Genomic DNA, 57168 nt, shown 5'->3' with positions numbered 1-57168 from the left:
TCCCTTTTTTTTTTTCCCCCCGCGCGCGCGGTTGTGGTTTTTGCGGCGCCCATACCACCCCTGGGTGTCTTTGACGGCCACTAAAACCCACCGCTCAATCGTTTAGGTCGGTACGAACCGCCGGGTGTATCGGTGGTTTGAAGCGGCGCCCGTCGACCAGACGTGAAGAATATGAGGAAACCGCCCCCGAGGCGGAAGCACCGGGGGCGGTTTCGTCTACCGAGCAGCTCAGACGTCGAGCGTCCAGCTGTTCAACGTGCCGGTGTCCAGCAACGCCGCGTCACGCACGCGCAGCGTCCAGGTGCCGTTCGCGGCCTTGCTCGACAGGTCGCGGGTGTAGGTCTCCTTGATGTCGTCGGCCGAGCCGCCGGTCCGGTTGTGCAGGTTGTAGACCGTGCCGTCGGGCGCGACCAGGTCGACCACGAGGTCGCCCTTGTAGGTGTGGGTGATGTCGACCTTGATGGTCGAGGTGGCGGACGCGTTGCCCGAGCAGCCCGAGATCACGATGGTGCTGGTGACCGTGGACAGGTCGGGGATGGCGACCGGCGTGGAGTTGGTCTTGGCGTCACAGCCGCTGCCGACCGGGTTGACCGTCCACGAGAAGGTCGCGGAACCGGTCTTGCCCGCCGAGTCGGTCACCGTGGCGGTCACCGAGGAGGTGCCCGCCGTGGTCGGGGTGCCGGAGATCGCGCCGGAGGCGGACGCCGACAGACCGGCCGGGAGACCGGAGACGGACCAGGTGTACGGCGCCGTGCCGCCCGACGCGGACAGCTGCAGCGAGACCGGCGTGCCGACCGTGGAGGTCTGGCTGCCGGGGTTCGTCACCGACGGGTTGCCGGGCTGGCCGCCGCCGAAGAGCGTGTACAGCAGCTTGTTCGGCGAGCCGGAGCCGGGGCTGGTGATCTTGTTCGGCGTCGAGGCGGCGCTCAGGCCCGCCCACACGGCGGCCGGGCTGTCGGACGGGTGCGTGGCGAGCCACAGGGCAGCGGCGCCCGTGACGTGCGGGGTGGCCATCGAGGTGCCGGAGATCGTGTTGGTCGCCGTGTCGTTGGTGTTCCACGACGACGTGATGTTCTCGCCGGGCGCGAAGATGTCCGTGCAGGTGCCGTAGTTGGAGAACGAGGCGCGCGCGTCGTTGATGGTCGACGCGTTGACCGTGATCGCCTCGGCGACGCGGGCCGGCGAGGTCGAACACGCGTCGGTGTTCGAGTTGCCGGACGCGATCGCGTAGGTGACGCCGGACGCGATGGAGCGGCGCACGGCCGCGTCCACGGTGTCGTCCGCGCCGCCGCCGAGCGACATGTTCGCGACCGCGGGCTTCACGGCGTTCGCCGTCACCCAGTCGATGCCGCTGATGACACCGGCGTAGGTGCCGGAACCCTGGCAGTTCAGCACCTTGACGGCGACGACCTTGGCGCCCTTCGCGAGGCCGTACTGCGAGCCCGCGACGTTGCCGGCGACGTGCGTGCCGTGGCCGTTGCAGTCGGTGTCGTTGCCGTCACCGGAGGTGTTGGTGCCCCACGACGCACGACCGCCGAACGTCGTGTGCGTGGTGCGCACACCGGTGTCGATGATGTACGCCGTCACGTTCGACGCCGTGGTGTCGTACTGGTAGCTGCTGCTCAGCGGCAGGTCGCGCTGGTCGACGCGGTCCAGGCCCCACGACGGCGGGTTCTGCTGGACGTCCATCAGGTGCACCTGGGCGTCCTGCGACACGGTGGCGACCCGCGGGTCCGCGGCCAGCCTGGCCGCCTGCTTCTCAGTCATCTTCACCGAGAAGCCGTTGAGCGCGTGCTGCCACACCGAGCCCAGCTGACCACCGAACTTGCTCGCCAGCTCCGGGGCGGCGGCCCTCGACGCCGTTCCGGCCTTGAGCGAGACGATGTAGCTGTCCTTCACGGCCTCGGCGCGGTTGGCACCGAGGATGGTTCCCACGTTCTCTTGAGCTGAAGCGGCGGGCACCACGGCGGCGGCCAGACACAGGGCGGCGGCGGCGGTGAGTCCCGTACCCAAGACTCTTCGCATTGCAGGGTTCTCCCTCGTGCAGGGAACAGGGTGATCTGCACGCTAGACCTAAACCGCAGGTCAGAGGGATACGCCGATCTGCGCGAACTGTTGACAGATTTGACACTTCGCGTGGGAGCGAATGTTTCCTCTGAGTTACGGAATAGGCCGGGGGAACGTATTTGGATTCCCTATATCAACCCCAACGCCGAGAGGTCCACCCTCCATCGGCCCTACCGTCCGGTAGGCAGAACGGCATAGCGTCGCCCAGACGGAGGAACGAACTGATCGGGCAGTTCGCCGCCTGGGGACGCCATTGCTTCCGGTGTCGTGCGGGCTGTGTTGCAGCACAGCCGATCTCCTCATCGCGGTTGCCCGGTCCGGCGTTACACCGGTCCCTGCACACGATCGACCAAGGAGAAATGCCTATGAAGCGCATGGCTGTCGCGGCTGTCGCCGTGCTGACGGGTGCTCTCGCGACGACGGCCTCCCCTGCCGCCGTCGCCGCACCGCAACCGTCGGCCGGCCTGCTCGCCGCGATGCAGCGCGACCTGGGTCTGGACGCCCAGCAGGCCGCGGAACGGCTGCGTCAGGAAAGCGCGGCCGCGGTCCTGCTGCGCGTCGCGGAGGGTTTCGCCGGCGACAGCTTCGGCGGCGCGTGGTTCGACGCGTCCACCGGCAAGCTCGTCGTGGGCGTGACCGACGCCGCCAAGACCGACCGGCTGCGCAGGCTCGGCGCCGAGACCCGCACCGTCGCCCACCGGGCGAGCGACCTCGACTCGGCCAAGTCCAAGCTGGACGCCGAGAAGGCCCCGGCCGAGGTCACCGGCTGGTTCGTCGACACTCGGGCGAACGCGGTCACGATCACCGTGAAGCGCGGTCAGGCCTCTGCCGCGCAGGCGTTCGCGGCGAAGGCGGGCGCGGTCGCGAAGGTCGTGGAGACCGACGAGGCGCCTCGTCTGCTCAAGGACGTCCGCGGCGGCGACGCCTACTACATCAACAGCGCCAGCCGGTGCTCCATCGGCTTCGCGGTGCAGGGCGGGTTCGTCTCCGCCGGGCACTGCGGCGAGGCCGGGGACACGGTGGCCGGTGTAGACCGGTCGGCGATGGGGACGTTCCAGGCGTCGTCCTTCCCGGGCAACGACTACTCGTGGGTCAAGACCAACGCGTCGTGGACGCCCACGGCCAAGGTGAACCACTACGGCGGCGCTGACGTCGTCGTCTCCGGGCACACCGAGGCCGCGGTCGGCGCGTCGATCTGCCGTTCCGGCTCGACCACGGGCTGGCACTGCGGCGAGGTCGAGGCCAAGAGCCAGACGGTCAACTACCAGGAGGGTTCGGTCAGCGGCCTGACGCGCACGAACGTGTGCGCGGAGCCCGGTGACTCGGGCGGCTCGTGGGTCAGCGGCACGCAGGCGCAGGGCGTCACCTCGGGTGGCTCCGGCGACTGCACCAGCGGCGGCACGACCTACTTCCAGCCGGTCAACGAGATCCTCTCGGTCTACGGCCTGACGCTCATCACGGGCTGACACTGCTGATGAAGGGCTCCTTCATCCACCTCACGTGGATGAAGGAGCCCTTCATCGACTTCAGGCTTCGCGCTCTGCGAGCCACTTCTCGCGGTGCACCCGCCACCGGTCCAGCATCGAGCCGAGCTCGCTGTGGCAGAACCGGAAGAACTCGCGCGTCTCGTCCAGCCGCGACCCCGCATCGGTGCCGGGCCCGAGCGCCTCGACGCCCTCGCCGAGCACCTCGTCGACCATCGCGAGCATCTGGTCCTTGCGGAACGTCGCCTCGTACCAGACGTTGTCCCGCATCCGGTAGACGTCCCGGCGTGATCCGGGTTCTCTCTCGCGGCTCACGATCTGGACCGTCGTCAGGTAACGCACCGCGCCCGACACCGCCGCCGGTGAGATCTGCAGCAGTTCGGCGATCTCGGCCGCAGTGAGCCGCCCGGAGTCCGTCGACATCAGCGCCGCGAGGATGCGCGCCGGCATGCGCGGTACGCCCGTGTCCGCGAGAATCCCGCCGAAGCGCTCGACGAACTGGCTCACCGCCTGCTGGTCACGCTGCGTAGCTCTGGTCACGGCGGCATCATCCCCTTCCGTCAGCCGATCGGGCAAAATTTACGTCCTTCACGAAGTTGTGAAATGAGTGTAGCTTACCGGCCATGACATCTGCGATATCCGTGTCGGGCCTGGTGAAGACCTTCGGCCCGACGCGTGCACTGGACGATCTCGACCTGGACGTCCAGACCGGTGAGGTGCACGGCTTCCTCGGCCCGAACGGGGCGGGCAAGTCGACGACGATCCGGATCCTCCTCGGCCTGCTGCGTGCCGACTCCGGCACCGCGCGGCTGCTCGGCGGCGACCCGTGGAAGGACACCGCAGCCCTCCACCGCCGCCTCGCCTACGTCCCCGGCGACGTCAACCTCTGGCCCAACCTGACCGGTGGCGAGGTCATCGACCTGCTCGGACGGCTCCGCGGCGGCTTGAACTTCAAGCGCCGCGAGGAACTCCTGGAGCGGTTCGAACTGGACCCGCGCAAGAAGGGCCGCACCTACTCCAAGGGCAACCGGCAGAAGGTGGCGCTGGTCGCCGCGCTGTCGTCGGACGTCGAGCTGCTGATCCTCGACGAGCCGACCTCCGGCCTCGACCCGTTGATGGAGGCCGTCTTCCAGTCCTGCATCAACGACGAACGCGAGCGCGGCCGCACCGTGCTGCTCTCCAGCCACATCCTGGCCGAGGTCGAGGCCCTCTGCGATCGTGTCTCGATCATCCGCAACGGCCACTGCGTCGAGACCGGCACGCTCGCCGACCTGCGGCACCTGACCCGCACGTCGATCTCCGCGGAGCTGGCCGGCCCGCCCAACGGCCTCACCTCGCTCGCGGGCGTGCACGACCTGGTCGCCGAGGGCAACCGGGTCAAGTTCGAGGTCGACTCGGACAAGCTCGACCTCGTGCTCAAGCAGCTCGTCTCGACCGGCGTGCGCACCCTGACCTCGCAGCCGCCGACCCTCGAAGAGCTCTTCCTGCGGCACTACGAGGACGCGAAATGATCGGCACCTGGCATCTCGTCCGGCTGGCGTTGCGCCGAGACCGGATCCTGCTGCCCGTCTGGGTCCTGTTCCTGGTCTTCACGACGCTGTCGACGACGACCGCTCTCGAAGAGCTGTACGGAACGCAGCAGTCGCGGGCGCTGCTCGGCGCGACGGCGAACGCCAACTCCGCGTTCCTCGCGATGCTCGGCCCGCTGCACGACTGGTCGTCGCTGGGCGGCCTGGTCGTCTGGCGCTGGGGCGTCTTCGCCGGCCTGTTCATCGCGATCATGGCTCTGCTGGTCGTCACGAGGCACACGCGCGCCGAAGAAGAAGCAGGCCGCACGGAGCTGGTCGCCGCGACGGTCGTCGGCCGGCACGCACCGCTCGCCGCCGCGGTGATCGTCGCGGGCGGCATGAGCCTGCTGATCGGCGTGCTGCAGGCGCTGGTGCTGATCGGCAAGGGGCTTGACGCGGCCGGTTCGTTCGCGTTCGGCCTGTCCACGGCCTCGGTCGGGCTGGTGTTCACCGGCGTCAGCGCGTTCACCGCGCAGCTGTCGGAGAACTCACGCGTGTCCAACGCGATCGCGGGCGGCTTCCTCGGCGTCATCTACCTGTTCCGCGCGGCCGGTGACGCGGCGGGGGAGTCGGGCCCGCAGTGGCTGACCTGGCTCTCGCCCATCGGCTGGACCGAGCACGTGCGGTCGTTCGCCGACAACCGGTTCTGGGTGCTCGGCATCTCGCTGGCCACCGCCGTCGTGCTCGTCGGCGTGTCCGCGTACGTCGTCACGCGCCGCGACGTCGGACTCGGCCTGCTCGCGACGCGGCTCGGCCCGGCGCACGGCACGATCGGCACCCCGTTCGGCCTGGCGTGGCGGCTGCAGAAGGGCTCGCTGATCGGCTGGTCGCTGGCCCTGTTCGGAGTCGGCGTGATCTACGGCAGCGTCGCGCAGGCGGTCGGGAAGATGGTCGAGGACAACCCGACGCTCGGCCAGATCGTGCAGCAGATCGGCGGCGCCGACGCGATGGTGGACGCGTTCTTCGCGACCGTCACGCAGCTGCTGGGCCTGATCTCGTCGATCTACCTGGTCCAGGCCGTGCTGCGGCTGCGCTCCGAGGAGACCTCGCTGCGTGCCGAACCGCTGCTCGCCACCCCGGTCTCGCGCTGGGGCTGGGTCGCCTCGCACGCGGCGTTCGCCCTGGTCGGCGGCGCGGTCGTGCTGGCCTTCGCGGGGCTCGGCCTCGGCCTGGTGCACGGCCTGCAGACCGGCGACGTCGGCGGGGTGCTGCCGAAGCTGCTCGGCGCCGCGCTCGTGCAGCTCCCGGCCGCGTGGGTGGTCGCGGGCGTGGCGCTCGCGCTGTTCGGGCTGTTCCCGCAGTTCACGGGCGTGAGCTGGGCCGTGGTGTCGGTGTCGCTGGTGATCACGCTGCTCGGCCCGGCCCTGCAGCTCTCGCAGTGGGTCATCGACGTCTCGCCGTTCAGCCACGTCCCGAAGTACCCGGACATCGTGGCCGGGCCGCTGCTCTGGCTCAGCGGGGTGGCCGTGGTGCTTCTGGCTGCGGGGTTCGCCGGGTTCCGGCGCCGCGACCTGACCACGTGATGACCGCCGGCACGGTGATCAGCAGCGCGGCCGGGACGAGGAACCCCAGCAGCGGATGCGACTGGTAGAGGGGGACGAACGCCAGCGGGGCCACGGCGGCGCCCATGAAGCGCAGTGACTGCACGACACTGACGCTGCCACCCCTGTTGGCGTTCTCGCTCTGCAGCACCAGCGCGTTGACGCTCACCAGCACACCCTGCGCCGCCGCGCCGGTCAGCGCCCACGCGATGACCACGACCGCGGCGAACGGCGTCGTGCCGATCGCCGCGATGAGCCCACCGCCCAGCGTCGCGCCGACGACGACCGTGGTCATCGCGCCGAACTTGTCGATGGCCTTGCCGACCTGCCGCGCGGTCAGGAACCCGACGATGCCGAACCCGGTGAGCAGCACCCCGCGTTGCCCGGCGCCCAGCCCGAACACGTCGTCGAGCCGGAACGCCACGAGGAACGACAACCCGCCCAGGCACGCCCAGCCGACGAACGCGATCGCCGCGGGCCGCAGCGTGCTCGGCACGAACGCACTTCTGAGGCTCGCGTCGCGCTCCGGTTCGGCGTCCGTCTGCGGCACACCCAGGACGGCGAGCCCGACGGCGACGACGGAGATCACCACGAACGCCAGCCGCCAGTCGACCTCGGCGGTCAGTCCGCCGACCAGCGGCGCGGACGTCTGCCCGGCCGCCTGCATCGACCCGAACAGCCCCAGCGCGCGGCCCAGTTCCTCCTTCGGGGTGGAGGCGGCGATGACGGCCAGCAGCACCGGCGTGGTGAAGCTGTTCGCCGCGCCCTGCAGCGCCCGCGAGGCCAGCAGCACCTCGAACGTCCACGAGCTCGCCGCCAGCGCGGACGCCGCGGCGTAGACGACGTAGGCGATCCGGACGGTCCGCTGCGGGCCCCAGCGCTGCGCGAGCGTCCCGGACACCAGCATCAGCACGGCGAACGGGACGAGGTAGAACGTCAGCGTCGACGCCGCCGCGCCCGGCGACCGGCCGAAGCTCCTGCCGATCTCGGGCAGGACCGACGTCGTGATGGCGCCGCCGAACGGCCCGATCAAGGCACCGGCGTACAACCCGGCGCGTGCCAAACGGCCCACAGACACCTCCGCCGCCCCACCCTAGCCGTGACGCGGCAGCAATGGTTAGTGCAGCTAAGTTTTTCTGGCGCGGGGCCCCTTCGCCCTCTCCTGCAGTACGAAAGCTCCCCGCGTAACCCGCCGCCGGGCGGCGTCGCCCAGCTGCGGCGAAGCGCACGCGGGGCCCTTCCGTGTCCTCCTGGTGAACGAAAGCTCCCCGCGTGCACCATCCACCGCCGCCGCGAGCCGCACCCAAGCAGCCGCGCACGGTCGCTGCGAGTCGCTGCGCACCGCCACCGCGAAGTGCACGCGGGGAGCTTTCGTTCACTCCTGGCAAACGTGAGCGCCCCGCGTGCGGTCGGAACGCGGGGGCCCCGCGTTTCCCTTGGAACGGGCTAGCGGGGGCCCGTTGAGGGCCAGCCCGGGCCGCGGCCGCGGCGGCGCAGGTACCGCTCGAACTCCGCGGCGATGTCGTCCCCGGACGCCTCGGTGATCTGGATGGCCGCGTCACCGCGCTCCTCCAGCGCGCGCACGTAGTTGCGCACGTCCTCGTCCTCGTCGGCCATCTCGGAGACCGTGCGCTCCCACTCCTCGGCCTGCTCGGGCAGCGCGCCGAGTGGGACCTCGATGTCGAGGACCTCCTCCACCCGGTGCAGCAGGGCCAGCGTGGCCTTGGGCGAGGGCGGCTGCGACACGTAGTGCGGCACCGCGGCCCAGAACGAGATCGCCGGAACGCCCGCCTGCACGCACGCGTCCTGGAACACGCCGACGATGCCGGTCGGGCCCTCGTACTTCGAGTGCTCCAGTCCGAACTTCGCGGCGGCGTCCGGGTCGTAGGCGGTGCCGGTGACCGGCACGGGACGGGTGTGCGGCGTGTCCATGAGCAGCGCGCCCAGCGTCACCACGGTCGTCACCCCGAGGGCGTCGACGTGCCCCAGCAGTTCCGCGGCGAACTTGCGCCACCGCATGTTCGGCTCGATGCCGTGCACGAGGATGACGTCGACCGAGGAGCCGGGAGGCCGGCACACCGAGAGCCGCGTCGTCGGCCAGTCGACCCTCCGGGTCACGCCGTCCACCATGCGGACTGTGGGTCGCGTCACCTGGAAGTCGTAGTAGTCGTCCGGGTCGATCTCGGCGAGCGGGGTGGCGTCCCAGGTGAGTTGCAGGTGCTCGACGGCGGTGCTCGCGGCATCGCCCGCGTCGTTCCAGCCTTCGAACGCGCAGACCATGATCGGGCTCGTGAGCGGTTTGCGCGGGGTCGAGGGGGTCGGGGAGTCCTGGGACGGATCGTTCACGGCGCCAGACTACGGCCTCCTCCAGTCAACTCATCGTAGGCTTGGCCCATGCGTGATCGCGGAGCGTCGCCGTTGCTGGAAGCGCTGGTGAACCGGGTTGTCGTCGCTGACGGCGCCATGGGCACCATGCTTCAGGCCGCTGACCTCTCCCTCGACGACTTCAACGGTCTGGAGGGCTGCAACGAGATCCTCAACGTCACCCGCCCGGACGTCGTGAAGGCCGTGCACCGCGGTTATCTCGAGGTGGGCGTGGACGCCGTCGAGACGAACACGTTCGGCGCGAACCTCGCCAACCTCGCCGAGTACGACATCCCTGACCAGATCTTCCACCTGTCCGAGCGCGGTGCCGCGCTGGCCCGCGAGGTCGCGGACGAGTTCGGCACGAAGGAGCAGCCGCGGTTCGTGCTGGGCAGCGTCGGTCCCGGCACCAAGCTGCCGACGCTGGGCCACACCCCGTTCGCCACGTTGCGCGACGCCTACCAGGAGCAGTGCAAGGGCCTGCTCGTCGGCGGCGTCGACGCGATCATCGTCGAGACCTCGCAGGACCTGCTGCAGACCAAAGCGTCGATCATCGGCGCCAAGCGCGCCATGGCGGCCGAGGGCCGGGTCGTGCCGATCATCGCCCAGGTGACCGTGGAGACGACCGGCACGATGCTGCTGGGCTCGGAGATCGGCGCCGCGCTGACCGCGCTGGAACCGCTGGGCATCGACCTGATCGGCCTCAACTGCGCCACCGGTCCCGCCGAGATGAGCGAGCACCTGCGGACGCTGTCCAAGCACGCGCGCGTCCCGTTGTCGGTGATGCCCAACGCCGGCCTGCCCGAGCTGGGCCGCAACGGCGCGGTCTACCCGCTGAGCCCCGAAGAGCTCGCCCAGGCGCTGGCGGGGTTCGTCACCGAGTTCGGCGCACGGCTCGTCGGCGGCTGCTGCGGCACGACCTCCGAGCACCTGCGCCAGGTCGCCGAGGCCGTGAAGGACCTCGGGCCGTCCGCGCGCAGGCCGCGCCCGGAGCCGGGGGTGTCCTCCCTGTACCAGGCCGTCCCGTTCAAGCAGGACGCTTCGGTGCTGATGATCGGCGAGCGCACGAACGCCAACGGCTCCAAGGCGTTCCGCGAGGCGATGCTGGCCGAGAAGTGGGAGGACTGCATCGAGATCGCGCGCGACCAGACGCGCGAGGGCGCCCACCTGATCGACCTCTGCGTCGACTACGTGGGCCGCGACGGCGAGGCGGACATGCGCGCGCTCGCGTCCCGGCTGGCCACCGCGTCGACGTTGCCGATCATGCTCGACTCGACCGAGCCCGCGGTGCTGCAGGCAGGCCTGGAGTGCCTCGGCGGCCGGTGCGCGGTCAACTCGGTGAACTACGAGGACGGCGACGGCCCCGACTCCCGCTTCCAGAAGATCATGCGGCTCGTCTCCGAGCACGGCGCGGCGGTCGTGGCGCTGTGCATCGACGAGGAGGGCCAGGCCCGCACCGCCGAGTGGAAGGTCCGCGTCGCCGTCCGGCTGATCGAGGACCTCACCCGGAACTGGGGCATGAAGGTCTCCGACATCATCGTCGACTGCCTGACGTTCCCGATCTCCACCGGCCAGGAGGAGGTCCGCCGCGACGCCGTCGAGACGATCGAGGCGATCCGCGAGCTCAAGCGCCGCTACCCCGAGGTGCAGACCACCCTGGGCGTCTCCAACGTCTCCTTCGGACTCAACCCGGCCGCGCGGCAGGTGCTCAACTCGGTCTTCCTGCACGAGTGCGTGCAGGCCGGTCTGGACACCGCGATCGTGCACGCGTCCAAGATCGTGCCGATGGCCCGCATCCCCGACGAGCAGCGCGCGGTGGCGCTGGACCTGGTCCACGACCGCCGCCGCGAGGGGTACGACCCGCTGCAGAAGCTCATGGAGCTGTTCGAGGGCGTCACCACGAAGTCCAGCTCCGCCTCGCGCGCCGAGGAACTGGCCGCGCTGCCGTTGTTCGAACGCCTGGAGCGCCGGATCGTCGACGGCGAGCGCAACGGCCTCGAAGCGGACCTGGACGCCGCGCTGGAGCAGCGCCCGGCGTTGCAGATCATCAACGACACGCTGCTCGCGGGCATGAAGACCGTCGGCGAGCTGTTCGGCTCCGGCCAGATGCAGCTGCCGTTCGTGCTGCAGTCGGCCGAGGTCATGAAGTCGGCCGTCGCCCACCTCGAACCGCACATGGAACGGTCCGAGGACGGCGGCAAGGGCCGCATCGTGCTCGCCACCGTGAAAGGCGACGTCCACGACATCGGCAAGAACCTCGTCGACATCATCCTGTCCAACAACGGCTACGAGGTCGTGAACATCGGCATCAAGCAGCCGATCAACGCGATCCTCGAAGCCGCGGAGGAGCACCGCGCGGACGCGATCGGCATGTCCGGCCTGCTGGTCAAGTCGACCGTGATCATGAAGGAGAACCTCGAGGAGATGAACTCCCGGGGTGTCGCCGCGCGGTGGCCGGTGCTGCTGGGCGGCGCCGCGCTGACCCGCGCGTACGTCGAGAACGACCTGACCGAGATGTACTTCGGCGACGTCCGCTACGCGCGTGACGCGTTCGAGGGCCTGCGCCTGATGGACGCGATCATGGCGGCCAAGCGAGGCGAGGCACCGCTCGTCGACCCCGAGGCGCAGGCGAAGGCCGCGGAACGCAAGGCCCGCCGCGAACGTTCGCTGCGCATCGCCGCCGCCCGCAAGGCCGCCGCCGAGCCGGAGGAGCTGTTCACCGGCCGCTCGGACGTGGCCGCCGACAACCCGGTCCCGGCACCGCCGTTCTGGGGCAGCCGGGTCGTGAAGGGCATCCCGGTCGCCGACTACTCGGCTCTGCTGGACGAGCGGGCGACGTTCATGGGCCAGTGGGGTCTCAAGGGCACGCGCGGCGGCGGCCCGACCTATGAGGAACTGGTCGAGACCGAGGGCCGCCCGCGCCTGCGCTACTGGATGGAACGCCTTGCCACCGAAGGAGTTCTCGCCCACGCGGCGGTCGTCTACGGCTACTTCCCGTGCGTGTCGGAGGGCGACGACCTGATCATCCTGGAAGAGCCGTCGGTGGGCTCGCCCGAACGCTTCCGCTTCACCTTCCCGCGGCAGAAGCGCGACCGCCGGCTGTGCCTGGCGGACTTCTGGCGTCCGCGCGAGTCCGGCGAGGTCGACGTCATCGCGTTCCACCTCGTGACCATGGGCCGGCCGATCGCCGACTACGCCAACGAGCTGTTCGGCAAGAACGCCTACCGCGAGTACCTGGAGGTCCACGGCCTCGGCGTCCAGCTCACCGAGTCGCTGGCCGAGTACTGGCACAAGCGCGTCCGCGAAGAGCTCGTGTGGCCGTCGGGCCTTTCCGTGGCCTCGGAAGACCCCGCCGACGTCGAGGAGTTCTTCCGGCTCGGCTACCGCGGCGCGCGCTACTCGTTCGGCTACGGCGCCTGCCCGGAGATGGAAGACCGCAGGCGCATCGTCGACCTGCTGGAACCCTCCCGCATCGGCGTGACGCTGTCCGAGGAGCTCCAGCTGCACCCCGAGCAGTCCACCGACGCCTTCGTGGCGCACCACCCGGAGGCGAAGTACTTCAATGTCTGACCTTTCCGCCGTTCTGTGGGACATGGACGGCACGCTGCTCGACTCCGAGAAGCTGTGGGACATCCCGCTCTACGAGTACGCCGAGAAGCTCGGCGGGACGCTTTCTCTTCAGACCCGCGAACGCATGGTCGGCACCAACGTGCCCACCACGATGCGCCTGCTGTTCGCCGACGTCGGCATCGACCCCACAGACGCCGATCTGCTCGACGGCGCCGCGTGGATCTCACGCCGCACGGAGGAGGTGTTCCGCGCCGGTCTGCCGTGGCGTCCGGGAGCTGCCGAGGCCTTGCGCGCGGTGCGTTCTTCGGGCGTGCCGATGGCGCTGGTGACGTCGACCGAGCGTGCGCTGACCGAGGTCGCGCTGGACACGATCGGGCGAGATCTTTTCGACGTCACGGTGTGCGGGGACGAGGTGGACGGCCTGAACAAGCCGCTGCCCGAGCCGTACCTGAAGGCGGCGCGGCTGCTGGGCGTCGATCCGGCCCGGTGCGTGGCGATCGAGGACTCGCCCACGGGCGTGGCGGCCGCGGTCGCGGCCGGGTGCACCGTGCTGGTGGTGCCGTGCGACGTCGAGGTGGGGGCGGGGGAGCGGCGGATCTTCCGCGACTCGCTCGTCGGTGTGGACCTGGACGTGCTGAAGGCGCTCTAGCCCGAGCTCGCGCAGGGGTCCCCTCCAGGGGGTCCCCTGCTTCAATTGTCCCAGGCCGCACCGACAATTTTCAGACCCAGCACTCGCGCGGCACGAGCGTCGGCGCCACCGGCGCCCACTCCGGTACCGGTGGCAGGGCGCGTCCCTCAGGCGTGTCCACCGGCTTGGTCGTCGGCAGGTCGAGCCACGTCCGCCGCTCGGCCCCGAGATCGCTCGACAGCGGGAACACCATCCCCACCGCCTGCCGCAACCGGATCTCGGACGCCAGCTCCTCGGCGCGCGGCGTGGCGATCACCCACTCCCGCAACGGGCCCCACAGCCACAACGCGGGCCCGTCCGACAGATCCATCCTGATCTCGGTCCGCCCGTCCGCGGCGAACCGGCGGATCGGCGCGAGCCCGCCGCGCAGCGTGCCCGCCCGCACCACGTGCCAGGCGGCCAGCGGCACGTGCAACGACGACACCGGCAGGGTCTCGGTGACCAGCCCGGCCTCCACCGGCTCGTACCCCAGGAACGTCCGGCGCACCGACACCGAGAACCGCACCCCGCCCGCGAGCGTCTCGCTGATCACCGGCAGCGACTCCGGATACGGCACCGAGGAGGGCACGACGGGCGCCGACGGCGGCGTGCCGGGCGACGGCTCACCGACCGGGCCGGGCGCGAGCGCCTCCCACTTGGCCTTCTCCGGACGCGCGGGAGCGAACTCCGCCCCACCGGGCTCGAAGCCGTGCGGACCGGCGACCCGCAGCTTCGGGTTGATCTTCCACACCTCTGCCGCCGCCCAGCCGCCGTGACGGGCCACCCTGCGGCGGCGTCGTTCGATCTCGGCGGCGAGACCGACGGGATCGCGGGTGGGCACGAGGACGTCGTAGGCGGCCCGGATCCAGATCGCGGGACCCGGTCGCAGCACGATCCTGGTGGTGAGGCCGTTGCGCTGCTCGATCTTGTACTTCAGCTCCTTGCGAAGCTCACCCGGTTGCACGAGCAGAACCGCCGCGAGCGGCAGTCCGAACACCGCCGAGTCGACGACGGCGCCGCCCGCGAGCCGGCTGAAGTGCAGGCGGTCCTGCTCGATCACCACGGCCACGTCGGGGGACAGCGGCACGATGATCGGGGCGTCGGTCATCGGCGTAGCTCCGGTGGCAGCAAAGGGATCAGGGCGTTGAGGTAGTTCGCGGCGGGGCCGTCGTGCTCCGTGCCGGTGCGGTGCACGGTGATCCATCCGTCACGCAGTTCGAGGAACCCTGTCGACTCGCGGGGCGCGGCCGTCAGCGCGGGTGTCATCCGCCGGACGAAGGCCAGATCATCGCAGAACACCAGGAACCTGTCGTCGAACGACGGCACCCCGGTCGCCACCGCGCCGTCGTTGCGGTCGTCGAGCTGGTTGCGGCCCCGGACGGAGACCCGCAGCGGAGGGCAGGGGCCGATGGGCGTGCTGATCCAGACGAACCTCTCCATCTGCCGGCTCCCGGCGAGCGTCTCCTGGCCGACACCGCGCATCTCCCAGTAGACGGTGAACGCGCGTCCGCCGAAGGTCTGCACGGTGCGCTCCCGCCTGCCTCCGAACATCAGATGTCGAGCTCCTGATCCGTCTTCTCCGCTTCCTGATCCGCGCCGCGCTGGTCGTACGCCACGGTCTTGTAGATGCCATCCGCGTATCCGGCGGCCTTGTTCGCGATCTTTACCGGGTCGGTGTACTCCGAGCCCTTCGGGCCGCTCTGGTCGAGGCCGAGCGCCTTGTCCCCGGCCTTGTACCCGGCTTCCGACAGCGCCTTGCCGAACGAGCTCGGCTTCTTCGCGGCATTCTCGATGAAGGTCTTGCCGACCTTCGACTCCTTCAGCACGGCACCGATCCGCTTCAGCACGTCCACGATCTTCTGGATGATCGAACGCACCTTGTTCACCTCACCGCCGGCCTTGGCGGTCGCGACGCCCGCTTCGACGCCGGTCGCCCCCGCGGCGGCGACCTCCGAGCCACCGCACGTCGGGATGGCCGCCAGTTGGGCCGCGATCCAGGTGACGACGAGCCACTCGATCAGGTCGCTCAGGATCCCCTTGACGATGTCCTCGGCCACCTGCATGAACATCGAGCTGCCCTGCAGCAGCGACGCGACGTGGCCCGCGGTGGCCGCTGTGCCCTCGATGCCGTGGTGGAAGCCGCCGAGCTTCTGCGCGGCCTTGTCGCCTGCTTCGGACTTCCAGCTCTGCAGGCCATCCCTGAGCTTGTTGTCGAAGGTCTTCGCCAGCTCCTCGGTCTGCTTGGCGATGTCGTTGAACGTCCCGGCCGCCTTGCTCGTGGCCGCCGGGTCGCCGGTGACCAGGTCGACAGCCTGCTTCAGGGGCGCGACGACGTCGAGCAGCCAGCCGAGACCCTTGGAGATCAGGAAGTTCAGCGGGTCGGCGATCGCGCCGGCGAGCTTCATGCCCTCCTGCATGAAGTCGTTCATGTCGGAGATGACGCTGACGACGTCCTTGGCGATCGCCTCGCCGTCGCCCTTGCTGAGATCGTCGGACAGCTTCGCGCTGTCCTTCATGAGCGAGTAGCTGCTGCCTCCGAACGGAACTGACTTCGCGGCCTGCTTGCCGACGTTGCCGCCGGAGTACTGATCGGTGTAGCTGCCGAGGACAGCACCGGCGTTCGAGGTGGCTTTGCCGCCGGAGACCATCGGCGGCGCGGTGGCGCTGTCGAGGCCGGACTGGAGGGTCTTGGCGAACGCGTCGGTGGTCGTCTGCTCGTGTCCCGCGTAGGTCTGCGCGGTGGCGGTGAGGGCGGCGTCGATCTTGCCGAAGCCCTCGGTCATCTTGCCGAAGTGGCCGTGCAGGTCGCCGAGGAGGCCGTCGTACTGCTCGTACAGGCCGAGGAGGTGCCCGAGCGCGCCCCAGCTGATCGCCGGGACGGACGCGGTGGTGGCCGCGTCGTTCAGCTTGGTCGAAGTGCCGGAGAGGGCGCCGACCGCCTTGGCACACCGGGCCAGTTCGTCCGGGTGCACCACGAAGCCGGTCACCAGCGGTCATCCCTGCGGTAGATGCTCCCGGTGTCCTCGTCGTCGTCCACCGGCGGCCGGGAGGGCGGGTCGGCGGGCCGGCCGAAGATCTCCTGCTGGGTCTTCTGCACGCGCTCGGCGATCGGGAGGCCGGTGTGGCTCTGCACGATCTCGGCCTGCTGGCGCGCGGCGGCCGCGACGGCCTGTTGCAGCGCCGACATCACGGACTGGGAGAGCTGGGACGGGGAGAGCTTCCGCGCGTCCTCGGTGAACCGGATGTCCTTGATGGAACCGGACAGGCCCGCGACGACGGTGACGGCGCGGTCGGGGGACTGGACGGCGGCCTCGACGTCTCTCAGCTCGCCGCCCATCGCGTCGTAACCGGCGGCACGGGCCTCGGCCGCGCGGTTGGCCTGCTCGAAGAACTCGAGCTTCTGACGCATCTGTTCCAGCAACTCAGCGCTGTCAGGCATGCGCCGAACGTACCAACGCCGACTGGGCGGGGTGGCCGGGTGGGCGGCCACCCCACACCATCAGGCGACAGCGGCCCTGCCGGGGGTCTTGGCCCGGCGCGCGGCCGGGTCGACCAGCAGGCCGAACATCACGCCGATGCCGACGTAGAGCACGGCCAGCTGGGCGAGCGAGCTGAGGCGGAACTGCCACAGCACGTTCACCGGCATGTCGGCGGGGATCGTGTCCGGCGGCGCGGGGAACGCCAGCAGCACCGCCGCGACGGCCGCGACGACCGCGAGCAGCACCGCCGTGACGCGGACGGGCTGCGTCCAGGACCGGAGCCGCTCGGCGAGCCAGCTCGCCCCCCACACGATCACCAGTCCGGCGGCGACCACGCCGAGGTAGAGCGCGGTCCGGTGGTTGACCGTCTCCGGGTCGCCCACGGCGGGCGGGTTGGCCGGGTACTTGAGCCACGGCAGGAGCGCGACGGCACCGAACACCGCGGCACCGAGCGCGAAGCTGCGGCTGAACGGCGTGCGGTCGACGAACCACCGCTTGGACAGCGCGTAGGCCGTGGCGAACACGAGCCCGGCCGCGATGCCGACGATGATCACGCCGAGCATGCCGCCCACGACCTGGGCACCGCGGCTGACCAGCTCTTCCTCGCCGCCGTGCGAGTGGCCCTCACCGGCGGGCTCCCTGGCCTCCTCGACCGCGAGCGCGGCGCGGATCGGGATCTCGGTCACCAGCAGCTGCACCAGCGCGGAGGCGACGCCGGCGACGAGGCCCGCTCCGACTCCGCGCAGCGCCAGGGACTTGTACGTGGTTGTCATGTGCTCGGTCTGGAGGTCAGCTCAGTGGCACGGGACGCCGAGCGCGTGCCGGCCGTCGTGGAAGAACTCGTGCAGCAGCTGCGAGCTCGCACCGAGCGCGAGGCCGTTCTCCTGCAGGACCAGGTAGGTGACGATCAGGCCGAGCAAAGCGACGGCAAAGGCCCACTTGGGCACGCGGACGGCGGACAGATGTGCTGCGGGGCTCGTCATGACGGGCTCCTCCATACCTCGTGGAAGGTCAACTCTCCTTGCGGCGCCGCAGCCGGTCTCCTGACTCCCGGATCAACGCTGCCCCCGCGTCTTCCCAGCTCCCTCGGGGTGCCAGTGACGTGCTCGGCGGGGATCGCTTCCCGGTCACAGTGGCGAGGACCGCGCCGGATTCTCACCGGCTTCCCGTCACTGCGGCGCGTGCACCGTAATTTGATCGGGCGCTCAAGCACAACCGGCCATAAGAGTTGTTGCGTTCCTCACTTCACGAGTGGACAGTCGCCGCACTTCCCACCAGCGGCGACGCGGTAGTAAAGGCAGCAGCTCCTGCGCAGGAACCCGAGCTCGCCGGGGATGCTCAGGAATTGTCCCGCCTGTTCGAACGGCGGCGCGCTCATCAGCCGGTTGCCGCGGAGTTCCGCTTCCTCGGCCGTGAGCATGCGTGCGCGGACAACCATTTTGAGCGCGCCCGCGATGTTCGACATCGCGTTGCCCCACAACAATCCGCGCGCCACCGGCGTGACGCCCTGGATCGCCTCCACCACGGGTTCGAGCGCTTCCCGCGCGGTCGGGCCGAGCTGGGGGAGGTCGATGCGCACGCTCAGGCCGTTGGCCGGGTGGTGTTGCCACCACAGGTTTTCCGGCCGGATGTCGATCGGGAGGTCCGCGGCGGTGAGCGGGCTCAGCAACCGGGCGGTGTAGCTGAGGAAGAACAGGCTCGCCGCGACGCGCGGTTCCGCCGCGTTGTAGCGGGCCGCGATGGCGTCGATGGTGGTTTTCAGCGCGGGGCCTTCGAGAAGTGCCGTGCCGGGCAGCCACGTTTCGTCCGGGCGGCCGACGTCGAGCGCGAAGAACGGGTTGATGCCGCGCACCCGGCGCAACGCCGCGAGCACTTCGGCGAATCCGGTCGAATCCTCTGGCACGAGAATTCACCGTACCGGGTGTCCAGGCAGGACAGATCACGTCCACGGCCTGGGACAGATGTGACCGCGGTGTGGACCTGGCTTGGGGAGGTGGGAGGATGTCACCCCGTGAAGACCTTCGACTCCCTGTTCGCCGAACTGACCGAACGAGCCGCCACCAAGCCGGAGGGTTCCGGCACCGTCGCAGCGCTCGAGGCCGGCGTCCATGCGCAGGGCAAGAAGGTCCTGGAGGAGGCGGGCGAGGTCTGGATCGCCGCCGAGTACGAGTCCGACGAGAAGCTCGCCGAAGAGATCTCGCAGCTGCTGTACCGCCTCCAGGTGATCATGCTGGGCCGCGGCCTCACCCTCGAAGACGTTTACAAGTACCTCTGACGGAGACTTCCACATGCTGCGCGTAGCAGTCCCGAACAAGGGCGCGCTCGCCGAACGCGCCTCCGCCATGCTGACCGAGGCCGGCTACCGGCAGCGGCACGAGCCGCGCGACCTGACCGTGCTCGACCCGAACAACGACGTCGAGTTCTTCTTCCTGCGCCCCAAGGACATCGCGATCTACGTGGCGTCCGGTGACCTCGACCTCGGCATCACCGGCCGCGACCTCGCCGCCGACTCCGGCGCCGACGACAACGGCTCCTCGGTGCAGGAGCTCCTGGCGCTCGGCTTCGGGTCGTCGACCTTCCGCTACGCCGGGCCCAAGGGCACCGACTGGCAGATCTCCGACCTGGAGGGCAAGCGCCTCGCCACCGCGTACCCGCGGCTGGTCGGCCGCGATCTCAAAGCCCGTGGCATCACCGCCCAGGTGATCCGTCTCGACGGCGCCGTGGAGATCTCGATCCAGCTGGGCGTGGCCGACCTGATCGCCGACGTCGTGGGCTCCGGCCGCACGCTGCGCCAGCACGACCTGGTGCCGTTCGGCGAGCCGATCTGCGAGTCCGAGGCGGTGCTGGTGCACCGCGCCGGTACCGAGGTGACCCCCGCCAAGAAGCAGCTGACGGCCCGCCTGCAGGGCGTCGTGTTCGCGCAGCAGTACCTGATGCTCGACTACGACTGCCCGCGCGCGATCCTGGACAAGGCCGTCGGCCTCACGCCGGGCCTCGAGTCGCCGACGGTCGCCCCGCTGGCCGACGAGAACTGGGTGGCGGTGCGGGCGATGGTGTCGCGCAAGGAGGCGAACCAGGTCATGGACGAGCTGGCCGCGATCGGCGCCAAGGCCGTGCTGGCCTCGGACATCAGGTTCTGCCGCCTGTGATCCTGGAGCACGCCGTCCTGGACGTGGTGCCCGGCCGGGAGACCGACTTCGAGTGGGCGTTCGGCGAGGCGCGGGAGCTGATCTCCGCCTCGCCGGGCTTCCTCGGCCTCGAGCTGCTCCGCTCGTTCGAGACACCGTCGCGCTACCTGCTGCTGGTGCGCTGGGAGTCGGTCGAGGCGCACACCGTGGGCTTCCGCCAGGGCCCGTCGTACGAGCGGTGGTCGTCGCTGCTGCACCGGTTCTACTCGCCGTTCCCCGTGGTGGAGCACTATTCGAGCGCGCTGAGCACCTCGTCGTCCGTGGTCTGATCGAACCGGTCGTACCAGCGGCTGACCGCGCCGAAGTGGCGCGGCACGAGGATCGCGACCACCGGGGTGCCGAACGTGCGGAGGGAGTCCTTCGCGGCCACCGGTACCGCGAGGGTGACGCTTTCGGGTTGCTGCCTGGTGACCCACTGCAGCGCGGCCTTGGCCGTCACGCCGGTGGCCAGGCCGTCGTCGACGACGATCACGTCGCGCTCGTGGATGCGCAGGGGTGGCTTGTTCCCGCGGTAGAGGTTCATGCGCCGGGTGGCCTCTTCGCGTTCCTCGTCGCAGGTCTTCGCGAGCTGTTCCTCGGTGAGGCTGAGCGCTCTCAGGACGCTCGGGTCGTAGATCGGCTCGCTGTCGGCGGTGACCGCGCCCACCCCGTACTCCGGGTGGCCGGGAGCGCCGATCTTGCGTGCCACGACCACGTCCAGTTCGGCATCGAGTTCTCTCGCCACCTCTTTGGCAACCGGCACGCCGCCGCGGGGCAGTCCCAGCACCAGCGGGTCGTGCCACAGCCGGCCGGCGAGCCGCGCCGCCAGGGCGCGGCCCGCCTCCCGCCGGTCCGCGAACCTCTTCACAGTCCGGCTGACGTTACGCCTTCTCCGGGGCCGGAACTCAGAACATCGTGTTGTCGTTGGCGGACATCGCCGGCACGTCCTGCACCACGTCCCACTGTTCGACGATCTTCCCGTCCGGGCGCACGCGGAAGATGTCCACCACGGCCTGGCCGCGGTCCTCGGGACTGGTCCGGTAGTGGGCGTGGATCGCGACGAGGCCGCCCTCGGCGATGACGCGCTTGCGGTCCACGGTCAGCCGCGGGAACTGCTGGAAGAACGCGGTGAAGGTGTCGCGCAGGCCTGCCGTGCCACTGGGGATGGTGGGGTTGTGCTGGTGGTACTCGGGTGCCAGGTGCTCGACGGCGTTGACGTCCTTGCCGACGAGGAGCTGGTCGAAGTACGCGGTGGCGGTCGACCTGGTGCACGGCGTCAGCCGGCGGGGCCCGGCTCGTTCGTCCGCTGCGGATCACCGGCCAGTCACCCGCGCTGCGCGCCGGGCGGGCGGAGCAGCAGAAGCAGTGGCAGGACCTGCTGAGCCCGCTCCTCGCCGAACGCCTGGCCCGGTCGGCCGCCGACCGCGGTCTGAGCGCCGCCGCGCTCACCGCCGCCGGGCTCGCCTGTCTCACCGTCGCCAACGTCGCCTGGCTGGACAGCGGCGGGACCGAGTCCCTGGGCCGGCTCGTGGACGACGCCATGCGGCCCGGCGAGTTCTGAGAGCGCGGACGTTGCTGTCAGCGTTCGCGCACGAACAACGCCTGCGCCGTCGTGCCCACCGGCCCGTCGACGTCGTGCACCGTGCTGGTGGCGAGCCCGACGCCGTCCGGCCCGATGGTGGTCCGCGCGTCCAACCCGACCCACTCGCCGACGGGCTGGCGGTGCAGGTGCACGGTCAGGTCGGTGTTGATGGCGTACCACTTGCGAATGTCCACACGCGACGAGACGCCGCTGGCCGAGTCCACCACCGAGAACAGCAGTTCCAGCGGTGAAGGCGCGAAGCCCTCGACGACGGCGACGCGCGGGCGGGCCCACACCTGGGCGTCGCCGGGCGTGAAGATGCCGCCCGACACCGACAGCCACTCGACGGCGGCCAGGTAGCCGCCGGACCAGAAGTCCGGGATCTCCATCGGCACGGCCGAAGCGGGCGGTGGGAGCGTGGCGCCGGAACCGCCTGCCACGGCGGTGGTGTCGGAGCCGACGATGTGCCACGCGCGTGCGGTGAGCACCACACGGCCTTCGCAGGACAGGGCGGCCGACAGCAGCTCGACCGAGCGGCCGGGGCGTTCGACCGACGTGGACACCGTCAGGTCGGCGACCGGGACCGGGCCGAGCACCTCGAACGTCACGCGCGAGAGCGTGGGGCGCAGAGCGAGCAGTGACCGCACCAGCAGAGCGGAAGGCGGGCCGAGGTGCTGGCTGTCCGGGCCCCACGGGCCGACGGTGTGCTCGGTGGAGCGGAACGTGTCGTCGCCCAGGGGCAGGTAGAAGGCGGTCATCAGTCGCGGTCCCGGAGAGGCTCGGTGTCGTCCGGCTCCGGCCAGCCCGGGTAGGGAGGCGGGGTGCCGTCGAACGCCGGGCAGAAGGCCTTGTGGTCGCAGTAGTCGCACAGGCGGCTGGGAGACGGGCGGAAGTCGCCGGTCGGGGCCGCGCGCATGATGGCCTGCCAGATGGCTTCGAGGGTGCGTTCGAAGCGGGACAGCTCGGACTCGTCCGGGGTGTAGGCCAGCGCCTGGCGGTCGGCCAGGTACATCAGGCGCAGCTGGCGCGGGACCACGCCGCGCAGGCGCCACAGCACCAGGGCGTAGAACTTCATCTGGAACAGGGCCTTCGCCTCGCCCACCTCGCGGGGCGCGGCGCCGGTCTTGTAGTCCACGACCCGGATCTCACCCGTCGGGGCCACGTCCACCCGGTCGATGTAGCCGCGCAGCAGCACACCGGACGGGAGCTCGGACTCGACCAGCAGCTCGCGCGACTCCGGTTCGAGACGGCGCGGGTCCTCCAGGCCGAAGTAGCCGTCCAGCAGGGCGGTGGCAGACTCCAGCCACTGCGCCTCCTCGTCGCCGCCCGCGTCGGAGAACAACGACGCGAACTCCGGGCGTTCCGCCTTCACCCGCTCCCAGGCGGGCGCGATCATCGAACGCGCGCGGGACGGCACCCGTTCGGCGGCGGGAAGGGCGAAGAGGTCTTCGAGCACCGCGTGCACCACCGTGCCGCGCACCTGCGCCTTCGTCGGCTTCTCCGGCAGGCGGTCGACCGCGCGGAACCGGTAGAGCAGCGGGCACTGCTTGAAGTCCCCGGCTCGTGACGGGGACAGGGCCGGCCTGCGCAACGTGGTGCTCATGGTTCGAACCTTAGGACAGGGGTCTGACAATTCCGTGCGCGCCCGCCGGAGGTCGATGAAGGGCTCATTCATCCACCTGTGGTGGAGCAAGGAGCCCTTCATCGTTCTGCGGCAGGGCGGCGGGGAGGGTGGCGAGCCAGGCGCGGATCGCGGTGGCGGTGGTCGGCGCGTCGGTGGTGAGCACCGTGTCGTGGTCGCCGGGCACGTCGACGGCCCGGTGCGGCAGCGGCCAGCGCACGGACCAGTCGCGGTCCGGGTCGATCCGCCGCATCCGCGGGGTCGGGCCCGCGCGCAGGAGCAGGGCCGGCACCGGCGACGGCTCCGGTGGCAGGCCCTCGAACATGCGCTGGTAGCCGCCGCCGACGAGGACCGCGTTGTCCATGGCGGTGCCGTCGAAGAGCTCGCCCGGCAGGTCCTCGTGGCCCGCTATCAGCGACAGTGCCCGATCGTCCGCGCGAACGTCGAGGCGGCCGTCGGTCTCGATGAGGACCACTCCGGCCGGAGCACGGCCCCGCGCGGCGAGGTGCGCGCCCAGTGCGTGGGCGACCCTGCCGCCGAGGCAGTGCCCGACCAGGACCACCGGCCGGTTCGCCGCGGCGGTGACGACCGCGTCCGCCTGGGTGCGCAGCAGGGTGTCCAGGTCCTCGGGGATGGCCCGCGAGTCGCCGAAGCCGGGGTAGCGCAGCATCAGCAGGTCGTGTTCGCCGTCGAACTGCCCGGCGAGCGCGGCCGGCGTCGCGTCGCGCATCGTCAGGTAGCTCGCCAGGAAGAACAGCACGGGTTCGCCGTCGCCACGAGCCAGCCGCGTGGGCACGATCGGGTGACCGGTGCGGTAGGTCGGCAGCCCGTAGGACCCGAGGACCCGCAGCTTCATGGCCTCCACCGGTCCCCGGTCGCGCAGCAGCTTGTGGTACAGCGCGGCGAAGCCCAGTGGTGCCGGTTCGGCGGCGGCCCCCTCGGTGAGCTGCTCGTGGACGTGGGCGGTGAGCTGCGGCAACGACGGGTGGTCGAACACGACCGACGGGCCGAGCCGCAGGCCGGTGAACGCACGGAGGCGGTTGCCCAGCTGCAGCGCGCTGAGCGAGTCGAAGCCGAGTTCGAGAAAGCTCTTGTCGGGCAACGAGCTCGCGTCGGGGAACCCGAGCGTCAGCGCGAGCTCGCCGCGGATCAGTTCGGCGAGCGCCGCTTCCCGTTCGGCGGCGGGAACGGCCGCGAGCGCGTCCGTCCAGGTCACCGGGTGGGCTCGCGGCGCCTCGGCGGTCTCGGTGGCGTCGAGCAGAATCGGCACCAGGACCGGCTCACGGGTGCGGCTCGCGCGGTCGAACGCGGCCAGGCCCACGTCGGCCGAGAGCGGGAGCGCGCCGCCGGAGATCCCCGCGGCCATCCCGTTCTCCCACGGGCCCCACGCGAGCGACTGCGCCGGCAGTCCCCGGGCCGCGCGGTGCCGGGCCAGCGCGTCGAGGAAGCTGTTGGCGGCCGCGTAGTTCGACTGCCCCGGCCTGCCCAGCACACCGGCGGCCGAGGAGAACAGCACGAACGCCGACAGGCCGAGGTGCTCGGTGGCTTCGTGCAGGTACCAGGCAGCATCGGCTTTGGCGGCGAGCACGGCGTCCACGCGCTGTGGCGTCATCGCCGACAGCACGCCGTCGTCGAGCACGCCCGCCAGGTGGTAGACGCCGGTCAGCGCCGGGGCGCAGTCCGCCACCAGGCGATGCACCGCGGCCCGGTCGCCGACGTCGCACGCGACCGCGGTGATCTCCGCGGGCAGGTCGCTCGCCCAGCCGGGCAGTTCACCTCTCCTGCTCGCGAGGACGATGTGCTTGGCACCGTGCGCGGTCACGAGGTGCCGGGTGAGCACGGCGCCGAGAGCACCGGTGCCGCCGGTGATCAACAGCGTGCCGGAGACATCGGTCGTGGCGTCGCCGGGAGCCGGGGCGGCGCTCAACCCGGGCGCGAAGACACGTCCGCCGCGGACGGCGACGCGCGGCAGGCCGGAGACGACCGCGGGCGCGGCCGGGTCGTCGAGGTCGACCAGCGCGACGCTGCCGGGGTGTTCGGCCTGCACGCTGCTCACCAGCCCCCAGACCGCCGCGGCGGCGGGATCCGGGTCGTCGCCGGTGGCGTTGCGGGTGACCACGACCAGCAGCTCGTCCGGTTGCGACGCGAACCACTTCCGCAGATGGGACAGCGTCGAGCCGATCAACGTGCGAGCGCGCTCCGGCGGGGTGCCCGCGCAGGTGCCGGTGTCGAAGACCTGGTGGTCCGGCACCGCCGCGCCCGCGTCGACCGGCACCCACTCGACGCGGTGAAGTGCCTGTGCCGCGGCGGCTTCGGCGGTGGAACGCCCCGTGAGCCGCCGCATCACCAGTGACTCGATCACGGCGACCGGGCGGCCGTCGGAGTCGCTCAAGGAGACCTGGACCGAGTCCTCGCCGGTGCGGCTGATCCGGACCCGTGCCGCGGTCGCTTCCGGTTGGTGCAGCGTGAATCCGGTGAACGCGCAGGGCACCCGCACGGCGTCCTGGTCCGCCGGGTCCGCGAACAGCGAGGCGTGCAGCGCCGCGTCGAGCAGGCAGGGGCGCAGCGCCGGTGACCGCGCCGCACGGGGCAGTTCGACCTCGGCGAACAGCTCGTCGCCGCGCCGCCACAACGCCGCCACGCCGCGAAACGCCGGACCGTAGCGGTAGCCGCGCACCGCGAGCCTGCCGTAGCTGACCGGAACCCGTTGCGCGCCAACGGGTGGCCACGCCGTCTGCGGGCCGGGCACCGGTGGAGTGGCGGCCGAGAGCACGGCGGTGGCGTGCTGGGTCCACGCACCGGCCGAGGCGGGGCGCGACCAGACGGTGATCTCGCGTTCGCCCGTCACGACGACCTGGACCTGGACCTCGGTCGTGAGGACCAGCGGGGCGTGCACGGTCAGCTCGTCGAGCCGGACCGGCCCCGGCGGTGCGGCCTGGAAGGCCAGCTCCGCGAACACGGTCGCGGGCACCACCACGTCGTCGCCGATCCGGTGGTCCGCGAGCCACGGCTGCGCTTGCACCGACAACATGCTGGTGTGGCGGACCTCCGGCCGATCGGCAGCCGGTTGCGGCTCTCCGAGCAGAGCAGTTTTCCGAGCGGGCTCCAGCCAGAAGCGCTGCCGCTGGAACGGGTACGTCGGCAGGTCGCGCCGACGAGCACCGCTGCCGGCGTAGACCGCTGACCAGTCGACTTCCACGCCGTGCACGTGCAGTTCGGCCAACGCGTCCAGCAGCCGTTGCGCGACAGGGACGACCGCGGCGTCCGGCACGACGTCCTGCGCGAGAGCGGTCAGCGTGGAGGCCGGACCGACCTCGGCGAAGACGAGCCCACCCGCGGCTTCCACGGCGTCGCCGAAGAGCACCGTCTCGCGCGCCTGCCGGACCCAGTAGCCGGCCGTCGTGACCGCGTCCGTCTCGTGCCTGCCCGTCAACGTCGACACGACCGGGACGGACGGCCGGTGGTAGGTGACCGACTCCGCGACCTCGCGGAACAGGCCGAGGCAGGGGTCGACCATCGCCGAGTGGAAGGCGTAGCCGCCGCGCAGCCGGGTGTACCGGGCCCCGATGCGCTCGACCTCGGCCATGACCGCCTTCTCGGCTCCCGACAGGACGACCGACTCACGGCCGTTGATCGCGGCGATCGACACCCCGGCCGCGGCCGCGACCTCGTGGGCGGGCGCGCGAACGGCGACCATCACACCCGGCGGCATCGACGCCATCGCCTGCCCCCGTGCCGCCACCAGCCGGACGGCGTCGGCGCGGGAGAACACCCCGGCGACGTGCGCGGCGGCCAGTTCGCCGATCGAGTGGCCCAGCACGAGACCGGGGCGCACGCCGAACGAGTCGAGCAGCGCGCACATCGCCACCTCGTAGGCGAAGAGCGCGGCCTGCGCGTGGTCCGTGCGGTCGAGCGGCTCACCGGACTCGATCACCGAAAGCAGCGGCGCGCCGAACTCCGCGCACAGCCCGAGGAACGCCTCCCCGAACACCGGGAACGCCTGCGAGAGCGCAAGACCCATCCGGGCCCGTTGCGCGCCCTGGCCGGTGAACAGGAACACCGGGCGCACGCCTCGCCGCGTGCTCGCCTCGACCACGGCGGGGTTCTCGACGCCGTCGGCGAGGTCGCGCAGGCCCGCCAGCATCGTCGTGCGGTCCGCGCTGAGCACGGCGGCACGGTGGCTGAGCGTCGCTCTGGTCGTGGCGAGTGAAAACGCACTGTCCACAGTGGAATAACCGGTGAGTGCGGTGTGGAGGGCCTCCGCGTGGGCCCGCAGACCCGCTTCGCCGTCACCGGAAACCAGCCACGGCGCGGATGTGAGCGTGGGTTCGGTGTCGGGCGCGGATACCGGCGGCGGCTCCTCGATGATCACGTGGGCGTTGGTTCCGCTGATGCCGAACGACGAAACTGCCGCGCGCCTGGGGCGTTCGCCGCGCGGCCACGGGGTGTGCCGGTCTACGAGCCGGATCCCGCCCGCCTGCCAGTCCACCCGGGACGTCGGCTCTTCCGCGTGCAGCGACCTGGGGACGACGTCGTCGCGCATCGCCCACATCACCTTGATCAGCCCGGCGATGCCCGCCGCCGCCTGCGTGTGCCCGATGTTCGACTTCACCGACCCGAGCAGCAACGGGCGGCCGCTCCTGCGACCGTAGGCCGCCTGCAACGCGGCCACCTCGACCGGATCGCCGAGTTTCGTCGCGGTGCCATGACCTTCGACCAGGTCCACGTCGGACGCGGCCAGTCCCGCGTCGGCCAGAGCGCGCCGGATCACCTCCTGCTGGGCGGCGGGGCTGGGCGCGGTCAGCCCGTTCGACGCCCCGTCGGAGTTGACCGCCGAGCCGCGCAGGACCGCGAGCACCGGATGGCCGCGGCGGCGGGCGTCGGCCAGCCGTTCGACCAGGACCAGGCCCACGCCTTCGGCCCACCCGGTGCCGTCCGCGCCCTCGGCGTAGGACCGGCAGCGGCCGTCCGGTGACAACGCCCGCTGCTGGCTGAAGGCGACGAACGACAGCGGCGACGTCATCACCGTCACGCCACCGGCCAGCGCCAGCGAGCACTCACCCGCGCGCAGGGCCTGGGCGGCGAGGTGCAGTGCGACCAGCGACGACGAGCACGCCGTGTCGATCGTGACCGACGGGCCGGTCAGCCCGAGGGTGTAGGAGACGCGGCCGGACGTGACGCTGCTCGCGGAGCCGAGCACGAGCTGGGCGCTCAGGTCGGCGTGGTCGGCCTTGTGCTCGTCGGCGTAGTCGGAGTGCATGTGGCCGACGAAGACGCCGGTGTCGCTGCCCCGCAACGACGACGGCGCGATGCCCGCGCGTTCGACGGTCTCCCACGCGACCTCCAGCAGCAGGCGTTGCTGCGGGTCCATCGTGGCCGCCTCGCGCGGCGAGATGCCGAAGAAGCCGGGGTCGAAGTCCGCCGCGTCGTACAGGAACCCGCCGCGCCGGACGTAGGTCGTGCCCGCCCGGCTCGCATCGGGGTCGTACAACGAGTCGACGTCCCATCCTCGGTCACCCGGGAACTCACCGCTCGCGTCCACACCGTCGAGCACCAGCCGCCAGAGGTCCTCCCCAGACCGGACCCCACCGGGAAACCTGCACCCCACCGCGACGATCGCCACGTCCTCGGCGGACCCGCCGGAGCGCACGGGTCGCGCCGCATGCGTTTCCCCTCGCAGCAGGGCGTCCAGGTGCGCCGCGACCGCCGCGGGGGTGGGGTGGTCCCAGACCAGGGTGGCCGGCAGCGGGAGCCCGGTGCGGTCGCGCAGCCGTTGCCACAGGGTGGTGGCCTGCAGGGAGGTCAGGCCGGAGCCGCTGAACGCCAGCCGCGGATCGGGCACCACGCCGAGGACCGCCTGGACCTCGTCGAGCACCAGCCGGGTCAGCGCGTCGAGCGTCAGGCCGGTCGCGTCCCCGGCGGGCGGGGCCAGTTCCGCGCGCAGCACGGTGCGCCGTGGCTTGCCGGACGGGGTGCGCGGGACGGCGGGGACGAACCGGATCTCCTCCGGCACCTTGTAGGCCGACAGCTCGGCCGCGCAGGCCGCGAGCAGCACAGCGGCGTCGGCCGCGTCGCCGGACGGGACGACGAACGCCACCGGGGTCTCGCCCAGCAGAGGGTGCTCGCGCGCGACGACCACCGCGTCCGCCACGCCCGGCTGCCGGGTCAGCACGGCCTCGACCTCGGCCGGGTCGATGTTGTGCCCGCCCCGGATGATCAGGTCGTCCACCCGGCCCGCGACGACGACGTGGCCGTGCTCGTCCACGCGGCCGAGATCGCCGGTGCGGTACCAGCCGGAGACCAGCGCGCGGTCCGTCGCCTCGGGCCTGCCGTGGTAACCCGTCATCAGCCCCGGACCGCTCACCCGGATCTCACCCGACTCGACCCGGACGCTCATCCCGGTGACGGGCGGACCGCTCGTCCCGCGCACCCGCGTGCCTGCGCGTTCGACGGCGATCATGCCGCAGGTCTCGGTGCTGCCGTAGCAGTCGAGCAGCGCGACCCCGAGCGCGGTCTCCACGTCAAGGCGCAGCTTCCCGTCGCACGGCGCGCCCGCGGTGAGGCACGTCCGCAACGACGGAAGGCGGGTGAGCCCGGCCGCCAGCAGCTGCCGGTAGGTGGTCGGCACGCCCGCGATGAACGTCGGCGCGTACTCCTGCGCCAGCCGTGTCACCGAGACCGGGTCCTTGCTCGCGCAGATGCGGGCACCGGCTCCCGCGACGAGCACTCCGAGCACGCACAACGAATGCGCGAAGCTGTGCGACATCGGCAACGGCCACAGCAACCGGTCTTCCGCGGTCAGCCCGAGCAACGGCCCGTAGACCTCGACCGGCGACCACAGTGCCGCGCGCTGCGAGGAGACCACGGCCTTCGGCGAACCGGTGGTGCCGGACGTGTAGATCAGCCACGCGGGTTCGTCCGGTCCGAGATCGTCACGCGGCCGCCCCTGCCCGCTCGCCAGCCGTTCGAACTCCTCGCCGGTGACGAGCAGCCGCGGCGCACCGCCCACCCTCGCCACCTGCGGCAGGTGCCGGTCGTCGGTGATCAGCAGAGCGGGCTCGCTGTCGGCGAGCAGGTGGCCGAGCTCCGCGTCCGTGCACTGTGGACTGAACAGGACGCCGGCCGCCGCGGCCCGCGCGACCGCGAGCACGCTCTCCACGAGCTCCACGCCGTCGTCGAGCAGGAACGCCACCCGCGCGCCGCGGTCGACCCCGAGACCCGCCGCCAGCGCGGCCGTCCGATCGGTGAGAGCGCTCCACGTGACCGTGCGGGCGTCGTCCGAGAACGCCGCCTTCGCGCCGTGCAGCTTGGCGTTGCGGGAAAGCAGACGCGCGATGTCGGGACCGGTGGCATCGAGGGGCACCAACCCATCCCTACCCGGATTCGGACCGGGTCGCCACCGGCCGGCCCGTAGATTGGTGATCAGGATTGCGCGGTGGGAAGGGGAGCGGATGACGCGGGCCGGGGATGCGTACGACGTGGTGGTGGCCGGCGGCGGTCCCGCCGGCTCGACAGCGGCCACCCTGGTCGCGATGCGCGGCCATCGCGTGCTGCTGCTGGAACAGTCGGCGTTTCCGCGGTACCAGATCGGCGAGTCGCTGCTGCCGTCCACCGTCCACGGGATCTGCCGCCTGCTCGGCGTCGCGGACGAGGTCGCGGACGCGGGCTTCACCCTGAAGCGGGGCGGGACGTTCCGCTGGGGCGCCAACCCGCAGCCGTGGCAGTTCAGCTTCGCCATGTCACCCCGTGTGCCGGAACCGATGTCGACCGCCTTCCAGGTGGAACGGCGGCGGTTCGACGAGATCCTGCTGCGCAACGCCGCCCGCAACGGTGTGGAGGTGCGCGAAGGCTGCCAGGTGCGCGAGGTCGTCGAGAGCGGCGGGCGGGTCCGCGGCGTGCGCTACCGGGACGCCTCCGGGCAGGACCGGGCCGTGTCCGCCCAGTACGTGGTGGACGCGTCCGGCAACACCAGCCGCATCCACCGCAGCACCGGCGAACGCGTGCATTCCGACTTCTTCCGCAACCTCGCCGTCTTCGGGTACTTCGCCGGTGGCGCGCGGCTGCCGGAACCGAACGCGGGCAACATCTTCTGCGCGGCGTTCGAGGCGGGCTGGTTCTGGTACATCCCGTTGCGCGACGACCTGACCAGCGTCGGCGCGGTCGTCTCGCCGGAGCACCGGGCGCTCGTCCAGGGCGACCCGGAAGCGGCCTGGCTCGACCTGATCGCGGCCTGTCCCGAGGTGGCGGAGAAGCTCGACGGCGTACCGCTCGCGACGGAGCCGCCGTACGACCAGGTCCGGGTGCGCAAGGACTACTCCTACTGGAAGAAGGCGTTCCACCGGCCGGGTGTGGTGCTGGTCGGGGACGCCGCGTGCTTCGTCGACCCGGTGCTCTCGTCCGGCGTGCACCTGGCGACCTACGGCGCGCTGCTCGCCGCGCGGTCGATCAACGCCTGCCTCGGCGGCGAGGTGGGCGAACAGCGCGGCTTCCAGGAGTTCGAGCGCCGCTACCGCAGCGAGTACGCCCTGTTCTACCGCTTCCTGATCTCCTTCTACGAGATGCACAGCGACGAGAGCTCGTACTTCTGGACCGCGAAGAAGCTGACGAACGTGGACGCGAGCGAGACCGCCGCGTTCGCCGAACTGGTCGGCGGACTGGCCTCCCGTGACCACGGGGTGGTGACCGCCGCCGCGGACCTCGAACGAGCGGTCGGCGCACTCGCCACCGCCGACGACCGGCACAACCCGCTGTTCGACGCGCAGGTGATCGGCGACACGTTCCGCGAGGGCAAGAACCTCCAGGAGGAGGCGTTGTTCGGCACGGTGCCGCAGGCGGGTGAGGGCGAGCTCGCGGTGGCCAAGGACGGGCTGGGGTGGACAGCGGGCTGACCTGCGTGCTCGGCGGTACACCGCGAGATCACACCGGCGGCCTTACAGTGCACCCGTGGCCGCGCGGATCAACGAGCGAGAGGGCGGCCTGCTGCTGTTCCGGGTGGCGGGCATCCCGGTGCTGCTCGCGCCGTCGTGGTGGATCGGGTCCGCGATCGTGGTGGCCTTCTACGCGCCGCTCGTCGACGACCTCGCACCCGGCACACCACCGGGCATCGGCCTGGTGCTGGCCGCGCTCTTCGCGGTGTTCCTGGGGCTGAGCGTGCTCGCGCACGAGCTGGGCCACTGCGTCGCGGCGCTGCGGCTCGGCCTGCCGGTCAGAAGGCTGCGCCTGTACCTGCTGGGCGGCCTGTCGGAGATCATGCGCACGCCCGGCAAACCCAGCCACGAAGGCGTCGTCGCGGGCGCGGGACCGATCGTGTCCGTGGCGCTCGCGGTGATCTTCGGCATCGGCGGGTTCGCGATGGAGCCCGGTGGCGTGCTGTGGCTTCTGGTCGTGCAGATCGCCGGCGCGAACCTCGTCGTCGCGATCTTCAACCTCCTGCCGGGGCTTCCGCTCGACGGCGGCCGGATCGTCAGAGCCGGTGTGTGGGCCGCCACCGGGCAACGCGCGACGGGCACGCGTGTCGCCGTGGTCGGTGGTTTCGCCGTGGCCATCGCACTGATGGTGTGGGCGCTCTACGGCGTCGCAGACGGCGCGGAGGACCGTTGGCTGCGCTTCGGCGTGTGCGCGCTCACGGCGTGGGTCGTCGTCGCCGGAGCGAGGAGCGAGCTGGCCAGCGAACGGCGCCGCACGTGGCCCGCCGGAGTCACCCTCGACGACCTCATCCGCCCGGTGCTGCAGCTGCCCGCGGAAAGCCCCGTGGCGGACGCGCTGAGCACCTCGGCCGGTCGCGGCGTCGTGCTGGTCAGGGCAGATGGCGTCGCCGCCGGGCTGCTCGACACCGAGGCCGCCCGCAAGCTCGCCGCCGCGAGCCCCTTCGCGCCCGCCGAACAGGCCGCGGAACCGATCCTGCCGGAGACCGTGCTGCTCGCCGACGAACCGGGCGAGGAGATCGTCGAACGCGTCCGCGGCACCGCCGCGTGGCAGTTCCTCGTCGTGGACCTGGAGGGCCGTCCGGCCGGGGTGCTGCGCAGGGAGGACCTGCGTGCGGCCATTGAGAAGGGCGTTTGACACCATTGCGCGGTGATTAGCGCAAGTGGACCGTTCCAGCCGGGTGACCGGGTTCAGCTGACCGACCCCAAGGGGCGGCACTACACGGTCGTTCTCGAGCCCGGCAAGGAGTACCACACCCACCGCGGCGCCATCCCGCACGACTCGCTCATCGGGCAGCCGGAGGGGTCGGTCGTGGCCTCCGTGGGCGGCACGAACTTCCTGGCGCTGCGCCCGCTGCTGCCGGACTACGTGCTCTCGATGCCGCGCGGCGCGCAGGTGATCTACCCGAAGGACGCCGCGCAGATCGTCATGTACGGCGACATCTTCCCCGGCGCGCGCGTTCTGGAGGCAGGGGCGGGCTCCGGTGCGTTGTCGTGCTCGCTGCTGCGTGCGGTGGGGGAGAAGGGCAGCGTCCAGTCCTACGAGGTCCGCGACGACCACGCGGTCCACGCGATCCGCAACGTGGAGACGTTCTTCGGCGAGCGCCCCGGCAACTGGTCGATCACCGTCGACGACGTGAAGAACCACGAGGGCGAGGTCGACCGGGTCATCCTCGACATGCTCTCGCCGTGGGAGGTCCTGCCCACGATCGCGAAGAACCTCATCCCCGGCGGCGTCCTGGTCGTGTACGTCGCCACCACCACGCAGCTGTCGACGGTCACGGAGGCGCTGCGGGAGATGACGTGCTGGACCGAGCCCCACGCGTGGGAGACGCTCGTCCGCCCGTGGCACGTCGTGGGCCTCGCCGTGCGTCCCGAGCACCGGATGATCGCGCACACGGCGTTCCTGCTGACCACGCGCAAGCTCGCGGACGGCGTCACCGCGCCGAAGCCGCAGCGCCGTCCCAGCAAGGGCTGAGACATGCGGAAGGGGGCCTCGCGCGAGGCCCCCTTCACCGCGGGTGCGGTCAGTTCGAGTCGATCTTCTCGATGCCGCAGACCTTCCAGTCGCTGCCCTCCTTGGACAGCTTGTAGATGATGCTGCCCGAGGTGGTCTGACCCGGCTTGGACGGGTCGGCGAGCCCGCTGATCTTCTGCGTGAACGTGCCGCTGCTGCCCGACGTCTTGACGTCCGTCACGGTGGCCTGCACGTTCGGGTTCGGTGCGGCGGACTGCTGCTTCAGCTTGGGGTACTCCGCGGAGCACACGAGGGCCTTGACGTCCTCCGGTTTGCTGCTGCCCGCGCGAACGCCCTTGACGACGATCTTGGTGAACTCCTCGGCGACGTCCTTCGCGTCCGAGTCACCGCCGCTCGACGAGCCCTTCGACGGCGTGGTCGGCTTGGTGCTGCCGTCGGTCGGCGGGGAGTTCGTGTCCGACGACGCCGTGCTGGTGTCGCTGGAGTCCTTGCCGGAGAGCAGGACGGCCGCGGTGATGCCGCCACCGACGAGCACCAGCACACCGATGATGACACCGATGATCATGCCGGTGCTGCTCTTCTTGGGCGGCGGGCCGCCGAAGCCGCCGTAACCGGGCTGCTGGCCGTAGCCCTGCTGCGGGAAACCCCCGCTCTGCGGGCCCTGCTGCCCGAACGGGTCCTGCTGCGGCGGGCCGTAGGGACCGGGCTGTTGCCCGTAACCGGGCTGGGGCGGCTGGCCGTAGCCGGGCTGGGGCGGCTGGCCGTATCCGGGCGGAGGCTGCTGGCCGTATCCCGGCTGCTGCGGCGGCTGCTGCCCGTACGGCCCACCGGGCTGCGGCTGCTGCCCGTACGGTCCGGGCTGCTGCGGCGGGTAGGTCATCGAAACTCCCCCGATGCGGATGAGGTGATCTTTTCGGTGGACATTGTGGTACTTCGTGGAGTAACTCGCGGCCGAATGGGAGCTATCGACACGCACGAGTGGTCATGCACACGATGTGCAGTTGCCAGGTGGGCGCGCGAACGCCGCGTCTGATAACGATTGCGGCAACTCCACCGGGAATCGAGCGCGATGCACTGCGCTGTCGGGGCGGTGCGCCGGTTGCGCCGGCAGAACCACCCGGTTGGCCGCACGCCCTCCGGTCGGACCGGAGTCCCGCTGGAGCGGGTCCTCCGACGAGCGCGGACGGGGTGTGTTGCGGTGCGTGACCACCGATCGGAGCAGTCAGTGGTCCACCTGGTGGGACGACGGCGGGTTGCCGCCCGTCTTCCGGTCGCGAGCCGCACCAGACGTGTTCGCGGTCGTCCGAGGGTGGTCGCGGAGCGTGGGGACCGGGCGTCCGCCCTGGTGCTCCCATGACCCTCTCCTCGGACTTCTCGCAGGTCGATCGGCGTGTCGCTGGACGAAACGCCGATCGCGGTTTCTGGGACGCACCGTAGCGGGTAGGCGGTTCCCCCGGACACCGAGATGGAGCAGTTGAGCTCTGTCGGAGGCAGGACCGTTGCGTCACACGAGCGAAGATGATGTTGTGAGTACCCCATTTTGTCGGTGATCGCCGGTACCGTAATCGGTACGAACACGGGAGGAGGGTGCCGACATGCAGCACGGTCATCCCGGCAGCCAGCCCGACGAGGGTGGCGAGCTGAACCAGGGCAACAATTCTGCTGAGCTGACAGCGCAGATCAGGTTCCTCGAGGACGAGATCGCCTCGTTGCGCCGCAAGCTGACCGAGTCCCCGCGCCATGTCCGGTTGCTCGAGCAGCGACTGGCCGAGGCGACGGAGCGGGTCAGCCAACTGACCGAGCGAAACACGAAGCTCATAGACACCCTCCGCGAAGCACGAAGCCAGCTGCTCGCGCTGCGTGAGGAGGTCGACCGGCTGGCGCAGCCCCCCAGCGGGTACGGCGTCTTCATGGCGCGTTTCGACGACGGGACGGTGGACGTCTTCACCTCCGGCCGCAGGATGCGGGTCGCCGTGTCCCCCGCGGTCGAGCCGGAGAAGCTGTCCTTCGGCCAGTCGGTCCGCCTCAACGAGGCGCTGACCGTCGTCGAGGCCGGCGGGTTCGAGCGGTCGGGTGAGGTCTGCGCACTGCGGGAGATCCTCTCCGAGGACGGAGAGGACCAGATCGCCCGCGCGCTGGTCGTCGGCCACGCGGACGAGGAGAGGGTGGTCTGGCTCGCCCAGCCGCTGCTCGACTCGCCGCTCAAGCCCGGCGACTCGCTGCTGGTCGACTCGAAGGCGGGCTTCGCCTACGAGCGGGTCCCCAAGGCCGAGGTCGAGGACCTCGTGCTCGAGGAGGTCCCGGACATCGACTACAGCGACATCGGCGGCCTGTCCCGGCAGATCGAGCAGATCCGCGACGCCGTGGAGCTGCCCTTCCTGCACGCGGACCTCTTCCGCGAGTACGAGCTGCGCCCGCCCAAGGGCGTGCTGCTCTACGGCCCTCCCGGCTGCGGCAAGACGCTCATCGCCAAGGCGGTGGCGAACTCCCTGGCCAAGAAGGTGCGGGAGATCCGCGGCGAGACCGACAAGCAGGCCAAGTCGTACTTCCTCAACATCAAGGGCCCCGAACTGCTCAACAAGTTCGTCGGCGAGACCGAGCGGCACATCCGCCTGATCTTCCAGCGAGCTCGTGAGAAGGCGTCCGAGGGCACCCCGGTGATCGTGTTCTTCGACGAGATGGACTCGATCTTCCGCACCCGCGGATCCGGTGTGTCGTCCGACGTCGAGACGACGATCGTGCCCCAGCTGCTCTCGGAGATCGACGGTGTCGAGGGCCTGGAGAACGTCATCGTCATCGGCGCCTCCAACCGCGAGGACATGATCGACCCGGCGATCCTCCGCCCCGGCCGCCTCGACGTGAAGATCAAGATCGAGCGACCGGACGCCGAGGGCGCGAAGGACATCTTCAACAAGTACCTGACGCCCAACCTCCCGCTGCACGCCGACGACCTCGCCGAGTTCGGCGGGGACCCGAAGGCCTGCATCGAGGGCATGGTGCAGCACACCGTGGAGCGCATGTACGAGGAGTCCGAGGAGAACCGCTTCCTGGAGGTCACCTACGCCAACGGTGACAAGGAGGTCCTGTACTTCCGGGACTTCAACTCCGGCGCGATGATCCAGAACATCGTCGACAGGGCCAAGAAGGCGGCGATCAAGTCGCTGCTCGACACCAAGCAGCCCGGCCTCTCGGTCCGGCACCTGCAGGCGGCCATCATCGACGAGTTCGCCGAGAACGAGGACCTGCCGAACACGACGAACCCCGACGACTGGGCACGCATCTCGGGCAAGAAGGGCGAGCGGATCGTCTACATCCGCACGCTCGTCACCGGGAAGAACCAGGAGGCGGGCCGCGCGATCGACACGGCCACGAACACCGGCACGTACCTGTAGCACCGCTCGATGAAGGGCGCCTTGCTCCACCTCAGGTGGATGAAGGCGCCCTTCATCCACGTCGGGCGCGTGCGGGGCTCGGGGCAGGCCTCCCGGACAGCGGTGACATCCCCGGAGAGCACCGCGAGCGGCTAGCCGACCAGCCCCGACTCGTACGCCGCGATGACCAGCTGGGCGCGGTCGCGGGCGTGCAGCTTCGCCAGCAGGTTCCCGATGTGCGTCTTCACCGTGCCGGTGCTCACGTGCAGCGCCGCCATGATCTCCGCGTTGGACAGCCCCCGCGCGATCAGCGCCAGCACCTCCTTCTCCCGTTCGGTCAGCACCTCCAGGCCCTTCACCGAGGGCGGTGAGGGTTGCCGCACGAACTCCGCGATCAGCCGTCGCGTGACCGACGGCGACAGCAGCGACTCCCCGGCCGCCACCACGCGGATCGCGGCCAGCAGCTGCGCCGGTGGCGTGTCCTTCAGCAGGAAACCCGAGGCACCGGCCCGCAGCGCGCCGAACACGTACTCGTCCAGGTCGAACGTCGTCAGCACCAGCACCCGCGGCCCGTTCAGGAGCCGGGTGGCCTCGATGCCGTCCATCTCCGGCATGCGGATGTCCATCAGCACCACGTCCGGCCGGAGCTCAGCCGCCAGCGCGACGGCCTCGGCGCCGGTACCGGCCTCGCCCACCGCGGTCAGGTCGGGCTCGTGGTCGACCAGCAGGCGGAAGCTGGCGCGCAGCAACGCCTGGTCGTCGGCGATCAGCACGCGCGTCATCGGACCGGCAGCTCCGCCACGACCCGGAAACCGCCGCCTTCACCGGGACCCGCGCTGAACGTGCCGCCGTACACGGCGACGCGTTCCCGCATGCCGATCAACCCGTGCCCCATCCCGAGCTCCTTCACCCCAGGACCGTCGTCGGTCACCTCGATGCGCACCGACTCCCCGGTCACTTCGACCACCGCGGTGCACGACGCGGGCGCCGCGTGCTTCACCACGTTCGTCAGAGCCTCCTGCACGATCCGGTACGCCGACAGCCCGATCCCTTCCGGCACCGCGGCGTCACCCCGCACGTCCAGCGACACCCGGACACCCGCCGGCGACGCGCGGTCCGCGAGCTGCGCCAGGCCCGCGAGACCGGGGGAGGGCACCAGGTCCGCGCCGGAGCGGAGGACGCCGAGCAGGCCGCGCATCTCGGTCAGGGCGGCACGGCTCGTCTCGGAGATCACCTCCAGCGCCTCGTAGGCGTGCTCGGGCGACCGCACGTGTGCGGCGTTGCCGGCCTGGACGGCGATGAGGGACAGGTTGTGCGCCACCACGTCGTGCAGCTCGCGGGCGATGCGCAGGCGTTCGCCGGCGAGCGCCTGTTCGGCCCGCTGTTCGCTTTCCCGCGTCAGGAACGACCGCCGCAGCCGGGTGGTGTGGCCGATGACCCAGACGGCGCCGAGGGCGGCCACGGTGGCCAGGACGTTCGGTGGTTCACCACCGCCGACGCCGGCGACCGCGACCACGGCGACGACGAGCCCGGCGAGTGACCACGTCCTGTTGCGGTCGACGGCCAGGGTGTAGAGCGTGAAACCGACCGCTGCGGCCGGAGCGCCGAGCGCCGGCACGGGCAGCACCTGGCCGATCACCACCGCCACCGTGGCGGCCGTGGTGATCGCGAAGGCCACCACCGGCCACGGACGGCGGACCGCGACGGGCAACGCGACGAGGGCGGCGGACGGCAGAACGAGCCACCACGGTTTGTCCCGGTGCTCGGTCATCGCGTAGGCCACGAGCACCGCGATCACCGCCGCGGCGGCCGCGTCGACCAGGTAGAGGTGCAGTCTCGCGATCACGGTCACGACCGTAACGAGCCGTGGACCCGGACGGCTCGGACCGCAGTCCGATTCTTCGTTTCGGACCCCGGGCCGATCCGCCCGGCCCCGGCGCGCCCGACGCTGTTGCCCATGATCGAGGTGCGGAACCTGACGAAGAGATACGGCGGCACGACGGCGGTCGACGACCTGTCGTTCACCGTCCGGCCAGGACTGGTGACGGGCTTCCTCGGCCCGAACGGCGCCGGCAAGTCCACGACGATGCGCGTGATCGTCGGCCTGGACCGGCCCACCGGCGGCGACGCGCTCGTCGCCGGACAGCGGTACGCGGACCTGGACCAGCCGCTGCGGCACGTCGGCGTCCTGCTCGACCCGTCCGCCGTGCACCACGGCCGCCGGGCGCTGGACCACCTGCGCTGGCTCGCGACCAGCAACGGGATCGGTCAGCAGCGGGCGGTGCAGCTGCTGGAGCAGGTCGGCCTGGGCGGCGTGCGGCACAAGCGGATCCGGGCGTTGTCGCTCGGCATGAAGCAACGGCTCGGCGTCGCGGCGGCCCTGCTCGGCGACCCGGAGGTGCTGATCTTCGACGAGCCGGTCAACGGCCTCGACCCCGAGGGCGTGCGGTGGATCCGCGACCTCATGCGCGGTCTCGCGGAGGAGGGGCGCACGGTCCTCGTCTCCAGCCATCTGATGAGCGAGATGGCGCTGACCGCGGACCACGTCGTGATCGTCGCAAGAGGACGGTTGGTCGAGGAGACGTCCATCGAAGCCCTGACGCGCAACGGATCCCTTGAGGACGCCTACCTCGACCTCACCAGCGGGAGGGGACTGTGAGGAACGCGCTCGCCGCGGAGTGGCTGAAGCTCCGGACCGTCCGGGCGCCGTACGGGCTGCTGCTGGCGATCGGCCTGACGATCGCGTTCGGCGCGACGATCTCCTGGCTGATGGTCCAGGACTACGACACGTCGCCGGCCGCGGAACAGGCCAGGTTCGCCTCCGCCGACGCCAGTGTGGTGGTCACGCCGGTCGTGCAGTTCTGCGTCGCCGCCCTTGGCGCGCTCGTCGCGACGTCCGACCCGGGGCTCACCGCACTGACCACCGTGCCGAACCGGAAACGCTTGCTGGCGGCCAAAAGCACGCTCGTCGCCACCACAGCCGTGGTGGTCGGTGCCGCCGCGCTCGCGCTGAGCCTCGGCACCAGCAGGCTGATCGCGGGGGACCGGCCGCCGCCGATCGCCCCGCAGGACTGGCCGGACGCGCTGCCGTGGGCCGGGGCGGCGGTGCTGTCGATCCTGGTGACCGGTCTGGTCGGCCTCGGCTTGGGGCTCGCGGTGAGGTCTACGGCGGTGACGATCGTCGTCGTGGGCGTCCTGCTGTGGGGCCTGCCCGCGGTCACCCCGATGCTGCCGGAACCGTGGAGCACCGACGTCTCGGCGGTGATGGTGCCGTACCTCGTGTGGCAGGTCGCGGGGACGATCACCGATCCACCGCTGGGTCCGGTGGCCGCCGCGGGATGCCTGATCCTTCACGTGCTGGTGACGCTGGGGGCCGGAGCGGTCACTCTGCTGCGACGGGACGCTTGACGACGTTTACGGTTGTCGGCATGGCACAGCTCGCTCTCGGTCTCGCCTCGCTCGGTCGTCCCGCCTACATCAACCTGGGGCGGGAGGACGCGCTGCCGGCCGTGCGCGACGTCGAGTCCATGCGCGCGCAGTGTCATCGCGTTCTCGACACGGCCTACGAGCTGGGCATCCGCTGGGTCGACGCGGCCAGGTCGTACGGGCTGTCGGAGGACTTCCTGTCGTCGTGGCTGCCCGGCCACGACGACGTGACGGTCTCCAGCAAGTGGGGCTACGCCTACACGGCGGACTGGCGGCCCGACGCCGAGGTGCACGAGGTCAAGGAGCACTCGCTCGCCCGGTTCACCCAGCAGTGGCGGGAAACCAGCGCGCTGCTCCCGCGAGTCGATCTCTACCAGGTGCACTCGCTGACCGCCGACAGCCCGTTGTTCGGCGACCGGGCGTTGCAGGAGGCGATGGTCGCGATCGGCGTGCCGCTGGGCTTCTCGACGTCCGGCCCGCGGCAGGCCGACGCGATCCGCAAGGCGCTCGACCTCGGCGTCTTCCGATCCGTCCAGTCCACTTGGAACGTTCTGGAGACCTCGGCGGGCGAGGCCCTGCGCGAGGCGCACGACGCCGGGTTGCGGGTGATCATCAAGGAGGGCGTCGCGAACGGGCGGCTCGTCGTGCAGCCGCCGCAAGCGGTTGCGGCACAGGCGGAAGCGCTGGGCGTCGGGCCGGACGCCGTCGCGCTGGCGGCGATCGCCCGGCAGCCGTGGGCAGACGTCGTGCTCTCGGGCGCGGCGAGCCCGGAGCAGCTGCGGTCCAATGTGGACGCACTGCGGATCGAGGTGGACCTGCCGGACCTGGCCGAGCCCGCCGAGCGGTACTGGCGGACGCGCGCCGGGCTCGGCTGGACCTAGTTCGTCCGGTTTCTGACAGATGTCACGGCCAGGTCGTGCGAAACATCGCTACCCGCGAAAACGCCGCGCGATCAGCATTGTCGGCATGACGAATCGAACTGTGACCGACCCCGACGCCCGCGAGAAGCTGCACATCGCCAAGACGCTGCTGGGCGGCTACGCGGCCGTGGCCGTCCTGACGCTGCTGGCGATCGTGGTGTTCAGCGGCAACCCCGGCCTCGTCACCGACGCGGTGTGGGTCCGCGGCTCGATCCTCGCGGTCGCGTCGCTGGTCACCTTCGCGCTCGGGGTCTCCATGGCGAACGGCTCGCGCGGCAACTACCGGCGGGTGAAGGTCGTCGCGCTGGCCCAGGTGGTGGCGATCGTGGTGATCGAGTCGATCCCCGGCTCCTTCCCGGTCTGGTTCAAGATCGCGAACGGCGTGTGCGGGGCGCTGCTGGTCATCGTCGTCCTGCTGACCTTCGCCCGCAGCGTGCGCGCCACCTTCGCGGCCTAATACGGTTCTCGCCGTGGACGAACTGCGCGGCGTGGACGAGCGGCGCCGGCTGCTGCTCTCCCTCGGCATGCTCTGCTACCCGTTCCTGGCGGCCGCGGGCGTCAACCAGTACGCGCACGGCGCCGGCCTCGTCGCCGGCTACCTGCTGCTGGTGGCCGTCTCCGCCTGCTACCTGGCGCTCGTGATCGTCTCGATGCGGTCGGCGTGGCGGGCCTACTGGTGGCTCGTGGCGGCGATGACGGTGCTGGCCGTGCTGCTCGCGCCGCTGGCCCACGAGGGCGTGCTGATCCTCCTCGCGGTGATCGTGCCGTCGGCGGCGGCGCGGGTCGGCGTCCGGACGGCGGTGGCCCTCGTGGTGCTGGGTGCCGCGACGTGCGTGGTCGTGCCGATGGTGGTGCCCGGCTGGAACACCGGTGGCAGCTGGTACTTCGCGGTGGCCGTGGTGTTCACCGCGCTGCTGGTGCTCGCGTTCAGCCGCACCGCCACCGCCAACCAGCAGCTGCGCGAGGCCAGGGCGGAGGTGGCGCGCCTCGCGTCGGAGGCCGAGCGCAACCGGATCGCCCGCGACCTGCACGACCTGCTCGGCCACTCGCTCACCGCGATCACCGTGAAGAGCGCGCTGGCCAGAAGGCTGGACCCGGACGCGGCGCGGGCCGAGATGGAGTCGGTGGAGCAGCTGGCCCGGCAGGCGCTGTCCGACGTGCGGGCCGCGGTGTCCGGGTACCAGGACGTCACGCTCGCCGGTGAGCTCGCCAAGGGCCGGGAGCTGCTGCGGGCGGCGGGGGTCGCGGCCGACCTGCCGACCGCCTGCGACGTGGTGCCACCGCGGCGGCAGGAGCTGTTCGGCTGGGTCGTCCGGGAAGGGGTGACGAACGTGGTGCGGCACGCGCGGGCCGGTCGGTGCACGGTGGAGCTCACCGCGTCCTCTGTGGAGGTGCGCGACGACGGGGTGGGCGGCCCGGCCGGTGAGGGGTCCGGTTTGGACGGTCTGCGGGCCAGGGTGGCCGCGGCCGGTGGCGTGCTCACCGCCGGTCCGGCGCGGACCGGCGGGTGGTCGTTGCGGGTGGAGGCGGCATGACGACCAGGCTGCTGCTCGCCGACGACCAGGAGCTGATCCGGCACGCGCTCGGCGTGCTGCTCGACCTCGAACCGGACTTCGAGGTGGTGGCCTCGGTCGGCCGCGGCGACGAGGTCACGGCAGCGGCCCTGGAGCACCGCCCGGACGTCGCGTTGCTGGACATCGACATGCCCGGTCTGGACGGGCTCGCGGCCGCCGCCGTGCTCACCGCGCAGGTGCCGGACTGCCGCGTGGTCATCCTGACCACCTTCGGCCGCACCGGCTACCTGCGCCGGGCCATGGAGGCGGGCGCCGTCGGGTTCGTCGTGAAGGACGCACCGGCCGACGCGCTGGCCGACGCCGTCCGGCGGGTGATGGCGGGCGAGCGCGTGGTCGACCCGGCACTGGCCGCGGCCACGCTCGCGGCGGGCGAGTCCCCGTTGACCGCGCGTGAACGCGACGTGCTCATCGCGGCCCGCTCCAGCGCCACCGTGGCCGAGATCGCCGCCCGGCTGTACCTGGCCGAGGGCACCGTGCGGAACTACCTGTCCGGTGCCACCACCAAGACCGGTACCCGCAACCGGACGGAGGCCCTGCGGGTGGCCGACGAACGCGGGTGGCTCTGAGCGCCGGGCGGCCACGTGGATGATGGGCGCCTTCATCCACGCCAGGTGGAGGAAGGCGCCCTTCATCCACCTCACCCGACGGTGCGGCGCAACCACTCCCGGGTGATCGCACGGCCGTCCGGCACCAGCGCCCAGCCTGGATCGCCGATCCTTTCGCGCAGCTCCCCGAGATCCATCCACCCGCCCCAGGCGACCTCCTCCGGCTGATGCGTGAACGGGCCGTCGGTACGCGTCTCGTAGACCCACGCGTGATACCGGGTCCGCTCGTCGACGTAGGTCGTCTGGAACAGGAACGTGAGCGGCGACTCGACGCCGAGCTCTTCGCGGAGTTCGCGCGCGGCGGCCTCGTCCGGTGTCTCGCCCGCGTCGATCACGCCGCCCGCGGTGCAGTCGTACAGGCCGGGGAAGACGTCCTTGGTGTCGGTGCGGCGGTGCACGTAGATCCGTGCGCCGTCCAGCGACAACACGACGATGGTCGCGCAGCCGTGCCACAGGTTCTCCGCGCGCATGCGTTCCCGCGGGACCGTGCCGGTCACGTTCGCGTCCTCGTCGTAGAGATTGATCATCCCCGTGTCCTCCTGTGGTCGTACGCGAGCTTGCTACCGCAGTCCGACGCCCGCTGATCGGCCTCCTTCCTACCTTCGGGACCGTCGGACGTCACCGAGGAGGATTCGTGTCCACTTCCCTGCGGCTCGGCGTCGCCGAGTTCCGCGCCCGGCCGGGCCGCGCGCTGCTGCCCGGCGTCGCGCTCGTGGTCGGCGTGGCCTGCCTGCTGGCCGCCCTGGTGCTGAGCGACGCGCTCACCCGGTCGGTCGACGAGGGCGCGCCGCTCACACCGTCCACAGTGGGCCACGTGGTGGACGTCAAACGGCAGCCGTACGACGAGAACGCCGTCGAGGCGAACCGCCCGAAGCTCGACGACGCGCTGCTCGCCCGGCTCTCCGCGGTCGGCCGGGCCGTGCCGGTGCAGATGGCGCAGGCCGACCTGCTCGACGCGAACGGCCGGGCCGGCGAGCACCGGGCCGAGGTGCACGTCCAGCAGCCGGACCTGGCGCGCTGGCCGTTGGCGGAGGGCAGGCAGCCCGCCGCCGACAACGAGGTCGCCGTCGACAAGATCACCGCGTACGAGCGCGGCCTCAAACCGGGCGACCAGGTGAAGCTCGCCTCCGCCGACGGCAGGCCGTTCGAGGTCACCGTCAGCGGGGTCATGAAGAAGGGCGGGCTCGACTCGCGGCCGGTCCTGGTCGCCGGTCCCGACCTCGCCCGCAAGCTCGACGCGACGCCGGACACCAGGGAGATCTGGGTGATCGGCGGGACGCGGGAGGCCGTCGCCGCCGCGGCGGGCGCGTCGTACGCCGTGTGGGACCCCGCGCCGGACGCGGACAAGATCGGCAACGACCTGACGTTCATCCTGCTGCCGTTCAGCGTCCTCGCGCTGGCCACGGCGGTGTTCGTCGCGGCGGCCACGTTCCGCGCGGTCTACGCGCAACGTCAGCGGCAGACGGCGTTGCTGCGGTGCATCGGCGCCCAGCGCGGGCCGTTGGTGCGCAGGAGCCTGGTCGAGGCGCTCATCACGGGTGCGCTGGCCGGCGTCGGCGGTGCGCTGCTCGGCGGGCCGATGGCGTGGCTGCTGGCCAGGACGTTCGACGTCACCGGCATCTCCGCGCTGTTCGGCGCGGTGCAGCTCAGCCCGGACCTGCTGCCGTCGCTGGGATACGTGATCCTCGGAGTCGTCGTCGCCGCGCTGTTGAGCGTGATGGCCGCTGTCCGGCCCGCGATCAACGCCGCGCGCGTGTCTCCGCTGGCCGCGTTGCGCGACGCGGAGAACGAGGTGCCGCCGCGGTCGATCCGCCGGGTGCGGCTGGTGTTCGGCGTGCTGTTCACCGGTGGCGCGGTCTTGCTGGCCCTGGTCGCCATCGCCGCCAAGCGCACCATCGGCGCTCCTCTCGCCGTGACGTTCTCCGCGATCGCCGCGGTCACCGGCCTGTTCTGGATCCTCGGCCCGGTCACCGTGCCGTTCATCGCGCGGCTCTTCGGCAAGCTCGGCGGTACGGGTTGGACACAGTGGAAGCTCGCCGCCGCGGAGGTGCGCAGGATGCCGCAGCGGTCGGCGTCGGTGGCGCTGCCGTTGCTGCTGGCCAGCTCGATGGTGACGTTCTTCCTGGTCGTGCTGGGCAGCGCGCAGGAGATGACCTACACCTACGCCAACGAGAAGCGCCCGGACGCCACCGTGGTGGACGCGGGGGAGCGGCCGCTGCCGGCGATCCCGGCACAGTCCGACGTGGCCGCGAGCGTGGTGCTGCACCACGCCGAGAACGGTTCCGGTGTCGATCCCGAGCAGTTCAAGGCCTGGCTGAAGGCGGAGAACGTGCCCGGCGCCGAGAAGTTCGCGCCCGGCACCGCGATCGTGCCGGAGCACTGGGCGGACAAGCCGTTCGTCGAGAACGACGGCAAGCGGTACGAGGTCGTGGGCACGGTGCCCGGCACCCTCACCGGCTACACGCCGATCATCGGCGGGCTGACCTCCGGTGCGCCGGAGAAGCTGCTCGTGGCGTTGCAACCGGGAGCGGATCCGGCGCGGTTCCGGGCGAACCTGCAGGCAGCGCTGCCGAACAACCCGACGGTGATCGTGCAGACGGCCGCCGACGAACGCGCGGAAGCCGACCGGTACATGCACCTCGGCACGGTGCTGATGATGGTGCTGCTCGGGCTGTCCGTGGCGGTCGCGGTGACCGGCATCGGCACGGCGCTGACGATCTCGGTGCAGGAACGCCGCAAGGAGCTCGCCCTCCGGCGCGCCTTGGGCGTGACTCGGGGCGGACTGCAAGGTGGAGTCATCGCCGAAGCGGTCATGTTGGCCCTCGTCGGGGTCGTCGGCGGCGGGGTGCTCGGGTTCGGTTACGCCGAAATCGCGATTCTCGCGACCGGCCTCGACCTGTCACTGCCCGGCGCGGGAGTGGTGTTGCCGCTGGTCATCGGCGCGGTGGCGGTGGTCGCGCTGGCCGTGGTCGCGGCGTTCGGGCCTTCGCGCGGCGCGTCCCGCATTCGCCCGGCGGCAGGACTGGCGTCCGGGTGAATAGGGTGAGGGGGAGCTTCACGGCGAAGCTCCCCTCACGCTCGTTGTCGGGGTCAGGTCATAAGGTGTTGCGCATGCGGCGGATCATGGGAACCGAGGTCGAGTACGGCATCGCGGTGCCGGGCGACGCGACCGCGAACCCGGTGCTCACTTCGACACAGGTGGTGCTCGCGTACGCGGCGGCGGCGGACATACCGCGCGCCCGGCGGGCCAGGTGGGACTACGAGGTGGAGTCACCGCTGCGCGACGCGCGCGGCTTCGACCTGGGCTCACCCGGCGGGCATCCCGCCGACTCCGACGTCGAGGACCTCGGCGCGGCCAACGTCATCCTCACCAACGGCGCGCGGCTCTACGTCGACCACGCGCACCCCGAGTACTCGGCTCCCGAGGTCACCAACGCGCGTGACGCGGTGATCTGGGACAAGGCGGGGGAGCGGGTGATGGAGGAGGCCGCGCTCAAGGCCGCCACCGTGCCCGGTCAGCCCCGGTTGCAGCTGTACAAGAACAACGTCGACGGCAAGGGCGCGTCGTACGGCACGCACGAGAACTACCTGATGCAGCGGTCGACGCCGTTCACCGCGGTCATCGCAGGCCTGACGCCGTTCTTCGTGTCGCGCCAGGTCGTGACCGGGTCCGGCCGGGTCGGCATCGGCCCGTCGGGCGAGGAGGCGGGCTACCAGCTCTCGCAGCGCGCCGACTACATCGAGGTCGAGGTCGGCCTGGAGACGACGCTGAAGCGCGGCATCATCAACACGCGCGACGAGCCGCACGCGGACGCGGACAAGTACCGCCGCCTGCACGTCATCATCGGCGACGCGAACCTCGCCGAGTACTCCACGTACCTCAAGGTCGGCACCACCTCGCTGGTGCTCGACATGATCGAGTCCGGGCTGCGGTTCGACGACCTGCGCCTGGTCGACCCGGTCCGCGCGGTGCACCAGATCAGCCACGACCCGACGTTGAAGACGAAGGTCGAGCTGACCGGCGGTCGCAAGTTCACCGGCCTGGACGTGCAGTTCGCCTACCACGAGCGCGCCGCCGCCTTCGTCGAGAAGGAGGGCATCGGCGACCGCGACGTCCTGCGCGTGTGGGGCGAGGTGCTCGACGCGCTCGCCCGCGACCCGGCGGAGTGCGCCGACCGGCTCGACTGGGTGGCCAAGCTGCGGCTGCTGGAGGGCTACCGCCAGCGCGACGGCCTCGCCTGGGGCTCCGCGCGGCTCAACCTGGTCGACCTGCAGTACTCCGACGTCCGCCTGGACAAGGGCCTCTACAACCGCCTGGTCGCGCGCGGCTCGATGAAGCGCCTGGTCAGCGAGGAGGAGGTGCGCGCGGCCATCACCACGCCGCCCGAGGACACGCGTGCGTACTTCCGCGGCCGGTGCCTGGAGCGCTACCCGACCTCCGTCGCCGCCGCATCGTGGGACTCGGTGATCTTCGATCTCGGTCGGGAATCACTCGTGCGGATCCCGACCCTGGAACCGCTTCGAGGCACAAAAGCGCACGTCGGAGCGCTGTTGGAGGCCTCTGACACCGCCGAGCAGCTGGTGGACGCACTGACTCGCGGGTGATCGTCTACCCGAGTGGCTCAGGATTTTTGTCGGTGCCGCTGGGTAGTGTTCTTGTCAGGCGAGTGAGCGGGAGGCCGAGATGTCCCAGGAACAGAAGCAGCGCCAGGGCGGTGGCGACGGCGACGAAGGCGCCGAGGGCGCTGCCGGAGCCGGTCAGGAACGCCGCGAGAAGCTCGGCGAGGACGTGGACGCGATCCTCGACGAGATCGACGACGTGCTCGAGGAGAACGCGGAGGACTTCGTCCGCGCATACGTGCAAAAGGGTGGTCAGTAGGCCTTCGGGGGCCTGTTGACCATTTCGGGGACGGGAGAACAACCAACACATGGACAACAGCTCGACCGGGCGTTACCCGGCCGCGGCGCTGCCTCCGGCGTACCTGACGCCGGGCTCGTCGTCGTTCACGGACTTCCTGCGGGCCCAGGCACCCGACATGCTGCCCAGCGCCCGGAAGCTCCCGGAGGGGACCGTCCAGGCCCCGCACGGGACGACGATCGTCGCGGCCACCTACAAGGGTGGGGTCGTGATCGCCGGCGACCGGCGCGCGACGATGGGCAACGTCATCGCCCAGCGCGACATGAAGAAGGTCTTCGTGACCGACGACCACTCGGCCGTCGGCATCGCGGGCACCGCCGGCATCGCGATCGAGATCGTGCGGCTGTACGCGGTCGAGCTGCGGCACTACGAGAAGATCGAGGGTGTGTCGCTGTCGCTCGACGGCAAGGCGAACCGGCTCTCGGCCATGATCAGGGGCAACCTCGACGCGGCCATGGCGGGCCTCGCCGTGGTGCCCCTGTTCGCCGGCTACGACACCTCGGCCGCTGATCCGGACCGCGCGGGCCGCATCGTGTCCTACGACGTCACCGGCGGCCGTTATGAGGAGTCGCAGGGCTACCAGGCCGTCGGCTCGGGCTCGCTGTTCGCCAAGTCGGCGCTGAAGAAGCTCTACGACCCGGACGCGGACGTCGACGCCGCGATCCGCTCGGTCGTCGAGGCGCTGTACGACGCGGCGGACGACGACTCGGCCACCGGCGGACCCGACCCGGTCCGCCGCCTGTACCCGGTCGTGGTCACGATCAACGGTGCCGACGGCGCCGTGGAGGTACCGGATTCCCAGGTCGCGACGGTCGCCGACGCGGTCGTCGAAGGCCGCCGGTCCCGCCCCGCAGGCTGAGTCCCGATCCCTTTCCGACGTCAGGAGCACCACCCATGACGATGCCGCTGTACGCATCGGCAGAGCAGGTGATGCGCGACCGCTCCGAGTACGCCCGCAAGGGCATCGCCAGGGGTCGCAGCGTCATCGTGCTGAAGTACGCCGACGGCATTCTGTTCGTCGCGGAGAACCCGTCCAGCACGCTGCACAAGGTCTCGGAGATCTACGACCGCATCGGCTTCGCCGCCGTCGGCCGGTACAGCGAGTTCGAGAACCTCCGCCAGGCCGGCATCCGGTTCGCCGACGTGCGCGGGTACCAGAACGACCCGCGTGACGTGACGTCCCGGTCTCTCGCGAACGTCTACGCGACCACGCTGGGCACCTACTTCACCGAGCAGATCAAGCCGTTCGAGGTGGAGATCTGCGTCGCGGAGGTCGGCGACTCGTCCGATCTGGACACGTTGTACCGGCTGACGTACGACGGGTCCATCGTGGACGAGCCGCAGTACATCGTGATGGGTGGCACCGTGGACGCCGCCAACTCCGCGCTGAAGGACGCTTTCGCCGACGGTTTGTCGCTGGCCGAGGCGGTTCCGGTGGCGGTCAAGGCGTTGTCCGCCGGCTCACCGTCCACCGGCAACGGCGGGCCGGAGATCCTGCCCGCCAACAAGCTGGAGGTCGCGGTGCTGGAGCGGGCCCGGCCCCGGCGCGCGTTCCGGCGGATCGCCGGTGCGGCTCTGGACGCGTTGATGCCCGCGCCCACCAAGGGCGGGAAGGCCGTCGAGGACGTTCAGCTGCCCGGCTCGGAGGGCGAGTCGAAGTAGCTGGGCTCGCGTCGTCGCAAGGCCCCCGGCTGGTTGCCGGGGGCCTTTTCCACGTGTGATCAGGCGTACCGGGTGAGCAGTTCCGCCAGTTCTGCCGGCTTGCTCAGCTGGGCGCAGTGGCCCGCGGGCAGCTCGATCGGCTCGATGCCGAGGCGGTCGGCGACCACCTCGCGCATGAACGCCGGGGTGAAGAAGCGGTCCTCCGTGCACAGGACGAAGTGCGTCGGCACCTCCGGCATCGCGTCCAGAGGCCACGGCTTCGCCATGGCGGCCTCGGACATGCCGCGCTCCCGTTTCCGCGACTCCTCCGCCAGATGCGCCGGGACGTCGTGCCAGAACGGGTCTTCCAGCCCGGAGTCCTCGTAGCCGGTGGCGGCCCACCAGTCCGCCGGTGCTTCGCCGGGCTTCGGGAGCATGGCGGTCACGAAGACGAGCGCCGAGGCGTTGATCCGTGCGGCGACCAGCGGGGCGACGAGGCCGCCGAAGGAGTGGCCGACGACCACGACGTCCGACGTGGACGGGAGGGCGTCCACCACCGCGGAGGTCCAGTCCGTCAGGTCCTTCGCGTCGTCCTCCGTGGGCAGGTCGGGGGCGACGACGGTGTGGCCCCGGGCTTGCAGGGCCGCTGCCACCAGGTGCCACGACCAGCCGACGTCGCCCGCCCCGTGCACGATCGCGAAGGTTGTCATGCCGCCAGGCTATTGGCGGCGCGTGAGGCTGGTTTCGCAGTGGTCGAGCCAGCGCAGCCCGGCCTCCGCGTGGAAGATCATCGCGTCCAGCACGAGCAGCCGCGGCAGCTCGCCCGGCCGGGTCCTGAGGCGCGTGTACTCCTGCAACGCGCGCATCGTGGCCGTGCGCTGGGTCGTCGCGCCGCACCGGCGAGGCGAACCACTTCTGGTAACGGTGACTGACAAAACGTGCGTGCGGGCGCGCCTGAGTTCGGGAACCCTGGACAGTGCCGGAGACGTTCGGCCGAAGGTGGACTGGGGGACGACGTGGTCGACGCCGCACGGGGTCGAACTGGGGGACTGAACCTGCTGGGGGCGCCGGGCCGCTCGCGCGCCGAGCCGCGGCCGCCCGCGGACATCAGGGACTACGAACCGGAGCACGAGCAGTCGTGGCTGCGCTGCCGGGTGCTGGGGTTTCTCGCGACGAGCTGCCACGACGACGTCTGGCAGGCCAAGCGCCGCGCCGACCTTGAGCTCGTCGCGCTCGACGGTGACGTCGTGGTGGGGGCGCTGGACGTGTCGGTGCCCGGTGCCGAGGCGACGGTCGAGACGGTGGTCGTGCACCCCGACCACCAGCGCCGGGGCATCGCGACGGCCCTGCTGGCGGAAGCGCTGCGGCGGCTGGAACGGTGCGGCGTCACGACCGTGGACGCCTGGACCCGTGACGACAGGCCCGCGCTGGCCTGGTTCGCGCGCAACGGGTTCACGGAGTCGTCGCGGTATCTGCAGGTGTACGCGAACGCCGACGAGGCCGCGACCGCGGTGATCGCGAAGCACGGGCTGGTGGCGGCCGGTGCGTTCCTGCACGCGCGGATCGAGCGGGAAACCGAGATGCGCCAACGGTTCGAGCGCGTGTACGTGTGCCGGAGAATGGTCCGCGCGCTCTAGTGGATGCCGGTGAGCCGCGGGTTCGTGGCGGTGCGACCGGCCAGCAGCATCACGAGCGCCTCGATCGGGCCGCTGATCTCGGTGCCCTCGCCCGCCGACCAGTCCGCGTCGGTGGCGACGAGCCGGTGCCCGGCCAGCCGGCGGCGCGCGTGGAACGGGAAACCCATCTGCCACAGGTGGTCCGCGGCGACGACAGCGGCCTCGACGGGCATGTGGCGGTCGATGCCGAGCGGTAGCGCGATGTCCTGCGTGTGCACCATGACGTCCATCAGGCAGTCCTTGAGCTTCTGGCCAGGTGCGAGCTTGCGCGAACCGACGATGCCACGCAGCTGCGCGACGAGCTCGTCGCACGGTCTGAGGGCGGCGCGGCGCGCGGTCTGGTCGACCATGCGGTTGAAGCTGCCGCGCGCCCTGGCGAACTCGCGGATGGCGCTGCCGATCGTGGTGTGCGGCGCGAGCGACAGGTGGGCGGCGACCTCGCGCACGGTCCAGCCGTCACACAGCGACGGGGAGGCCCACTCGGCGTCGCTCAGCCCGGCGAGCAGGTCCGCCGTCGCGGCGCGTTCGGCGTCGATCGTCTGCCAGATCCGGGTCTCGTCCATTGGTCGCTCTCCTTGATTTAGTTCGAGAGGCTGACTACTTTAATCAGGGTCTCTGACCAAAACAAGGGAGTTGCGTGAACATCGGGCTGTTGCTGTACATCCCGTACCGGGACCTGGAGAACCGCATCATGGCGGCGGTGACCGCGGCCGGCTACGACGTGACCCTCGCCCAGGCGCGCGTCCTGCAGCGGATCGGCCCGGACGGCACGCGCCTGACGGAACTCGCCGAAGCGGCCCAGGTGACCAAGCAGACCGCCGGGTTCCTGGTCGACCAGCTGGAGAAGGCGGGCCTCGTCGAACGCGTGCCGGACCCGACGGACGGACGCGCCCGGCTGGTCCGGATCACCGAGAAGGCTCAGGGCGCCATGCCGGTCGCGGCGCGGGAGATGGCCAGGATCGAGGCCGAGTGGGAACAGCACCTCGGCAAGCGCCGCATGGGTCAGCTGCGCGAGGCGCTGGAGAAGCTGTGCGAGATCACCGACCCGTACCGGTGACCGTCGTGTCATCCCCTTCGGCACGGTTGCGCGTCCGGGGATGACACGCGTCAGCGGTCAGGAAGCCAGCAGCTCCGACACCCGTGACCGCACCTCGGGGGAGTCCAGCCCGCGCACCATCACGGTGGTGCGGCGCCGCAGCACGTCGTCCACCTCCGACGCCCACTCGGTGCGGCGGGCGTGTTCGACCTGCGCCCAGATGTCCGGGCCGTCCGGGTGGACGCGCTCCAGCAGGGCCGGGTTCTCCAGGCCGAGCGCCACGACCTCGTGCGACGTGGTGCCGTAGTGGGTGGCGAGGTGGCGGACCACGTCGTCGGGCAGCGCGTCCCAGGCGTGGCCGAGCACGGCGCCGACGGTGTCGGGGGAGGCCGAGCCGGGCAGGGCGACGCCGTCCAGAGGCGCGCCGGAGGTGCGGCCGAGCTCGGCGTTCACGCGGGCCAGGACGGTGGCGCCGATCTTGCGGAACGTCGTCCACTTGCCGCCGGCCACGCTGATCATGCCGCCGGAGCCCGCGGTGATCACGGTCTCGCGCTTGGCGTGCGAGGTGTCGCCGGGGCCGCCGGGCAGCACCCGCAGGCCCGCGAACGTGTAGGCGATGTTCGCCTTGTCCAGGCCCGTCACGGCGACGCCCGCCTCGCCGAGGATCTGGTCGACGTCGGCGTCGGTGCACGCGACGGCCGCCGGGTCGCCCTCGTAGGCCTCGTCGGTGGTGCCGAGCAGCAGGTGCCCCTCCCACGGGATCGCGAACGACACGCGCACGTCGTCGACCGGGATCGTCAGCGCCGCCTTCCACTCCGACGACGTCCGCATCACCAGGTGCGAGCCCTTCGACAGCCGGATCGACGGGTCGGCGGACGGGTTTTCCATGCGCCGCACCACGTCCAGCCACGGGCCGGTCGCGTTGACGACCACGGACGCGTCGACGCCGAACTCGCCCAGCGAGTCGCGCAGCTCCACGCCCGTGACCTTCGAACCGGTCTTGCGCAGGCCCACGACCGAGATGTGGTTGAGCAGCACGGCACCGGCCTCGGCGGCGGCGCGCGCGGCGGTGATCGCCACGCGGCTGTCGTTCATCTGGTGGTCGTAGTACATCGCGGCACCGCGCAGACCGTCGGCGCGCAGGTCAGGCACCCACTCAGCAGCCCTGCGCGCCGACAGCACCTTCCCCATGCCGTCGCCGAAGCCCGACAGCGCGGAGTACAGCGTCACGCCCGCCCCCAGCACGAACCGGCTGTGCGGGCCTCCCTTGTAGACGGGGACGAGGAACGGCAGCGGGCGCACCAGGTGCGGCGCGAGGCGGTCGCCCAGCGCGCGGCGTTCCTTGTGGTTCTCGTGCACCATCGGCACGGCCGACGGGCCCATGGCGAGGTAGCGCAGGCCGCCGTGCACGAGCTTCGACGACGCGGACGAGGTCGCGCCCGCGAAGTCACCGCTCTCCACCAGCGCGACCCGCAGACCCGAGCGTGCCGCGGCCCACGTGGTCGCGATGCCCAGGATGCCGCCGCCGATCACGACCACGTCGAACTTGCCGTGCTGGAGCTCCTCGCGAGCCCGAGCCCTCTGGTTAAGGTCAGTCATCGTCCTCGTCCATCCACCCGACGGTCCGCTCGACCGCCTTCTTCCACTTCCGGTAGCCGCGGTCCCGCGCCGCCGGTTCCATCGACGGCTCCCATTCGGCCGCCTTGTGCCAGTTGGCTTTCAGCTCGTCGGTGCCGTTCCAGTAGCCCACCGCGAGCCCGGCCGCGTACGCCGCGCCGAGGCACGTCGTCTCGGCCACGATCGGGCGCACCACCGGCACGTCCAGCACGTCCGAGAGAAACTGCATGAGCAGGTTGTTGGCGGTCATGCCGCCGTCGACCCGCAACGTCGTGAGGTCCACGCCCGAGTCGGCGTTCATCGCGTCCACGACTTCGCGGGTCTGCCACGCCGATGCCTCCAGCACGGCCCGTGCGAGGTGCCCGCGCGAGATGTAGCCCGTCAGGCCCGCGATGACGCCACGCGCGTCCGAACGCCAGTGCGGCGCGAACAGTCCGGAGAACGCGGGCACGAAGTACGCGCCGCCGTTGTCGTCCACGGTCCGTGCGAGCGTCTCGATCTCCGCCGCCGACGAGATCAGCCCGACCTTGTCGCGGAACCACTGCACCAGCGCGCCCGTCACCGCGATCGCACCTTCCAGCGCGTACGCGGCGGGCTCGTCGCCGATCTTGTACCCGACGGTGGTCAGCAGCCCGTTGGCCGACCGCACCGGCTGGTCACCGGTGTTGACCAGCAGAAACGCGCCGGTGCCGTAGGTGCACTTGCCCTCGCCGGGCGCGAAGCACGTCTGCCCGAACAGCGCCGCCTGCTGGTCGCCGAGCGCCGACGCGACCGGGACGCCCTCATAGGTGCCGTAGACCTCGGAAGACGACCGGATCTCGGGCAGCATCGCCGGTGGCACGTCCATCGCGGACACCAGCTCCGGATCCCAGTCCAGGGTCTCCAGGTTCATCAGCATGGTGCGCGACGCGTTGGTCACGTCGGTGACGTGGCGGCCGGTCAGGTTCCAGATCAGCCACGTGTCCATGGTGCCGAACAGGACCTCGCCGCGTTCGGCCCTCGCGCGCAGCCCGTCGACGTTGTCGAGCAGCCACCGCAGCTTCGGGCCGGAGAAGTAGGTCGCCGGCGGCAGGCCGGAGCGCTCGCGGAACCGGTCGTGGTCGCCCAGCTGCTTGATCAACGCGTCCGTGCGCGTGTCCTGCCAGACGATCGCGTTGTGCGCGGGCTCGCCGGTCGCGCGGTCCCAGACCACCGTCGTCTCGCGCTGGTTCGTGATGCCGAACGCCGCGATGTCGGCGAACGAGAGAGATGCGTGGGCCAGCGCGTCACGGACGACGGACTGCACGTTCGCCCAGATCTCCGACGCGTCGTGCTCCACCCAGCCCGGCTTCGGGAAGATCTGCCGGTGCTCGCGCTGAGCGACCGACACGATCGAGCCTGACTGGTCGAACACGATGCACCGGGACGACGTCGTGCCCTGGTCGATCGCCGCGATGTAACCCACGTGCACACTCCTCTGTGTGACCGTTCGACATTGTCGAACGCTTGTCACATTACTACCAGGAGAGCCCGCCCAGCTCGCGGGAGACACTGCGAGCTGCCTCACGTACGTAGGACACGAGTTCGAGCCGCGGCGGCTGATCGGGTGACTCGCACAGCCGCTCGACCGGTCCCGAGATGCCGACCGCGCCCACGACCGCGCCGCGCCCGTCGCGGATCGGGGCGGCGATCGACGCCTCGCCCTCGACCAGTTCGTGCAGGTCGTAAGCCCAGTCGCGGACCAGGGCCTCGTCCAGTGCCGCGCGCAGACCGGCTTCGTCGAGCGTGTGACGGGTGAACCGGCGCAGCTCGCCGTCCGGCCACTCGCCGAACGCCACCAGCACCTTGCCGAGCGCGGTCGCGTGCCACGGCAGCAGGGCGCCGGTGTCGAGCGCCTGCCGGCTGTTGTCGGGCCGGAACACGTGATGCACGACCAGCACGTGCTTGCCGTGCATCACGCCGATGCGCACCGCCTCGCGCGCACGCATCGCCAACGTGTCCGACCAGTTCAACGCTTTGGCGCGCAGCTCGTTGCCGTCCAGGTAGCTGGTGCCGATCTGGAACAGCGCGGCACCCAGCCGGTACTTGCCGCCCTCGACGGGCTGCTCGACGAACCCGACCTCCTGCAGCGTCCGCAGAATCCCGTGCACGGTCGGTTTCGCCAGGTCCAGGGCACGGGCGATCTCGCCGACGCTCAGCTGGTGCGCGCCGCCGTGCGCGAGCAGCTTCAAGACCTCCGCCGCGCGCTGAATGGACTGAATGGGACCGGGCACGCACCCCACTCTAGCTGCGCCCGTTCGACAATGTCGAACACCGAAGGTAACGCGGGGGCCCCGCGTTTCCCAGGAGGAAACGCGGGGCCCCCGCGGTCTAGATCAAGGGCGGTAGAAGCC

At 71.0% G+C, this 57168-nt stretch carries 51 protein-coding genes, 1 pseudogene and 1 riboswitch; of the genes and pseudogenes, 26 read left to right on the top strand and 26 right to left on the bottom strand.

Annotated elements, in window-relative coordinates; translation table 11 throughout:
• Positions 1-228: 228 nt before the first annotated feature.
• Complete coding sequence (locus ABZV40_RS12010; RefSeq protein WP_355438886.1) at positions 229-2025, bottom strand: S8 family serine peptidase; 1797 nt, start codon at positions 2023-2025, stop codon at positions 229-231.
• 407 nt (positions 2026-2432) lie between these two features.
• On the opposite strand from ABZV40_RS12010, the gene ABZV40_RS12005 reads away from it, so the two are divergent.
• Complete coding sequence (locus ABZV40_RS12005; protein ID WP_355438884.1) at positions 2433-3533, top strand: S1 family peptidase; 1101 nt, start codon at positions 2433-2435, stop codon at positions 3531-3533.
• A 60-nt stretch (positions 3534-3593) separates the two neighbouring features.
• Here the strand turns inward: ABZV40_RS12005 and ABZV40_RS12000 are convergent, their stop codons facing one another.
• The gene (locus ABZV40_RS12000) at positions 3594-4091 is read right to left on the bottom strand and encodes a MarR family transcriptional regulator (protein WP_355438882.1); all 498 of its coding nucleotides are present in this window, start codon (positions 4089-4091) and stop codon (positions 3594-3596) included.
• Positions 4092-4174: 83 nt separating this feature from the next.
• On the opposite strand from ABZV40_RS12000, the gene ABZV40_RS11995 reads away from it, so the two are divergent.
• Positions 4175-5062 (top strand): ABC transporter ATP-binding protein, encoded by an 888-nt coding sequence (locus ABZV40_RS11995; RefSeq protein ID WP_355438880.1) that lies wholly within the window; start codon positions 4175-4177, stop codon positions 5060-5062.
• Entirely contained in the window at positions 5059-6642 is a 1584-nt protein-coding gene (locus tag ABZV40_RS11990) for an ABC transporter permease (RefSeq protein WP_355438878.1), read from the top strand. Before ABZV40_RS11995 ends, ABZV40_RS11990 begins: the two co-directional genes overlap by 4 nt.
• Here ABZV40_RS11990 and ABZV40_RS11985 read toward each other — a convergent pair.
• Together ABZV40_RS11985 and ABZV40_RS11980 are read right to left on the bottom strand one after the other, a co-directional pair.
• Positions 6572-7732: an MFS transporter gene (locus tag ABZV40_RS11985; RefSeq protein WP_355438876.1), complete on the bottom strand. Its 1161-nt coding sequence runs from the start codon at positions 7730-7732 to the stop codon at positions 6572-6574. The genes ABZV40_RS11990 and ABZV40_RS11985 overlap by 71 nt on opposite strands.
• A gap of 374 nt (positions 7733-8106) precedes the next feature.
• Positions 8107-9006, bottom strand: a complete 900-nt coding sequence (locus ABZV40_RS11980; RefSeq protein ID WP_355438874.1) for a PAC2 family protein — start codon at positions 9004-9006, stop codon at positions 8107-8109.
• 48 nt (positions 9007-9054) lie between these two features.
• On the opposite strand from ABZV40_RS11980, the gene metH reads away from it, so the two are divergent.
• Positions 9055-12594, top strand: coding sequence for a methionine synthase (metH, locus tag ABZV40_RS11975; protein WP_355438872.1), 3540 nt, complete (start codon positions 9055-9057; stop codon positions 12592-12594).
• Positions 12587-13243, top strand: a complete 657-nt coding sequence (locus ABZV40_RS11970; RefSeq protein ID WP_355438870.1) for an HAD family phosphatase — start codon at positions 12587-12589, stop codon at positions 13241-13243. Before metH ends, ABZV40_RS11970 begins: the two co-directional genes overlap by 8 nt.
• 70 nt (positions 13244-13313) lie before the next feature.
• Here ABZV40_RS11970 and ABZV40_RS11965 read toward each other — a convergent pair whose 3' ends face one another.
• From ABZV40_RS11965 to ABZV40_RS11935, 7 genes are all read right to left on the bottom strand, one after another.
• Positions 13314-14369 (bottom strand): hypothetical protein, encoded by a 1056-nt coding sequence (locus ABZV40_RS11965; protein ID WP_355438868.1) that lies wholly within the window; start codon positions 14367-14369, stop codon positions 13314-13316.
• A complete protein-coding gene (locus tag ABZV40_RS11960; protein WP_355438866.1) occupies positions 14366-14812 on the bottom strand; it encodes a hypothetical protein in 447 nt (148 codons plus the stop codon). The genes ABZV40_RS11965 and ABZV40_RS11960 overlap by 4 nt, the downstream gene beginning before the upstream one ends.
• Positions 14812-16248 carry a hypothetical protein gene (locus tag ABZV40_RS11955; protein WP_355438864.1) on the bottom strand — a complete coding sequence of 479 codons (1437 nt, stop codon included), beginning with the start codon at positions 16246-16248 and terminating at the stop codon, positions 14812-14814. The genes ABZV40_RS11960 and ABZV40_RS11955 overlap by 1 nt, the downstream gene beginning before the upstream one ends.
• The gene (locus ABZV40_RS11950) at positions 16245-16700 is read right to left on the bottom strand and encodes a YbaB/EbfC family nucleoid-associated protein (RefSeq protein WP_355438863.1); all 456 of its coding nucleotides are present in this window, start codon (positions 16698-16700) and stop codon (positions 16245-16247) included. Before ABZV40_RS11950 ends, ABZV40_RS11955 begins: the two co-directional genes overlap by 4 nt.
• A 60-nt stretch (positions 16701-16760) precedes the next feature.
• Entirely contained in the window at positions 16761-17513 is a 753-nt protein-coding gene (locus tag ABZV40_RS11945; protein WP_355438861.1) for a CbtA family protein, read from the bottom strand.
• 21 nt (positions 17514-17534) lie between these two features.
• The gene (locus ABZV40_RS11940) at positions 17535-17723 is read right to left on the bottom strand and encodes a CbtB-domain containing protein (protein ID WP_355438859.1); all 189 of its coding nucleotides are present in this window, start codon (positions 17721-17723) and stop codon (positions 17535-17537) included.
• 32 nt (positions 17724-17755) lie between these two features.
• A riboswitch (cobalamin riboswitch) is annotated at positions 17756-17946 on the bottom strand.
• A 34-nt stretch (positions 17947-17980) separates the two neighbouring features.
• Positions 17981-18643, bottom strand: a complete 663-nt coding sequence (locus tag ABZV40_RS11935; RefSeq protein ID WP_355438857.1) for a (2Fe-2S)-binding protein — start codon at positions 18641-18643, stop codon at positions 17981-17983.
• 108 nt (positions 18644-18751) lie between these two features.
• Here ABZV40_RS11935 and ABZV40_RS11930 point away from each other — a divergent pair, with 108 nt between their 5' ends.
• From ABZV40_RS11930 to ABZV40_RS11920, 3 genes are read left to right on the top strand one after another with little or no spacing between them, the layout of a single operon-like run.
• Positions 18752-19015, top strand: coding sequence for a phosphoribosyl-ATP diphosphatase (locus ABZV40_RS11930; protein ID WP_189254156.1), 264 nt, complete (start codon positions 18752-18754; stop codon positions 19013-19015).
• Positions 19016-19028: 13 nt separating this feature from the next.
• Positions 19029-19889 (top strand): ATP phosphoribosyltransferase, encoded by an 861-nt coding sequence (gene hisG, locus ABZV40_RS11925; RefSeq protein ID WP_355438855.1) that lies wholly within the window; start codon positions 19029-19031, stop codon positions 19887-19889.
• Positions 19886-20197: an antibiotic biosynthesis monooxygenase gene (locus tag ABZV40_RS11920; RefSeq protein ID WP_355438853.1), complete on the top strand. Its 312-nt coding sequence runs from the start codon at positions 19886-19888 to the stop codon at positions 20195-20197. The genes hisG and ABZV40_RS11920 overlap by 4 nt, the downstream gene beginning before the upstream one ends.
• Here the strand turns inward: ABZV40_RS11920 and ABZV40_RS11915 are convergent.
• Positions 20158-20775, bottom strand: a complete 618-nt coding sequence (locus ABZV40_RS11915) for a phosphoribosyltransferase family protein (RefSeq protein WP_355438851.1) — start codon at positions 20773-20775, stop codon at positions 20158-20160. The genes ABZV40_RS11920 and ABZV40_RS11915 overlap by 40 nt on opposite strands.
• 37 nt (positions 20776-20812) lie before the next feature.
• Positions 20813-21187, bottom strand: a complete 375-nt coding sequence (locus ABZV40_RS11910) for a nuclear transport factor 2 family protein (RefSeq protein WP_355439184.1) — start codon at positions 21185-21187, stop codon at positions 20813-20815.
• 26 nt (positions 21188-21213) lie between these two features.
• Between ABZV40_RS11910 and ABZV40_RS11905 the strand changes: the two genes are divergently transcribed.
• Positions 21214-21468, top strand: coding sequence for a hypothetical protein (locus ABZV40_RS11905; RefSeq protein ID WP_355439181.1), 255 nt, complete (start codon positions 21214-21216; stop codon positions 21466-21468).
• Positions 21469-21485: 17 nt separating this feature from the next.
• On the opposite strand, the gene ABZV40_RS11900 is transcribed toward ABZV40_RS11905, so the two are convergent.
• From ABZV40_RS11900 to ABZV40_RS11890, 3 genes are all read right to left on the bottom strand, one after another.
• Positions 21486-22250: a thioesterase family protein gene (locus ABZV40_RS11900; protein WP_355439178.1), complete on the bottom strand. Its 765-nt coding sequence runs from the start codon at positions 22248-22250 to the stop codon at positions 21486-21488.
• On the bottom strand, positions 22247-23092 hold the full coding sequence (locus ABZV40_RS11895; RefSeq protein WP_355438849.1) for a RecB family exonuclease: 846 nt from the start codon (positions 23090-23092) through the stop codon (positions 22247-22249). The genes ABZV40_RS11900 and ABZV40_RS11895 overlap by 4 nt, the downstream gene beginning before the upstream one ends.
• Before the next feature lie 64 nt (positions 23093-23156).
• Positions 23157-30473, bottom strand: coding sequence for a type I polyketide synthase (locus ABZV40_RS11890; RefSeq protein WP_355438847.1), 7317 nt, complete (start codon positions 30471-30473; stop codon positions 23157-23159).
• A gap of 88 nt (positions 30474-30561) precedes the next feature.
• Here ABZV40_RS11890 and ABZV40_RS11885 point away from each other — a divergent pair, with 88 nt between their 5' ends.
• The 3 genes from ABZV40_RS11885 to ABZV40_RS11875 are packed head-to-tail and all read left to right on the top strand — an operon-like array spanning position 30562 to position 34012.
• Positions 30562-31998: an FAD-dependent oxidoreductase gene (locus tag ABZV40_RS11885; protein ID WP_355438845.1), complete on the top strand. Its 1437-nt coding sequence runs from the start codon at positions 30562-30564 to the stop codon at positions 31996-31998.
• Positions 31999-32053: 55 nt separating this feature from the next.
• Positions 32054-33172 carry a site-2 protease family protein gene (locus tag ABZV40_RS11880; RefSeq protein ID WP_355438843.1) on the top strand — a complete coding sequence of 373 codons (1119 nt, stop codon included), beginning with the start codon at positions 32054-32056 and terminating at the stop codon, positions 33170-33172.
• Between the two features lie 15 nt (positions 33173-33187).
• On the top strand, positions 33188-34012 hold the full coding sequence (locus ABZV40_RS11875) for a tRNA (adenine-N1)-methyltransferase (protein WP_201780169.1): 825 nt from the start codon (positions 33188-33190) through the stop codon (positions 34010-34012).
• A gap of 49 nt (positions 34013-34061) precedes the next feature.
• Here the strand turns inward: ABZV40_RS11875 and ABZV40_RS11870 are convergent, their stop codons facing one another.
• A complete protein-coding gene (locus ABZV40_RS11870) occupies positions 34062-34892 on the bottom strand; it encodes a hypothetical protein (RefSeq protein ID WP_355438841.1) in 831 nt (276 codons plus the stop codon).
• A gap of 715 nt (positions 34893-35607) precedes the next feature.
• Between ABZV40_RS11870 and arc the strand changes: the two genes are divergently transcribed.
• Positions 35608-37404 carry a proteasome ATPase gene (arc, locus tag ABZV40_RS11865; RefSeq protein WP_355438839.1) on the top strand — a complete coding sequence of 599 codons (1797 nt, stop codon included), beginning with the start codon at positions 35608-35610 and terminating at the stop codon, positions 37402-37404.
• Between the two features lie 131 nt (positions 37405-37535).
• Here arc and ABZV40_RS11860 read toward each other — a convergent pair whose 3' ends face one another.
• Positions 37536-38165: a response regulator transcription factor gene (locus tag ABZV40_RS11860; protein WP_355438837.1), complete on the bottom strand. Its 630-nt coding sequence runs from the start codon at positions 38163-38165 to the stop codon at positions 37536-37538.
• Positions 38162-39229 (bottom strand): sensor histidine kinase, encoded by a 1068-nt coding sequence (locus ABZV40_RS11855; RefSeq protein WP_355438835.1) that lies wholly within the window; start codon positions 39227-39229, stop codon positions 38162-38164. The genes ABZV40_RS11860 and ABZV40_RS11855 overlap by 4 nt, the downstream gene beginning before the upstream one ends.
• A gap of 111 nt (positions 39230-39340) precedes the next feature.
• Here ABZV40_RS11855 and ABZV40_RS11850 point away from each other — a divergent pair.
• The 6 genes and pseudogenes from ABZV40_RS11850 to ABZV40_RS11825 form a co-directional block, all read left to right on the top strand.
• Positions 39341-39973, top strand: a pseudogene (locus tag ABZV40_RS11850) (ATP-binding cassette domain-containing protein); the annotation flags it as partial.
• A 65-nt stretch (positions 39974-40038) separates the two neighbouring features.
• A complete protein-coding gene (locus ABZV40_RS11845; protein ID WP_355438833.1) occupies positions 40039-40791 on the top strand; it encodes an ABC transporter permease in 753 nt (250 codons plus the stop codon).
• 20 nt (positions 40792-40811) lie between these two features.
• The gene (locus tag ABZV40_RS11840) at positions 40812-41690 is read left to right on the top strand and encodes an aldo/keto reductase (protein ID WP_355438831.1); all 879 of its coding nucleotides are present in this window, start codon (positions 40812-40814) and stop codon (positions 41688-41690) included.
• An 85-nt stretch (positions 41691-41775) separates the two neighbouring features.
• Positions 41776-42186 (top strand): hypothetical protein, encoded by a 411-nt coding sequence (locus tag ABZV40_RS11835; protein ID WP_355438829.1) that lies wholly within the window; start codon positions 41776-41778, stop codon positions 42184-42186.
• A gap of 13 nt (positions 42187-42199) precedes the next feature.
• Positions 42200-43264: a sensor histidine kinase gene (locus ABZV40_RS11830; protein ID WP_355438827.1), complete on the top strand. Its 1065-nt coding sequence runs from the start codon at positions 42200-42202 to the stop codon at positions 43262-43264.
• The gene (locus ABZV40_RS11825; protein ID WP_355438825.1) at positions 43261-43869 is read left to right on the top strand and encodes a response regulator transcription factor; all 609 of its coding nucleotides are present in this window, start codon (positions 43261-43263) and stop codon (positions 43867-43869) included. The genes ABZV40_RS11830 and ABZV40_RS11825 overlap by 4 nt, the downstream gene beginning before the upstream one ends.
• Positions 43870-43940: 71 nt before the next feature.
• Here ABZV40_RS11825 and ABZV40_RS11820 read toward each other — a convergent pair whose 3' ends face one another.
• Positions 43941-44435: an NUDIX domain-containing protein gene (locus ABZV40_RS11820; protein WP_355438823.1), complete on the bottom strand. Its 495-nt coding sequence runs from the start codon at positions 44433-44435 to the stop codon at positions 43941-43943.
• 107 nt (positions 44436-44542) lie between these two features.
• On the opposite strand from ABZV40_RS11820, the gene ABZV40_RS11815 reads away from it, so the two are divergent.
• The 5 genes from ABZV40_RS11815 (at position 44543) to prcA (ending at position 50488) form a co-directional block, all read left to right on the top strand.
• The gene (locus ABZV40_RS11815; protein ID WP_355438821.1) at positions 44543-46945 is read left to right on the top strand and encodes an FtsX-like permease family protein; all 2403 of its coding nucleotides are present in this window, start codon (positions 44543-44545) and stop codon (positions 46943-46945) included.
• A gap of 74 nt (positions 46946-47019) precedes the next feature.
• The gene (gene dop / locus ABZV40_RS11810; RefSeq protein WP_355438819.1) at positions 47020-48513 is read left to right on the top strand and encodes a depupylase/deamidase Dop; all 1494 of its coding nucleotides are present in this window, start codon (positions 47020-47022) and stop codon (positions 48511-48513) included.
• Positions 48514-48592: 79 nt separating this feature from the next.
• The gene (locus ABZV40_RS11805; RefSeq protein WP_045318211.1) at positions 48593-48787 is read left to right on the top strand and encodes a ubiquitin-like protein Pup; all 195 of its coding nucleotides are present in this window, start codon (positions 48593-48595) and stop codon (positions 48785-48787) included.
• Positions 48788-48836: 49 nt separating this feature from the next.
• On the top strand, positions 48837-49685 hold the full coding sequence (prcB, locus tag ABZV40_RS11800) for a proteasome subunit beta (protein WP_355438817.1): 849 nt from the start codon (positions 48837-48839) through the stop codon (positions 49683-49685).
• Positions 49686-49720: 35 nt separating this feature from the next.
• Positions 49721-50488, top strand: coding sequence for a proteasome subunit alpha (prcA, locus tag ABZV40_RS11795; protein WP_355438815.1), 768 nt, complete (start codon positions 49721-49723; stop codon positions 50486-50488).
• A 59-nt stretch (positions 50489-50547) separates the two neighbouring features.
• On the opposite strand, the gene ABZV40_RS11790 is transcribed toward prcA, so the two are convergent.
• Complete coding sequence (locus ABZV40_RS11790; protein ID WP_355438814.1) at positions 50548-51177, bottom strand: alpha/beta hydrolase; 630 nt, start codon at positions 51175-51177, stop codon at positions 50548-50550.
• A gap of 9 nt (positions 51178-51186) precedes the next feature.
• On the bottom strand, positions 51187-51324 hold the full coding sequence (locus tag ABZV40_RS11785) for a hypothetical protein (protein ID WP_355438812.1): 138 nt from the start codon (positions 51322-51324) through the stop codon (positions 51187-51189).
• Positions 51325-51483: 159 nt separating this feature from the next.
• Here ABZV40_RS11785 and ABZV40_RS11780 point away from each other — a divergent pair, with 159 nt between their 5' ends.
• A complete protein-coding gene (locus ABZV40_RS11780; RefSeq protein ID WP_355438810.1) occupies positions 51484-52104 on the top strand; it encodes a GNAT family N-acetyltransferase in 621 nt (206 codons plus the stop codon).
• Here ABZV40_RS11780 and ABZV40_RS11775 read toward each other — a convergent pair.
• Positions 52101-52706: a maleylpyruvate isomerase family mycothiol-dependent enzyme gene (locus ABZV40_RS11775; protein WP_355438808.1), complete on the bottom strand. Its 606-nt coding sequence runs from the start codon at positions 52704-52706 to the stop codon at positions 52101-52103. The two genes, ABZV40_RS11780 and ABZV40_RS11775, sit on opposite strands and share 4 nt — an antisense overlap.
• 74 nt (positions 52707-52780) lie before the next feature.
• Here ABZV40_RS11775 and ABZV40_RS11770 point away from each other — a divergent pair, with 74 nt between their 5' ends.
• The gene (locus ABZV40_RS11770) at positions 52781-53200 is read left to right on the top strand and encodes a MarR family transcriptional regulator (RefSeq protein ID WP_355438806.1); all 420 of its coding nucleotides are present in this window, start codon (positions 52781-52783) and stop codon (positions 53198-53200) included.
• 57 nt (positions 53201-53257) lie between these two features.
• On the opposite strand, the gene ABZV40_RS11765 is transcribed toward ABZV40_RS11770, so the two are convergent.
• From ABZV40_RS11765 to ABZV40_RS11755, 3 genes are read right to left on the bottom strand one after another with little or no spacing between them, the layout of a single operon-like run.
• The gene (locus ABZV40_RS11765; RefSeq protein WP_355438804.1) at positions 53258-54778 is read right to left on the bottom strand and encodes a glycerol-3-phosphate dehydrogenase/oxidase; all 1521 of its coding nucleotides are present in this window, start codon (positions 54776-54778) and stop codon (positions 53258-53260) included.
• Complete coding sequence (glpK, locus tag ABZV40_RS11760) at positions 54771-56240, bottom strand: glycerol kinase GlpK (RefSeq protein WP_355438802.1); 1470 nt, start codon at positions 56238-56240, stop codon at positions 54771-54773. Before glpK ends, ABZV40_RS11765 begins: the two co-directional genes overlap by 8 nt.
• A 52-nt stretch (positions 56241-56292) precedes the next feature.
• Positions 56293-57048, bottom strand: a complete 756-nt coding sequence (locus tag ABZV40_RS11755) for an IclR family transcriptional regulator (RefSeq protein ID WP_355438800.1) — start codon at positions 57046-57048, stop codon at positions 56293-56295.
• Between the last annotated feature and the right edge of the window lie 120 nt (positions 57049-57168).

Source organism: Lentzea sp. NPDC004782 (genome assembly GCF_040609115.1).
In the GTDB taxonomy this organism is placed as follows: Bacteria; Actinomycetota; Actinomycetes; order Mycobacteriales; family Pseudonocardiaceae; genus Lentzea.
The sequence above is the reverse complement of the archived record's forward strand: the minus strand, read 5'-3'. Positions and strand labels throughout refer to the sequence as shown.

Bases quoted from the DNA above. Each gene is read 5' to 3' on its own strand.
- ABZV40_RS12010 (WP_355438886.1), bottom strand. From the start codon at position 2,025: ATGCGAAGAGTCTTGGGTACGGGACTCACCGCCGCCGCCGCCCTGTGT.
- ABZV40_RS12005 (WP_355438884.1), top strand. From the start codon at position 2,433: ATGAAGCGCATGGCTGTCGCGGCTGTCGCCGTGCTGACGGGTGCTCTC.
- ABZV40_RS11995 (WP_355438880.1), top strand. From the start codon at position 4,175: ATGACATCTGCGATATCCGTGTCGGGCCTGGTGAAGACCTTCGGCCCG.
- ABZV40_RS11990 (WP_355438878.1), top strand. From the start codon at position 5,059: ATGATCGGCACCTGGCATCTCGTCCGGCTGGCGTTGCGCCGAGACCGG.
- metH (WP_355438872.1), top strand. From the start codon at position 9,055: ATGCGTGATCGCGGAGCGTCGCCGTTGCTGGAAGCGCTGGTGAACCGG.
- ABZV40_RS11970 (WP_355438870.1), top strand. From the start codon at position 12,587: ATGTCTGACCTTTCCGCCGTTCTGTGGGACATGGACGGCACGCTGCTC.
- ABZV40_RS11965 (WP_355438868.1), bottom strand. From the start codon at position 14,369: ATGACCGACGCCCCGATCATCGTGCCGCTGTCCCCCGACGTGGCCGTG.
- ABZV40_RS11960 (WP_355438866.1), bottom strand. From the start codon at position 14,812: ATGTTCGGAGGCAGGCGGGAGCGCACCGTGCAGACCTTCGGCGGACGC.
- ABZV40_RS11950 (WP_355438863.1), bottom strand. From the start codon at position 16,700: ATGCCTGACAGCGCTGAGTTGCTGGAACAGATGCGTCAGAAGCTCGAG.
- ABZV40_RS11945 (WP_355438861.1), bottom strand. From the start codon at position 17,513: ATGACAACCACGTACAAGTCCCTGGCGCTGCGCGGAGTCGGAGCGGGC.
- ABZV40_RS11940 (WP_355438859.1), bottom strand. From the start codon at position 17,723: ATGACGAGCCCCGCAGCACATCTGTCCGCCGTCCGCGTGCCCAAGTGG.
- hisG (WP_355438855.1), top strand. From the start codon at position 19,029: ATGCTGCGCGTAGCAGTCCCGAACAAGGGCGCGCTCGCCGAACGCGCC.
- ABZV40_RS11895 (WP_355438849.1), bottom strand. From the start codon at position 23,092: ATGAGCACCACGTTGCGCAGGCCGGCCCTGTCCCCGTCACGAGCCGGG.
- ABZV40_RS11885 (WP_355438845.1), top strand. From the start codon at position 30,562: ATGACGCGGGCCGGGGATGCGTACGACGTGGTGGTGGCCGGCGGCGGT.
- ABZV40_RS11870 (WP_355438841.1), bottom strand. From the start codon at position 34,892: ATGACCTACCCGCCGCAGCAGCCCGGACCGTACGGGCAGCAGCCGCAG.
- arc (WP_355438839.1), top strand. From the start codon at position 35,608: ATGCAGCACGGTCATCCCGGCAGCCAGCCCGACGAGGGTGGCGAGCTG.
- ABZV40_RS11860 (WP_355438837.1), bottom strand. From the start codon at position 38,165: ATGACGCGCGTGCTGATCGCCGACGACCAGGCGTTGCTGCGCGCCAGC.
- ABZV40_RS11840 (WP_355438831.1), top strand. From the start codon at position 40,812: ATGGCACAGCTCGCTCTCGGTCTCGCCTCGCTCGGTCGTCCCGCCTAC.
- ABZV40_RS11835 (WP_355438829.1), top strand. From the start codon at position 41,776: ATGACGAATCGAACTGTGACCGACCCCGACGCCCGCGAGAAGCTGCAC.
- ABZV40_RS11825 (WP_355438825.1), top strand. From the start codon at position 43,261: ATGACGACCAGGCTGCTGCTCGCCGACGACCAGGAGCTGATCCGGCAC.
- ABZV40_RS11820 (WP_355438823.1), bottom strand. From the start codon at position 44,435: ATGATCAATCTCTACGACGAGGACGCGAACGTGACCGGCACGGTCCCG.
- dop (WP_355438819.1), top strand. From the start codon at position 47,020: ATGCGGCGGATCATGGGAACCGAGGTCGAGTACGGCATCGCGGTGCCG.
- ABZV40_RS11805 (WP_045318211.1), top strand. From the start codon at position 48,593: ATGTCCCAGGAACAGAAGCAGCGCCAGGGCGGTGGCGACGGCGACGAA.
- prcB (WP_355438817.1), top strand. From the start codon at position 48,837: ATGGACAACAGCTCGACCGGGCGTTACCCGGCCGCGGCGCTGCCTCCG.
- prcA (WP_355438815.1), top strand. From the start codon at position 49,721: ATGACGATGCCGCTGTACGCATCGGCAGAGCAGGTGATGCGCGACCGC.
- ABZV40_RS11790 (WP_355438814.1), bottom strand. From the start codon at position 51,177: ATGACAACCTTCGCGATCGTGCACGGGGCGGGCGACGTCGGCTGGTCG.
- ABZV40_RS11775 (WP_355438808.1), bottom strand. From the start codon at position 52,706: ATGGACGAGACCCGGATCTGGCAGACGATCGACGCCGAACGCGCCGCG.
- ABZV40_RS11765 (WP_355438804.1), bottom strand. From the start codon at position 54,778: ATGACTGACCTTAACCAGAGGGCTCGGGCTCGCGAGGAGCTCCAGCAC.